Genomic DNA, 57,671 nt, shown 5'->3' on the forward strand with positions numbered 1-57,671 from the left:
GTAGAGAATCTGCCGAATCTGCACAACCTATTTTTGACCTGCGGTTATGTAACTCACCGTTGTCGATTCGGATGTGTTGTCAGATATCGAGTGTTGCCGCTCGCAGTTCACCGCGAATGACAGCTAGTACGTCTTCCCCGAAGTTGTCGAGTTTCTTCGGCCCGATTCCAGGGATCGAAACCAGTCCACGATTATCTTGTGGTCGTTGTTCGGCAATAGCCATCAGTGTGTTGTCACTGAAGACGACATAGGCCGGAACTTTGAGTTCTCGGGACTTGTCCAGACGCCAGGCCTTGAGGTGCTCGAGCAATTCCAGGTCGACATTGGACGGGCATTTTTCGCAGCGCCCGAGCATGGTCGCCGACGTCCCGATCAACGGTTTCCCGCAGACGCGGCAGCGCGGACGCTTCTTGTTCCCCGACGACGGCGCGGCGACGCGCGAGGCCGGCGAGTCCTCGGGGATGAGCCCGTTGAGGAACCTCGACCGGCGACGGGACTTGCGTCCACCCTCATTGCGGGCCAATGCCCACGACAGCTGCAGATGCTCGCGAGCGCGAGTAACCCCCACGTACAGAAGCCGACGCTCCTCCTCCACCGCGACGTCGTCGGCGCCCGAATTGGCGTCGCCGAGAACGTGTTGGATCGGCAGGGTGCCGTCGTTGAGGCCGACCAGGAACACCGCATCCCATTCGAGTCCCTTGGCCGCGTGGAGCGAGGCCAGCGTCACACCTTGCACGGTCGGTGGGTGCCGCGCCTCGGCTCGGGCCGTGAGCTCCTGTAGAAGCCCGGTGAGCGTCAGTTCAGGTTCGTGGACAAGTTGTTCTTCGGTGAGCGCCACGAGAGCCGAGAGCGAAGCCCAGCGCTCGCGTGCCTGAGTACCCGAAGGCTCTTCGTTGGTCAGGCCGAGCGGCGCGAGCACAGCGCGGACGAGTGAGACCAGCGCTTCGCCGTTGTCTGCACCTTCGGGGAGGTCGTCGCGTCCAGCAGCCTGACGCAGCGCTGCCACCGCCTGACGTACCTCGGTGCGAGTGAAGAAGCCCTCTCCACCGCGCACCTGGAACGGAATGCCCAGCTTCGTCAGGGCCTGCTCGTGCGCCTCCGACTGAGCATTGATCCGGTACAGAACAGCGATCTCGGCCGCAGGGGTGCCTGCCGCGATCAGCCGTTTGATCGCCCGCGCAACGCCGAGTGCTTCGGCCGGCTCGTCGTCGAACTCCATGAACTCCGGCTCAGGCCCCGGCGCGCGCTGCCCGATCAGCTGCAGACGCGTCCCGGCGATCCGCCCGCGCGCGGCACCGATCACGCGGTTCGCCAACGACACGACCTCAGGGGTGGAGCGGTAATCCCGTTCGAGCCGAACGACGGTCGCTTCGGGGAATTTCCGGGAGAAGTCCAACAGATAGTTGGGGGTGGCTCCGGTGAAGGAGTAGATGGTCTGATTCGCATCGCCCACCACGGTCAGATCGTCTCGGTCGCCCAGCCAGGCGTCGAGCACACGCTGCTGCAGTGGGGTGACGTCCTGATACTCGTCCACGACGAAGCAGCGATACCGCTCGCGGAACTCGTCGGCGACTGTCGAATGCTCTTCGAGAGCTGCCGCCGTGTGCAGTAGGAGATCGTCGAAATCAAGCAGCATGCCGTCCTGGCCGCGTGCTTTCAGCTCTTCGTATGCGGCATACACCTGGGCCACCTTGGTGGCATCGACCGGTGCCTCACGGCGAATCTTGGCGATCGCGCGTGGGTAATCCTCCGGCGCGATCAGCGACGCCTTCGACCACTCGATTTCACTGGCGAGGTCGCGGACGCTTTCCGTGCTGGTGGACAATCCCACCCGGGCTGCGGCACTGCTGACAACGGCGAACTTTCGGTCCAGCAGACGCCACGGCGTGTCGCCGACAACCTGCGGCCAGAAGTACTTCAGTTGACGGAGAGCAGCAGCGTGAAAAGTTCGAGCCTGCACCTGCGGCCCACTCCCGCCGACGCCCAGCTCACGGAGACGTCCACGCATTTCCCCGGCCGCACGAGCGGTGAACGTCACGGCAAGCACCTGACCGGCCGACACGTGACCGTCGGCAACCAGATGAGCGATCCGGCGCGTGATGGTGCGGGTTTTGCCTGTTCCAGCGCCCGCGAGGACACATACCGGGCCGCGTGGCGCGAGCACGGCGGCCGATTGTTCTGGATCCAGTCCGGTGTCCGCAGGCATGGGGACCATCATGGCAGGACGTTCCGACACTCCATTCGCCGCGCCCGACGGTATGTGGGCAAGAGAACACGGGCCGATACGGAACAACGCTCTCGGTCGTGGTGTTATATCGGCCGTGACTTCTACCGAAAATGCGCCTGCCCTGACCATCTACTCGACCACGTGGTGCGGCTACTGCCGTCGCCTCAAGACGCAGCTCAACGCGTCGGGGATCGAGTACACCGAGATCGACATCGAGAACGATCCGGCAGCAGCCGATTTCGTCGGCAGCGTCAACGGTGGCAATCACGTCGTTCCGACCGTGAAGTACGGCGACGGCAGCGTTGCGACCAACCCGTCGCTCAACCAGGTCAAGCAGGCTCTGGGTCTGTAGACCTCCTCCGACTGCTACTTGACCCAGCTCTCGAGCATTCCGCGAGCGATGGAGATCGACCCGGGCAGCAGCAGTGGCGCGTCCGCTTCCGAACCCCAGTCGCCGAGTTCGAGAGCGGCGCGCACCTCGTCTTTCGTAAACCAGGTGCCCTCGGCGATCTCGCCGTCCGCGAACAGCAGCGGAGCGGCGGGGTCGCCGATTGCGGCGAAGCCCAACATCACCGAGCGAGGGAACGGCCAGGGCTGGCTCCCGAGGTATCGAACGCTGTGCACGTCGATACCGACTTCTTCCTTGATCTCGCGGACAACACACGTTTCGAGTGACTCCCCGGCCTCGACGAATCCCGCGAGAATCGAGAAACGGCGCTGCGGCCAGGTCGGCTGACGCGCGAGTAGAACTCGATCGCCGCCGTCGTGCACCAGGCAGATGACCGCCGGATCCGTTCGGGGAAACTCCTCGTGGCCGGTGGACGTGGAAATGCGTGACCAGCCGGACATCGTGGGTTCACTCGGTGCGCCGTCGATAGCGCTGAATCCGGCACTGTCGTGCCAGTTGAGAATCGCGACCGCACCGGTCAACAAACCGGCGTCCGCGTCGTCGAGTGTTCCGCCGAGCATCCGCAATTCAGACAAAGTGCCCGCCAGCAGCGACACCCGCACCGCCCAGACGTGGCGATTCTCCCGAATTCCCAGGAACACCGCGCCGCGCACCGGTTCGGGCCCCAACTCGGTTGCCTCGGCGAAGACCAATTGACCTTCCGGCGACACCTTGACCTGACCCCGTGAATTCACACGGAGGAGCAGTGCGTCCGCCCAACCCGTCGTCAGTGCAGCGGCGTCAGACCGCAATTCCTCGGCGCGGCCGACGCTCGAGCGTGAGAGCAGAGGTGTTTCGGTCAGCTGGAAGTCGTTCACGCTCACGACATTACTGCGCGCACGAAGCTCGGTAACACTCAGTTCGTGACGCGGCGAATGTAGAGCAGTCGATCGTTCTCCTCGACGGCGTCCACCTCGGGCGAACCGACGCGAACCAGACGGCCGTCGCGAACGACCCCGAGCACGATGTCGGAGAGATGACGCGGAGAGCCGCCGACCTCGTCGCGCTCGACGGCACGCTCGGCAATCGCGAATCCGGCCTCCGGAGTCAGCAGGTCTTCGATCATCTCCACGACGGTCGGCGTCGTGGTCGCGATGCCGAGGAGTCGACCCGCCGTCTCCGAGGACACGACGACGGAGTCTGCGCCGGACTGACGCAGAAGATGCGCGTTGTCGGCTTCACGGATGGCTGCGGCGATCTTGGCTTTCGGCGCGATTTCGCGGGCTGTCAGCGTCACGAGCACTGCGGTGTCGTCACGGTTGGTTGCCACGATGATCGACGACGCATTCTGCGCACCTGCCAACCGAAGTACGTCCGATTTCGTCGCCGAACCGAATACCGTCACCAGGCCTTTGCTCGCCGCCGAATCGAGGACGGTCTGATCGGTGTCCACGACCACGATCTCCGACGCCGGTACACCGTCACCGAGCATTGCTTCGATTGCCGTCCGCCCCTTGGTCCCGTATCCGACGACGACGGTGTGATTACGCACGTGCTGCCTCCAACGCTGAATTTTGAACGCCTGACGCGAACTCTCGGTCAGAGCTGAAAGTGTGGTTCCGACCAACACGATCAAGAAGAAGATCCGAAGTGGCGTGATCAACAGGACGTTGACCAGGCGCGCCGACGGCGTGAACGGAGTGATATCGCCGTAGCCGGTGGTCGAGAGCGAAACCGTCGCATAGTAAATGCAGTCGAGCAGCGACAGCTCGTTGTCCTGTGCGTCCCGGTATCCCGCGCGATCGATGTACACGATCAACACGGCGGCGCCGAGAGCACCCAACGCGATGAGAACTCGCTTGTAGATGGCCCGCGCCGGACTTGTCTGTAGCTGGGGAATGCGCAGCACCCCGACAAGGGCGAAGTCAGGCTGATCGGTCAATGCTTCCGACCTGGTCAAACGCGCCCGGAGCTTACCGGCCATACATCGACTCTCTCACTCGAACTTACGAAATACCTACACGGACATCGGCAGGCAGCGTAACCCTCGAAGATCGACTTCGGAACTCGGGCGCCGAATAGCGCGCGGGTCGTGGCGCCGGCAGTGGCAAGAAGGTCCACCGTGAGGCAGGCTGGGCAAATGCCTTTCACCGGTTCGACGTCCACTCCCAGCCAAGCGGCCGCTCTTCGTTTGTCGGCCCTCCTTCTCGGCGCCGGCACCATGCATTTCGTGGCGCCTTCCTTCTTCGACAGCACCGTTCCCCGCCAACTTCCCGGACAGGCCCGCACCTACACCCAGGTGTCCGGCGTCGCGGAACTGGCGATCGGCGCTGCCTTGGCCGTGCCGAAGACCCGCAAGCTCGGCGCGGGCCTTGCCGCCGCGCTCTTTGTTGCCGTGTTCCCCGCCAACATCCAGATGGCGATCGACTGGTGCCGAAGCCCGAAGACGTCCACACCGCAGAAGATCGGTTCGATCGCACGTCTTCCCCTGCAGGTTCCGCTGGTGACCGAAGCACTCAAGGCTCGTCGAAACGCAAGCTAATCTTGCGCGCCTGCCGTTCGGATGAGGCGAGCGAGAGCCTCACCGTCCGGCAGGTTCTCGGGTGCGATGGTGCGACCCGATCGAACGTAGTGAAACGCCGCCCGGACCTTGTCGGCCGGAAACTGTTCGTTGCGCCCCGCCGAACGGGCTCTGGCTGACATCAATTCGGCCCAGGCCACCCGATACGCGGCCAACTGCATCACAACAGCGTCCTCGTTGGCGGCCGACGGTTCGGCACCGGTCTTCCAGTCGATCACCGTCCATCCGCCGTCGGGATCGGCGAACACAGCGTCGATGCGACCCCGTAAAACCGTTCCGGCAATGGATGTTTCGAAAGGAACTTCCACTTCGATCGGGCTGCGATTGGCCCACGGGGACCGCAGGAACGCATCCTGAAGTTTCACCAGATCGGTCTCGGGACCCGCGCCGGTATCCGCGGCGCCGGGTAGTTCGTCGAGATCCAACAGTCGGGTCGCACCGAACCTTCGCTCGATCCAGGCGTGAAAAGCCGTGCCGCGCCGAGCGAGCGGGTTCGGTGGGTACGGCAGTGGTCTACGCAGCCGTGCCGCGAGTTCATCCGGATCTGCCTTGAGGTCGACGAGCTGAGTCACCGAAAGCTGCGCCGGGAGAATCACTTCGGCACGCGCGTTTGCCCGGGCTTCGCGCTCGGCCAGGAGAACGTCGACGTCCGAGGCCCAGTTCTCCGGATCGTCCTCCGGTTCTTCCGTCTCTTTGCTGTCTTGCGGCAGCGATGCAAGTGCGGACAGGACGCTCGCGGCTCCGGCCTCGACCGCGCCGCGACGCGCACCCAGCGGGTCGGGCGGCCACTGCGCCGTACGGGGTGTGGAGGCCAACGGGTTCTCGGTGTCGGGTTCCGGTGCAGGCGCCCATTCCTCCACGACGCCGATCGCACCGCGTGAGTCTTCTTCACCGGCATCGTTTTCGGCCGTGACCATCTGATGCAGCTCGTCCAGGAACTCCGAAGGCCCCTTCGGTTCCGAACCGGATTCCGCCCAGTGATGCGCCGAGATGAACAGCGCCCGTTCGGTTCTGGTCAGCGCGACGTAGAACAGTCGCCGGTCCTCGTCCAGTCGACGGTTGGACAAGGCCTTCTTGTGCGCCGTGATCGCGTTCTCGAGGTCCTTGCGGTTGTACAGCTCCTCGAGGTCGAGCACCGGAACTCCGTCGGCCGAATCCGCGTCGACCGCCCGGTCACCACGCAACGACGGTGGCAGTTCGGCGAGCGCCCCGAGCCACGATCCGGACGCGGTGGACGAGGGGAACACCCCGTCGCTGACATGCGGGATCGCCACTACTTCCCATTCGAGCCCCTTCGCCGAGTGCACGGTCAAGATCTGCACGCGATCCGGCGCCACCTCCACTTCGCCCGGAGTGAGGCCCTTTTCGATCTGTTCGGCGGCCGCGAAGAATGCGAGCATCCCGGGCAGATTGGCTGTTGGACGCGTCGCGTAATTGGCGACGACGTCGGCAAATGCGTCGAGATGCTCGCGGCCCGCGGTCCCGACGACACCGACTCGGGTTCGCGCGCCTGCCTCGATTCCGATACCGAGCACCCGCTCGACCTCCGCCACCAGTTCGGTGAGCGGCTGGCCGATACGTTCGCGCAACGACGCCAACTCTGCCGCTATCGCGTTGATGCGTGTGTACCCGAGAGCTGAATAACGTTCTGCCGGGCCTGGATCGGAGATCGAATCGACCAATCCTGCTTGCTCGGCGTTCTCCCCCGGCAGCGCGTCCTGAACTGCCGAGGTGAGCGCCTCGGCGTCGGTGACCGCACCCGCTGTTCCGTATCCGGCGGAGATGGCAAGTTCGCGGGAGCGTTGCGAGAGTGCGGCGAGGTCCTTCGCGCCGATCTGCCATCTCGCTCCGGTGAGCAGCCGAACGGCGGCGCTGCCCGCCAGCGGATCGGCGACCACTCGGAGCATGGCGATCACGTCCGCCACCTCGGGTGTGTGCAGGAGCCCACCGAGTCCGACCACTTCGACGGGCAGACCTTTGGACCGCAAAGCCTCGGCCAGCGGGGCAGCATCGGCGTTGCGGCGGATCAACACCGCTGCCGTGGGCGTCGGGCGGTCTTCGGCACGTGCCGCCTCGTATTCTTCGGCGATCTTCTCCGCAACCCACTGACGTTCCTGTTCGACGTCTCCGAGCAGCGCCAGTCGAACGTCTCCGGCGACGGCTCCCGGCCGCGCACGAAGTGTGCTGACGGCCACACCGCGTCGGCGCAACGGTGCCGACGACAGGTTTGCCAGTTCGAGAGCCTCCGGCGGGTTACGCCAACTGGTGAGCAGTTCGAGCGTCGGAGCCGGCTTTCCGTTGGCAAGCGGGAAGTCGGTTGCAAACCGTGGCAGGTTGGCCGCCGACGCGCCTCGCCAACCGTAGATCGACTGCATCGGATCGCCGACGGCTGTCAGCGCCAACCGGCCGTCGGCTCCCCCACCGAACAACGAGGACAACAACACTCGCTGAGCGTGACCGGTGTCCTGGTACTCGTCGAGAAGAACTACCCGAAAGCGCTCACGCTCGGTTTGCCCGACCTCGGGATGTTCGGAGGCGACACGGGCCGACAGCGACATCTGGCTGCCGAAATCCAATGCGCCTTCACGCCGCAGCGTCTCACCCAGCCGGGCAACGAGGGGCAGTAGCTCGATGCGTTTGTGTTGCACATCAAGGTAATTCAACAGCTCTTTGCTCGGCCCACCCCGCTGTTTCGGACCGGCGGGCAGAGTGTGAATCAGCTTGTCCAACTCGGTGTGGGCCTCGAGCAACTGCTCGGGGTCGACCAGGTGCTCCGCCAACTGACCGGCAAGGGCCAGAACGGTTTCGGTGATGGACCCCGGATTCTTGTCGGTGTCCAGATCACTGTCCCAGCCGCTCACGACGCGGTGCGCAACCTGCCACAGTTCGGTCTCGGACAACAGCGTCGCCGAGGGTTCGATCGGCAACAGCAGTCCGTGCTCGGACAGCAACCGTCCCGCGTAAGCATGGTAGGTACTGACTTCGGGTTCCCCGGCCAGAATCCGGGAACGCACTCCGCCGGTCGGGTCGAGTGCCCGCAGAACGTCCGAACCCGCCAGTCGCGCCAAGCGCTTGCGGATTCGCGACGTGAGCTGTTGTGCCGCTTTGCGCGTGAAGGTCAATCCGAGAACGGCCTCGGGATCGACGAAGCCGTTGGCCACAAGCCACACGACGCGAGCAGCCATCGTCTCGGTCTTACCGGCACCGGCACCGGCGACGACCAATGTCGGACCGAGCGGTGCGGCGATGACTGCCGCCTGTTCCGGCGTCGGCGGGTGTTGACCGAGCGCGACCGCCAGGTCGACAGGATCGATCTTCGGTCGGCGTGCCTTCTGCGTCGCGGCAGCCACTTAGTTACTCACCTGTCGTCCCTCGTCGTGTGCCGGGCAACTCGAGCGCACCGGGCAATGTCTACATCCGTCGTTGACCCTGGCCAGATACTGCGGCCCTTGGGTCGCTGCCGCTGCGTTGTGGATGACGTCTCGCCACATCTCGACGGCTTCGGCCGTCAGCGGCGGCTGAACTCGCTGCGCCGCACCGTCTTTCTTGTTGGACTTGGCCACGAATACCAGGCGTGCACCGCCGGGTTGTGTGGCCGGTTCGCCGGCAATCGCACCTTCGGCCGCTGCGACCTGGTACGCCGCCAACTGCGCGTGAGATTGCGCGGCCTCGTTGCTGACAGGGTTTCGCGCAGTCTTGACGTCGACAACCACCGGACGGCCTTCGGTGTCGCGCTCGAGCCGGTCGATCCGGCCACGAAGCTTGACCGCAGGCGCTCCCTCCTCACGTGGTTCGAGGACCCCCTCGACCGCGACCTCGACGCCGACTTCGGTCAGTTCGCCGCGAGTTGCGTTCATCCAGGCGGTGAACGTCGCCAGCATCTCCCGAGTTCGATTGAGTTCGCGGCGCGAGTACCACTGCGATCCCAGATCGATGGATTCCCAGGCATTTTCGAGTGCCTTCTCGACTTGATCCGGTGGAATCCGGCCGGCCAATGCCTGCACCAAGGTATGGACCAGCGTACCGGCGATCGCATGAGTGTTGTCTCCGTCGCTGCCGCCATGACGCTCGAACACCCATCGGAGAGGGCATGTTTCGAGAAGCTCGATGGTGGACGGCGATAGTGAAACCGGTCCGTCCTCGGGCTGCCACATGGGAGCAGCGGTACTCGGCTCGGCTGTGCCGTACCACTGATCCGGGTGCGCGCCGCGTACCCCGGCAGCAGCCAGACGTGCCAACTGGCGAGCGGCCCGGGAATGCTTCTCGGGGTCGAAATGCGCGATGTCGGGATCACACACGACGCTGCGAAGCTGTGCGACCAGTGCAGGCAGCGACAGAACCCGGGTATCCCCGGTCTCGGGTGCAACGACGTCGAGATCGGAGGACGGATCGTCCGAGTACGCGTCACCACGGATCAATTCGTCCACGAACCGCGAAGGCACCAAGTCGGTGTCCCCCGAAGCCGATTCGACTGCGGTGATCAGCAGACGGCGACGAGCACGGCTACAGGCAACCAGGAACAACCTGCGTTCTTCGGCCAGAAGCGGTGCGGTTCGCGAGAGTCGTTCGGCAGCCGAGTCACTGCCGTCGGAGACTCCGTTGACCAGGTCGATCAGCGCTTCGGTACGCAGTAGCGATCCGCGTGCCCGCAAACTCGGCCAGAGCCCCTCCTGCACACCCGCCACCGCCACGACCGCCCATTCGCGACCCGCCGCGGCGTGAGCGCTGACCACGGTGACGGCGTCGGGAGTGATGACCGATCGGCTCCGCGAGTCGGTCGGTATCTCCTGGCTGGTCAAGTAGTCGACGAAACCGGCGAGTTGCGAACGCGGCAACCGGTCGACGTAGTTGGCGGCCGCGTCGAAAAGTGCGACGACTGCGTCGAGGTCTCGATCGGCCTGTGAGCCGATAGGTCCGCCGCGCGCCGACGCAGCCGCCCAGCGTCGTTCCAGCCCCGTCGCCTGCCATGCCGCCCACAGAACTTCTTCGACCCCGAGACCTCGCTCGAGAGGCACTCGGGCCTTGCGAAGGACCGACAGCACGCGATTGAGTGCCGCAGCTTCGACGTCTGTCAACTTGCCCATGAGGCGCTTGGACTGCGCACGATCCTCGTCGATCAGAATGAGCCGCAACAACTCCGAGGAGTCCCGATCACTTCCCGATGCCAACTCGACCCGGCGCAGGCCACGACGCAACCGGCGCAGGGTGACCGGCTCGGCGCCGCCGATGGGACCGGCCATCAGGGCAAGCGCGTCGTCGCCGGTGAACTGATCGCCGCCGAGCGCCCGAAGGACCAGCAGCAGGCCGGACACTCCGTGTTGCCTGGCCAGCGGCAATTCGGTGGCAGCGGTCGTGACGGGTACCCCGGCCGCGAGCAGGGCTCGCCGGAGAGGGGCGAGAGTGCGCGGGACCGACCGAACGATGACGGCCATGTCGGACCAAGCAATCCCGTCCAGCAGATGCGCCCGGCGCAAGGTATCTGCGACGACTGCCGCTTCTTTGGCCGTCGTACCGAGAACCCGCACCGACGCCCGCCCCGGGTCCTCATCGGTGAGATCGGATGGAACCGCGATGCGATGAGCGAGGTTGCCGGGCAGCCGCGCAGCGATCTTCGCCGCGATCGACGCGACGTCGGCGTTGTTGCGAAACGTGGTGGGCAGGACGATCTGGCGCTCGTCTCCGCGCTCGGCGAGTCCGAGTAGGAACGCCGAATCCGCACCGCGGAACCCGAAGACCGACTGATCGGGATCACCGGCGATGACCGTGCCCGCAGTTGCGGTTCCGATCAGCCGAACCAGCTGCGCCGCCTGCGGATCCAGATGTTGTGCGTCGTCGACGAGTAGGTGCCGGATCCGAGCGCGCTCGGAGCGAAGCAATTCGGGATCGGTGGCGAACGCGGTCAATGCCGCACCGATCAACTCGGCCGCGTCGAGCGCCGGCGCCGTCGCCTCCGGAGCCTCGACACCGACACTGCCGCGCAGCAGCACGCCTTGCTCGTAGGCCTCGGCGAACCGCCCGGCCGCCACCCACTCCGGACGTCCACGCTTCTTGCCGAGCTTGACCAGATCTTCGGGGCCGAGTCCGCGCTCGTTCGCTCGCAACATCAGATCTCGAAGTTCGACGGCAAAGCCGTTCAAACCCAATGCGGGTCGCAGGCGCTCCGGCCACCGGAGCGCACCGTCTTCGATGTCGCCGCGCAACATCTCTCGGAGCACCGAGTCCTGCTCGGCGCCGGTGATCAGGCGTGGCGGCGCGTTGCCGTGCGCTGCGGCTTGAAGCCGGAGTACGGCAAAGGCGTACGAGTGAACGGTGCGGACCAACGGCTCACGAGTTGCCTGCGGTCCGCGTTCTTGTTCGTACCCGAGCAACCCGGCCGTGATCTGCTCGCGGACCTGCGTCGCTGCCCGGCGCGACTGGGTGAGCACCAGGACCGATTCAGGATCTTCGCCACCGGAGATCTTCTGCACTGCCAGATCCACCAGAAGGGACGTCTTGCCGGTTCCGGGGCTGCCGAGTACCTGCCAGGGACTCCAGGCGGCCCCCGAGCCGAATGAAACAGGGCCGAACGCGAGTTGGAACGGATCCTCGGACGGCGGCGCGAACAGCCGGGCCGTCCCTTCGTCCCACGTTCGGGGTATCGGAGACGGCGCAGTTCGGTGCACCAACCGCGCCCGCGGAATGGTGACCTTGCTGCGTGTTGCCGTCTCACTCACCCAGGCATTCCACCAGAGCGCACCGACAACTCACACATCGCCTGCATCCGGCATGATTGACCTCGTGTCTGCACTCCATACGTATCTCTACGGACCCGTCGGGGCACCGGAGATCCTTTCGCTGCACGGTCTGACCGGTCACGGCCGACGTTGGCAGTCGATGGCCGAGAACCAACTGCCCGAAGCGCGCTGGATCTCGCCGGATCTACGCGGTCACGGGCGTTCCACCTGGGCTCCTCCGTGGAACATCGAATCCCACGTGGCGAGCCTGCTGGAGACGCTCGACGAACATGCCACCGGACCGGTGGTGATCGTCGCGCATTCTTTCGGCGGAATGCTGGCGCTGCACCTCGCGGCCACCGCACCGGAACGCATTCGTGGGCTCGTCCTGCTCGACCCGGCGATCGGGTTGGATCCGACTTTCATGCAGGAAGTGGCCGAACTCACAATCGGCTCACCGGATTACACCGATGCGGCAGAGGCATACTCCGAGAAGATTCACGGCTCGTGGGGTGAGGTTCCCACCCAGGACCTCGACGTCGAGATGGCTGAACACCTGATCGAACTGGGCAACGGACGCGTCAACTGGCGCCTGTCCACGCCCGCGATCGTGACCGGGTGGGGCGAACTCGCTCGCCCGATCGTGCTGCCTCCGTCGTCAATGCCCACCGTGCTGGTTCAGGCGATGAAGGTCCAACCGCCGTACGTCACCGCCGAGCTCCGGGCAGCACTCACCGAGCACCTCGGTGAAAATCTGACCGGTGTCGAATTCGACTGTGACCACATGGTCCCGCACGTACGGGCCGACGAAGTCGCCGCCCTCGTTCGCAGCATGCTCTGAAGGAACCGACATGGCAGCCACCACCGAAGAGCAGATCGAAGAGGTACGGCGCCTCATCGCGTCGATTCCGGCCGGTTTCGTGGCGACATACGGCGATATCGCTGATGCTGCAGGACTTTCCAGTGCTCGCACGGTCGGTTGGATCATGCGAACGGACTCTGCCGACCTGCCGTGGCATCGGGTTCTCGGCGCCTCCGGCAAACCGTCGGCGCACCTGGCTCATCGTCAGATCGCCAAGCTCGAACTCGAAGGCGTGCCGATCAAGGACGGTCGGATCGACCTGAAGAAAGCTCGGTATCACTTCTGATTCACGTGTCACCGGTCGTCGTGACGCGGGCGATGGGGCAGCATGGAGGTATGACCGTCACGCCGCCGACCGCCGCCCTCATTCTGGCGGGTGGTCGCGGGACCCGAATGGGTGGTGTCGACAAACCCGGCCTGCTCGTTCACGGCCGCAGGCTCCTCGACATCGCGCTTTCAGCGACGGCGCATCTGGACGCCGTCGTCGTGGTCGGTCCACATCGCCCTGAACTTGATCCTGGCATCACTCAAACTCAGGAAACTCCGGCCGGAGCCGGCCCTGTCGAGGCGATCTGGGCCGGATTGTCTGCGACCCGGTTACCCGACGACGCCGTGGTGGTGGTCCTGGCGTCCGATCTGCCGCACATCGAGGCCGTATCAGTCGACGCTTTGATAGCTGCCACGTCGACGGACAGTCCGGTGACGTGTGCCGTGGACGAGAACAACCGAACCCAATTCCTGCTCTCCGCGTGGACATTTCGCGAGCTCCGGCAACGCCTGTCCACATTGCGGGAGAGTTCGGGGTTGGAGAATCAACCTATGAAAGCGATTGTCACCGAACCGTTCTCGACGCTGCGTGTCACTGGCACCACTGACTGCGACACACCGGCGGACATCGACCGCGCGCGAAACCATCCGCGCCTGACAATCGAGCAAGCCCGCGCCGCCGTCAGGAACTCACTGACAGCATTGTCACCACACCGGGCCGCCCTCGCCGACAGTCTCGGAGCAACGCTCGCGCAGCCTCTCGTCGCCCTGGGTGATCTTCCTCGATCCGATGTCTCGGCGATGGACGGGTACGCCGTCTCCGGCGAGGGTCCCTGGCGAATCCGCACGGAGATCCGTATCGCGGGCGCCGACGGGCAACTCGAACTCGGTGAAGGCGAAGCGATTCGCATTGCCACGGGAGCACACCTGCCCCTCGGCGCCACCTCGGTGATTCGTGACGAGTATCTGTCCGTCGACGAGCCATCTCGGATGGTACGGAGACTGCCGGATGCGCCGCACCGCAACGACGCTCGACCACGAGGGGAAGATTGGACCACCGGATTCACGATCGCCCCGACTGGTACCGCGGTGACTCCGGCGGTGGTCTCCGCAGCTGCCAGCGGTGAAGTGTTCGACGCCCTCGTCCGTGGTCCGGTACGGGCACGCGTGACAGTCACCGGCGACGAGATCCGGCGGACCGGTCCACTGCGTGAAGGTCAGACCCGCGACTCCGTCGGTGGGATTCTCCCCTACCTATTGGAAAGCAACGGCGTACGGTGCGTGGCGAATTCGCACCTGAGGGACACGGCCGACAGTTTCGAGCGTGTACTGGCGGATGCGACTGAACAGGACCTGCTTGTTGTCATTGGTGCGACGGGCGGCGGCGCTGCCGACGAAATGCGCAGTGCGCTCGATCGACTCGGCGCTCGCACGATTGTCGGGCGAGTCGCCTCGCGCCCGGGCGGATCTCAGATAACGGCTGTCCTGCCCAGTGGTCGGGTGGTTCTCGGCCTCCCCGGCAACCCGTACGCCGCAGTGACCACCCTGTTGACGATGCTGCCCACCGTCGTGGCCGCCTTGACGGGAAGCGACACACCACCGCCACTGCTCGGCATCATCGAGAACGCCGCTGCGGTGACTTCCGATGCGGTACGCCTACTGCCGGTCACACAATCCGCCGACGGTCGCTGGCGCGCCGAACCGTCTGTACGTACCGCACACCTGGCGGGGTTGATCGGGCGCTCCGCGTTTGCACTCGTTCCGCCACACGCGGAAGACGGTGCCGTCGCCGAAGTGGTTGTCCTCCCACGCTGATCGGGTCAGTCGTTTGGGCGCCTACGCCGGTTGACCCCGACCACGCCGACCACTGTCGCAAGCACCAGCGAATACACGCCCCACAGCACTAAGAACGGCAGCAACCAGCCGGCATCAACGGTCTGACCGCGCGGTCCGACGCAGTACAGCGTGAAATTGGTGGACGTACCGTCGCCGTCGGAAAAGGTATCCGAGACGACCATCGCGCTCGATGTGGGAGCTTCACAGAAAATCGGCGCCAAATGAGCGACCTGTCCTGGCCAGATCACCGAAGACAGTAGTGCAGCAAAGATTCCCACGACCACGATCACCACTACGGAGATCACCAACGGAGCGATACGGCGGCTCACAGCGGGTGCACCAGGAAGGGAGTTCCGTCAGGCTCGAAGACCACCAGCGCCCGCGAGCGTGGAGATTCCACCATCACGGATGCGCGAATCGCCTCGGTGCGACTGACCGAGATCCCGGTGACTTCGCCGTCGTCGACACCGCTGTTCTCCAGCGCGTCGTCGACCAACTTCTCGAGGTTCGTCAATGCCGGCACTTGATCCAGCGTGAACGATCGTGCATCGAGATCGTCGGTGACACTGACTTGCACGGGGCTCGGCTCGCCGAGAATGACTCCGTCGAAAGAGAATCTGTCGAGCTGGGTCGGCTTCCCGGGGTCTCGAACGGTGACTCCGAGCGTCTCGATCGGGCTGATGTCGATGCTGGTCACCGATACCGCGTCGACGCCGTATCTATGTGCGAGGCTGTCGAACCCGCCTCGCACCAACTCCGACGTCATCCCACCGCCACGTTCGCGCATCTGATTGTCGAAATCCATCCGATCGACGGCACCGATACATCCGCTCAGACTCGTGGCCGCCAAGGCGATGGCTACCGTCCACAGCGCCGACCGCACCTGCGAGGACGCGAATTTCATGAGCGGAGCGTACCGCGAGTGTCCGGTTCCATCCCGGTGGACTGCGCGTCGCACGAATTACTGTCGGCGACTCGTGGGATCATCGCGCCATGAATCGTGTCGACGAAGGATTCGAACCGCCGGACGCATTGGTCGAGTGGTGCCGCTCCCGCACCTTTCCACTGCACGTCCTCGACGACGAAGCCACCGTCGACCTGGATTGGTGGAACGCACACCTGAAGGACGCCGGCCACACCATCAGCCTTCGCGGGCGTGATCTCGACGGCAAAGTGATCACCGAAGGTCGAGCCATCGTTCAACGCAACGACCTTCGCCCGTCGAGCGATCTCGTTGTCGCCCAGCACGACGGCCTCGGACTACTGTTTCTCTGCGCGGCCTGGCAGGGCTCGCACGAGAGCCGACGTTTCACACGGCGGTTCCCCAACGTCTTCAATCCCCATCACCGCGAGGACGAGGATCCGCTGACCCAGATCACAGCCATTCTCGATCACTGCTCGAAAAACAAGTCGATGCCCGTCGTGCGGCGCGACACCTGGTCCGGGTGGCCACTCACCCCCGGTGTCGGGGTATCGCTGATGGCCGCTTTCATGTGGGCAGTGGGCGTACAGGCCGAAGGCCGACGCGCTCAGATGATCGACCAGTACGGAGTCTCGACGCTCATCCACGAGGGCTGGCTCGAGGATCCTTCCGTCACCGGCTTCACGACGCGTCGCTACCGCCGGTACTGCGAACTTCTCGACAGCTGGGCCTATGCCGCCGGCACCCAACCCGAGATCGTCGAGATGTGGTTGGTGAAAAGGTGGAGTGCGCGGTTGGCCCAAGCACGCAACGACGTGAGCGCCCCCACCCTGTTCTAACTCTCAGAACGGCTGCATCTCAGAACGGCTGCATCTCAGAACGGCCAGGCAGGGAGAGTCGGCAGCCCCACCCTCGTCGGCCTCCCAATCAACCAGGCCAAGGTCTCCGCGTCGGACAGTGACGGCACTCGTACACCCGGGACCGCCGTCTCCAGTGCGCCCAACTGACTGGCGAGAGTGAATTCCACGAACTCGGCAGGCCAGTCGTGGCAGGTGTAACCGATGTCGAGGTCCATCAGGTGAATCTCGATCTCGTTCCAGCGCAGGATCGGTAGATCGAATGCCGTCACAGGTTTGCGCCACGGCACCGGTGTGTCCAGTCGATCTGTCGGGATCTCGCACAACGCGTCGACCAGCCTCGTTCCCGAGAAGCGGTAGTCGAGGGCCAACAATTCAGCCGGGCGATCTGCGCCCTCTTCGATTGCAGCATTGCGCGCATCCGGCCCCCCTGGATACATCTCCCCCGATTCGCCGCCCTGCACGCCGGCAACAAATCTGCCCAGCGCGTCGGCGTTGCGCGACATGTGCGTCACGACGTGTCCCCGACTCCACCCGGGGAGCCCGGAGGGCTCCCGCGCCTGCTCTTCGGTCAGTGCACCGATGAGAGCCTGTGCCTTGACGTCGGATTCACGAACTGCTGCGACCAGGTCGGCATACGTCGGCGTTACGGAGTGAGACGTCATGCAGCGATACTAGTTCCCTTCGCGCACTCTCATACCGATTCACGACAAGGTCCACCACTCCCGGATCGACGCCGAGCGGTTCGGTCACACCATCGGCTCCTGCAGCGTGCAACCTTTCGTGGAACAGCCCGTGCGCGAGGAGGTACGAGGCGACAAAAACTCGCTTCGCGCCGCGAACGCGTGCTGCTGCAACAACATCGGCTACCTTCGGCTCCCCGGTCGCGATGTACCCGATGTCGACACGAGTCCCCGCCGCTTCGGCAAGCATCAGCGCAGCACGCTCGACGTCTCGCAGCGCCCGCGCATCGGACGACCCGGCGGCAGCAAGCACTGTCGCGTCACCCGGATTCCACCCCGCTTCGGTCAAGCGCCGAAGCAACACGCGTGCAAGCGCCGGATCGGGTCCGAGTGCGGGCGTCACACTCACAGCCGAGTGCTCACTGAGCGTCACTTCGCGTCGAACATCGGTGTGAACGTGGTAGCCGGACGCCAGGAACGCCGGTACGAGAATCGCTCGCCCCGGAGTGTCCCGGAGGACTTCCGAAGGTGACGGACCGAGCACATCGACAAAGGCAACGCGCGTGCGTCCGACGCGCGTGCCGACGGCGTCGGCCAGTGCGGCAACCATTTCCACGCCACGTGCACTACGCGTGCCATGAGCTACCAGGACGAGGACATCGTCATCGCGTTGCATAGTCACCTGGATTCTGTACGTAGTCGCCGGGGTCGAGGGCAAGTCGATAGCCCCGCTTGACCACCGTCTGAACGGCTTTGGGCGCGCCGAGGCACGCGCGCAATCGGGCGACGGCGGTCTCGACGGCATGGGTGTCGCCGCCGCCGCCGGGAAGAGAAGCCAGCAGTTCGTCGCGGGAGACGACTCGACCGGGGCTGGCACCGAGAGTGCGGATCAACGACATCGCAGCCGGCGGCAATTGCTTCACTTCACCGTCCACGACTACGCAACCGCCGCGAATGCTGATTTCGTGTTCGCCGGCTTGAATCTTGTTGGCTCGCTGCGGGAGTTCGTCGACGATGTGTCTCGCGAGCGCGCCCAGACGTGCCCGGGCCGGGGCTGTGGTCGGTACATTCAAGGCTTCGAGCGGCGCCGAGGTGACCGGGCCGACGCACATTGCCGCCACCGGACCCCGCATCGCGTCGAGAATGTCTCCGAGATCCCCGGTCTTGTCGGCTCGCATCAACATCGAGGCTACGGCCGGTGCACTGGTGAAACTGACGGCGTCGATTCCGGCTGACGCTATGGCGTCGATCATCCGGTCGAGCAGCGTCGGATCCTCCGGCGGTTCCCATCGATAGACGGGCACCGCGATGACCTCGGCGCCGGCCTCGCGCAACACCTGACAGAAGTCGGGAATCGGCTCCCACTCGGTGGTCGCACCATGCAGTTGAACGGCGATCCGCTTTCCCGAGACACCTTCTGCCAGAAGATGTTCGAGCACCTCGGCGGAAGACTCGGATGCCGGTGACCATTCCTCACGAAGGTCGGCCGCGCGGATTGCTCCCTTGGCCTTCGGTCCTCGCGCGAGCAGACGAGCCGAGCCCAACGCGGATCCGAGATTTTCCGCCTCACCCCACCCGTCGGCTGCTTCCAGCCAACCCCGGAATCCGATCCCGGTGGTGGCGACAACCACCTCGGGAGGATCCGAGATGATCTGCTGTGTCACCCTTTCGAGCTCACGGTCGTCGGCCAACGGAATGATTCGAATCGCCGGAGCGTGAACGACATCCGCTCCCCGACGAGTCAGCAAGGTCGCGAACTCCTCGGCGCGGCGCGAAGCAGTGATACCTACCGTGAATCCAGCCAACGGCATGTCGTCACTCACGAGACTGCATCGGCGACAGTCGAGCGAACACCCTGCATCTGCAAGCTGTGTACCTGAACGACTCCAGCCCACACGCGAACGCCGTACACCGGCAGCGCAACCGACGAGTCGTCCAGCGCCCGGCCGTCGACCAGCGAGAACGCCTGCTTGAGCAGTGGCGAGACCACGATCGGTTCACCGTCCCGGTCGCCGACGAGTCCGCGAGACATCACCGCGGCGCGGCCGTACGGATCGAAGTTGCTGACAGCCCGGAGTGTGCCGTCCTCGAGTAGGAACAGTGCCACCTGCTCGCCGCCGCGAAGAAGCACGGCAACTCCGCGTCCAGGGATCAGATGGCTCAGCGGGCAGGCCGACGTCCATTCGAGTCGATCCGAATCCAGCTTGGCGATCTGCGCATCGATGACACTCATCGAAGTCCTCCTGTCGATCCGGCGACAACGTCGCGCGGGTTCTTGTCTACGTTTCTACGGATCCCGTGTTTCCCACGGGTTACGCGACTATTACCGGCGCGTGGGGATGCTCGGCATACCCATCAGGACCGGAACCTTGCGCACTCCGGTCTCGTCGAACACAACCGTCGGGTCGGCTTCTTCCGGTGCGTTGACGAACGAGACGAACCTCGACAATTTCTCCGGATCACCCAGCACACCGGCCCATTCGTCCTGGTAACCCTCGACGTGCTTGGCCATCAGTGCCTCGAGTTCTTCGCCGATACCCAGGCTGTCTTCACAAATCACGGCCTTGAGGTGATCGAGTCCGCATTCGAGTGATTCGACCCACGGCGCCGTGCGCTGGAGGCGATCGGCAGTACGGATGTAGAACATGAGGTAGCGGTCGATGTACTTGACCAAGGTCGCGTCGTCGAGGCCTCCGGCAAGCAACTGAGCGTGTTTGGGCGACTGTCCGCCGTTACCGCCCACATACAGATTCCAACCGTTCTCCGTCGCGATGACGCCGACGTCCTTGCCTCGCGCTTCGGCACATTCACGGGCGCAACCCGAGACGCCGAACTTGATCTTGTGCGGCGAACGCAGACCGCGGTAGCGATTCTCGAGGTCGACGGCCATACCCACCGAATCCTGGACACCGTAGCGGCACCAACTCGAACCGACGCAACTCTTGACCGTCCGGAGGGACTTGCCGTACGCCTGACCCGATTCCATCCCGGCGTCAACGAGGCGCTTCCAGATCGCGGGCAACTGTTCGACGCGGGCACCGAACAAGTCGATGCGCTGACCGCCGGTCACCTTCGTGTACAAGCCGAAGTCTCGCGCCACTTCTCCGATGACGATGAGTTGCTCACCCGTGACCTCGCCGCCCGGCATCCGAGGTACCACGGAGTACGTACCGTTCTTCTGGATGTTTGCGAGGAAGTGATCGTTGGTGTCCTGCAACGACGCCTGCTGGCGGTGCAGGATGTGATCGGAGTCCGTCGATGCCAGAATCGAAGCGACTACGGGCTTGCAGATGTCGCAACCGGCGCCCTTGCCGTACTTGGCGATCAGCGCCGAGAAAGTTCTGGTCTGCGTCGACTGGACGATCTGGAACAACTCGGCCCGCGACTGCGCGAAATGTTCGCACAGTGCCTTCGACATCACGACGCCGGAATCGGCCAGCAGCTGCTTCACGGTGGGAAGGCAACCGCCACAAGTGGTTCCGGCGCTGGTGCACGCCTTCACCGAAGCGATGTCGCATGCGCCGGCTGCGATTGCACCGCAGATGGCTCCCTTCGTCACGGCGTTGCACGAGCACACCTCGGCGTCGTCGGGCAGCGAGCCTGCACCCGGCTTCTCCCCCGCAGGCGAGATCAATGTCGCCGGGTCACCGGGTAGTTCGCGACCGACCAGCGGGCGCAGCGACGCGTAGGCCGATGCGTCACCGACAAGAATGCCGCCGAGCAGGATCTTCGCGTCGTCGGAGACCACGAGCTTTGCGTACGTCCCCTTGGACGCGTCGCTGAGGACGACTTCGAGGGCGCCCGGTGAGGTCGCCATCGCGTCACCGAAACTGGCGACGTCGACGCCCATGAGCTTGAGCTTGGTGGACATGTCCGCGCCCGGGAAATCCGCGGCGCCGCCGAGCAGACGATCGGCCACGATCTCGGCCGTCGTGTAACCGGGAGCGACCAGACCGTAGCAACGGCCTTCCACCGCAGCACATTCGCCGACTGCGTAGACGTTCTCGTCCGAAGTCACGCAGCCGAGGTCGGTCAGGATGCCACCGCGCTCCCCCACTGCGATCCCGGCGTCGCGGGCCAGCTGATCACGCGGACGTACTCCGGCGGAGAAGACGAGCAGCGCGGCGTCGATGGTGGAGCCGTCGGAGAGTTCGACCACGATTCCGTTGTCGGCATGCGAAATTCCCGCCGTCCCGACACCGGTGTGGACAGTGAGCCCGAGTTCGGTGACGAGGCGAGCGAGCAGTGCGCCGCCACCCTCGTCGACCTGCATCGGCATCAATCGCGCATTGTGCTCGACGACGTGTGCCGTCATCCCCATGAGCGAGAGAGCATTTGCGGCCTCGAGTCCAAGCAAACCTCCGCCCACCACGACGCCGACAGCGCCAGGACCCGCCTTCTCAGCGGCGGCCCGGATACCGTCGAGGTCGTCGAGGGTGCGGTAGACAAAACATCCGTCGCCGTCGTGCCCCGGTACGGGAGGCACGAACGGATACGAACCGGTCGCCATCACCAGAGCGTCGTAGGAGATCGTCTCGCCGGTTGTCGTCGTGACCGTGCGTGCATCTTTGTCGATCGCGAGCGCGCCCTCCCCCACACGGAGGTCGACCAGGCTGTCGCCGACGTAATCGTTGCCGGCCAGTGCCAGTTCCTTGGGGTCCCACGCTCCGACGTACGAGGACAGCCCGACTCGGTCGTACGCTGCGTACTGCTCGTCGCAGAGTACGGTCACCGACCAGTTGTTCGCTTCGTCGCGCGAACGCAGTGCCTCGACGAATCGGTGTCCGACCATTCCGTGTCCGATGACAACAACCGACTTGCTCATGACGCCTACTTCCTGAGGTACGAGATAGTTCTGAGATTCCGCGGACCGCTCACGCCGTGACTGCGACCTTCGCCTCGTCGACGTCTGTGGTCAGCGTCGACGGCTTGCGCAGGAAGACGAACCAGGTGACTGCGATGCAGGCGATGTAGAAGGCCAGGAACACCCAGAAGGCCATGGTCGCCGACTTCGCGGGGCTGCTGTACGACGCGCGCAGCACCAGGTTGATGCCGACGCCGCCCAAACCGCCTACCGCACCGGCAAATCCGATGAGAGCACCGGAGATACTGCGCGACCACGTTGCCTTCTCGCTTCGATCCATGTGATCGAAGCTCTGAGCCTTCGCCTCGAAGATCGCCGGGATCATCTTGTAAACAGATCCGTTTCCGATGCCGGAGAGCAGGAACAGAGCGATGAATCCGAGAACGAATGTCACCATGATCCCGGCGCTGGCGACGCCGGCGGTGTTGTCGTCCATCGTTCCGGCCGTCACGAGTATCGATGCCGCGAATGCCATGGCGACAAAGGTCCACATGGTGATCTTGCCGCCGCCGATGCGGTCGGCCAGTTTGCCACCGAGCGGCCGGGCGATCGAACCGAGGAGTGGTCCGATGAAGGCGATCTGTGCTGCATGCAGCGCCGCCGCGGCCGGAGTGGCACCGCCGGCGAGGAAGTTGATCTGCAGAACCTGACCGAAGGCGAAGCTGAATCCGATGAAGGAACCGAACGTACCGATGTACAGGAAGCTGATCACCCACGACTCGGAGAACTTGAGTGCCTTGGCCATGGAGCGCAGGTCCGACTTCTGGTTGCCCAGGTTGTCCATGAACAGCGCGGCACCGACGGCGGCGGCCGCAATGAACACGAGATAGACGGCGCAGACGATCCACGGAGCGCGGTTACCGACGGTGGCGATCACCAGCAGACCGATCAGCTGGATCATCGGCACACCGATGTTGCCGCCGCCGGCATTGAGACCGAGCGCCCACCCCTTGAGGCGTTGCGGGTAGAAGGCATTGATGTTGGTCATCGACGACGCGAAGTTGCCGCCGCCGATACCTGCAGTGGCCGCTACCAACATGAACGTGGTGTACGACGCACCCGGGTTCATCATCAGGTAGAGCGTGAGAAGTGTTGGCACGAAGAGGAACAGCGCACTCATGACGGTCCAGTTACGACCGCCGAACCGTGCGGTGGCAACCGTGTATGGAATGCGGAGGACCGACCCGACAAGTGTGGGCACTGCGACGAGGAAGAACTTTCCGGCCGCGTCGATGCCGTAGATATCCGTCGGCATGAACAACACCATCACGGACCAGATCGACCAGATCGAGAAGCCGACGTGTTCGGCTACCACTGACCAGATCAGGTTCCGCTTCGCGATGTCCTTGCCGCCGCATTCCCAGGCGTCGACGTCCTCTGCATCCCAATGCTCGATGTAATGACTCACCAGGGCCTCCTGAATATGTTGGAGACCCAAAGGTAGAAAACGGTTATTGCGCCGGTGCTGCGTGCGATGACCGCGAAGTCAATTGATCCTCACCCGGTAACAAGACCGGGTGTGAGCTAGTTTTTCGCAGGTGCGTGCCAGGAATCCTCGAGCATCCGAGGCTTGCATGCCTGGTAGGCGCCCAGGAGCACCACGATCACAGCGACGACGAGCAGGCCGAACGGCGCAGCGTATCCACCGGACACGTCGTGGAAAACGCCGAACAGGAGCGGACCGAGGCAGGCAACGGAGTAGCCGATGCCCTGGGTGAAGCCGGACAGTGCCGAGGAACCGATGTGCGAACGAGTACGCAGGTTGATCAGCGTGAGCGACATCGGGAACGTGCTCGGACCGAGACCCAGGACGACAACCCACACGACCGGCGCCGCCATCGGGGCAAAGTACAACCCGCCCATGCCGACCAGGTAGCAGACGGCACACGCGATCACGACAGGGAAGGGATTGGCCATGCGGGCGCACAGCGTCGGTGCACCGAAAGCTGCGACGAGCCCGATCACCGAGAACATTCCGACCATCGTTCCGCCGAAGGCATCACTGGCTCCGGCGTCACGAAGGATCGAGGGAATCCACGTGAACATCGAATACGTGATCAGTGAGGTCATGCCGAACATGCCGGCCATCCCCCAGGCCACGGGAGAACGCCAGACCTGACCGCGTGGCTGTTCTGCCACTGCCGCAACCGAATCCGATGCATTCTCGACGGACCCGGCTTCGTTCGCGCGAGCCTTGCGCGAGCGAGCGAGGGTGATCAACCACGGCACTGCTGCGGCGAAGCCGAAGGCGGACCACCAGCCGATCGAGAACCGCCACCCGAAGGCGTCGGCAACCGGGACTGCGACGAACGCCGGAACGATGGTGCCGATCTGCACGGCCACGATGTAGACCGAACTCATGGTGGCGAGGCGATCCGAGAAGTACCGCTTGACCAACGGCGGGATCACGACATTGCCGATTCCCATGCCTGCCAGTGCCAGAGCCGAGAGGGCCAGCAACGACCATGTCTGAGACATCATGGCGCGCAACAGCATTCCGACGCCGGCCATGAGCATCGCGACGAGGGCCGTCCGCTCGAGCCCGATACGTTTCGCGATGGCGGGAGTGACGAGACCGAAGATGGCGAACATTGCGGTCGGAACCATGCCGAAGACACCGACGATCGAGGCGGAGAAGCCGATCTCGTCGCGAATCTCGGCCGCCAAGGGCGAGAACGAGGTCACCGCAAGTCGAAGTACTAGCGCAGACATCGCAATCGCAGCGAAGACGAGCACACGGCCTTGTACCAACGAGCGGGTTTCGGTTCTCTCCAGTTGAGCAGTCACCGGGAAATCATAGGATGACCGGACGAACTCGCACAAGCGCGGTAATCTAACGTCACATTCACACCACTTACCCGGACCCGAGGAAACAACCACGTGCAACCCGTTCGACGCGCAAGTCTCATCTCGCAGGTCACCGAACAACTCCGCAACGAGATCCGGAGCGGAACCTGGCCGATCGGTTCCAAAATCCCCACCGAACCGGAACTGTCGGAGCTGACCGGGACCGGTCGCAATACCGTGCGCGAGGCGGTCCAGGCGCTCGTACACGCCGGAATGCTGGAACGTCGTCAGGGATCGGGCACCTACGTCGTTGCTGTCTCCGACCTCGGTGGCACTCTCGGCAACTACTTTGCCGGTGCCCACCAGCGGGATGTACTCGAACTTCGGCGCGCACTCGACATCACTGCAGCCACCCTCGCCGCCGCACGGCGAACCGAAGACGACATCGCCGAACTGACGCGGCTACTCGAGCTTCGCACCGCGTCATGGGAGGGTCAGGACGTCGACGCTGCCACCACCGCGGACGTCGCCCTGCACCGAGCAATCGTCGCGGCCAGCCACAACGAGGTCTACCTGGAGTTCTACGACTCCCTGCTCCCGGTCATCGAGACCACGATCCAACAGCACATCGATGCAACCGGCGAAGGATTCCACTCGCAGCACGCGAACCTCGTCAACGCTGTCGTCGACGGGAACACCGTGGCCGCCTCGAACGCCGCACGCGAGCTGTTCGAGGGCCTGGTCTCGGACTTCGGTACCGGCGCCCCGATCTAGAGCAGCAAGCGCACGATGTCGGACGTACGGGCCAACCCCGGGAACGCGTCCGCCGTCGAGCGAGGATGCAGAACATGAACCGCCAAGCGGAACATCACCGCACGTAGAAGCATCTGCGGCCACTCGGGGAGATCTTCCCACCGGCCGACCAGTGCCTCGTCGGCACCGCCCCACGAGATCGCGTCGACCACAGCGACGGCGGCGGCCCACGCAGCCGGCCGCCAATACGGCGTGATGTCGGTGATTCCGGGCGCCATACTGCCCGAGAACAGCACTGTCCCGAACAGATCGCCGTGCACGAGCTGGTCCGGGCTCTGCACCGGCTTACGCAAAGTAGCGAGCCCGGCGATCAGTTCCAGACTTTTGCGACCGTCAGGAGTGGGCGTCTCGAGTTGCTCGACGCCCTTCGCGATCCTCAGCGGAACCGTTTCCCAGGCCGCGCGATCAGCGGCGACGAATACGTCGACCTCGGCCCACGGCGGCACGGGCGGTTGCGCAAGGAAGCGCGGGCGCTCGAGCGAGGCCGTCGCCGCATGCAGTCGGCAGGACATCGAGACCACTTCGTCGTGACGTGGTTCCGGCGATCCGACGATGAAGGTGTCGGCACGCCAGCCCGAGACGACGTAACGACCGTCGGTCGAACGCACCGGTCGAGCCAGCCGAACGCCGTCGACTTCGAGGTTCTCTCGCACCTTCGCCGACCACGCTGCGCGGGCATGATCCGCGACTGCTGAAAGGACGACGTCTCCACACAGCCACCCGCCGTCCCAATCCGCACCGAGTGGGATGGGATCGACTTCACGGAGGCCGAAGGTGGAGCACACGTGCTGGGGAGGTTGGCCTGTGCTCACACCCCAACGCTACCGGTGCGCGGCGCCGCCTCCCGCGAGGCGCGCCTAGTAGACCGGCAGACTCGCATCCACCTGGTTCGCCCAGGCGATCGCGCCGCCTTGAACGTGGACCGCGTCGGAGAAACCGGCGTTCTTGAGAAATGCCAATGCCTCGGCGGAACGAATGCCGGTTTTGCAGTACAGCACTATCTGCTTGTTCTGCGGCAACGTCGCCAGAGCTTCACCGGACAGGATGCGGTCCTTCGGGATCAGCACGGCCCCCGGCAGATGCATGATGTCCCATTCAACCGGTTCTCGTACGTCGACCAGCTCGATCGACCGTCCCTCGCCGATCATGGCCTCCAGTTCGGGCGCCGTGATCGTCGAACCGACAGCAGCGGCACTCGCCTCTTCGGACACGACACCGCAGAACGCGTCGTAGTCGATCAAGGCGGTGACCGGCACGCGGGTCGGATCACGCTGAAGGCGGATCGTCCGGAACGTCATCGCAAGTGCGTCGTAGATCATCAGGCGTCCGAGAAGCGGTTCGCCGATCCCCGTGATGAGCTTGACCGCCTCGGTCGCCATGATCGAACCGACGGTCGCAGGCAGGACTCCGAGCACACCACCCTCGGCGCACGAGGGGACCATGCCTGGCGGCGGTGCCTCCGGGTAAAGATCGCGATAGTTCAGTCCCGCGCCGTCCGGGGCGTCTTCCCAGAAGACCGAGACCTGCCCTTCGAAGCGGTAGATCGAGCCCCACACGTATGGCTTTCCCGCGATGACGGCAGCATCGTTGACGAGGTACCGCGTCGCGAAGTTGTCCGTACCGTCCAGGATCAGGTCGTACTCGGAGAACAGTTCGACCGCGTTGGAGTTGTCCAGGCGGAACTCGTGCAACCGGACGTCGACGTGCTCGTTGATTTCGAGAATCGACTCCTTCGCACTGAGCGCCTTCGGGCGTCCGACGTCGGAGCGTCCGTGAATCACCTGACGCTGCAGGTTCGACATGTCGACCTCGTCGAACTCGACGATCCCGATGGTGCCCACTCCTGCGGCCGCGAGATAGAGCAGTGCCGGTGAACCCAATCCACCGGCGCCGATGAACAGGACTCGTGCATTCTTGAGCCGCTTCTGGCCGGTCATGCCTACGTTCGGGATGATCAGGTGCCGGCTGTATCGGGCAACTTCCTCCCGGCTCAACTCGGCTGCCGGCTCCACCAGTGGTGGCAATACGACGGGTGTTGCAGACACCGCGAAACACTCCTAGTTCAAGACGAGATCAGGGATTCTCGATCCGGTCACGCTCGGGGGTACGGCCACGGATTGAAGCGGCACGTGAGTCCGTTCATCGGAACGACGCCCTCGGGATCAAGCCTAGCGATGTCGTTGTTCGCGGTTCCGAAGGTCTGCTGCATCATGATCGGTGCGAGTCCGCCTTCGGTCTCGCACGGCTGATGAGCGGCGTATCCGATGGCATGGCCGACCTCGTGATTGATCTGATACTGCCGATACGAGCCGATGTCGCCCTGGAACGAAATGGCGCCTCGCACCCATCGCGGTTCGTTGAGCAGGACTCGGTCCATGCTCGGGTTGTAGCAGGATCCTTCGAGTTCGATTTCGTATCCACAGCCTTCGCGGATCGTCATCTGTGAGGTCAAGGAGATCCGGAAGTCCGGCTCGCCGGCGTCGACGCGCCGGAACGCGACCTTGGGATCGTTGGTCCAACTCTTCGGATTGGCCAGTGTCTGGTCGACCATGCGTCCGTACGATTCGTCTCCGCCGAAGCCGGTCGTGTCGACGCCGTCCTCGATCTCGACCGTGTACGTGAACTCGCGTTCGGTTCCCTGTCCGACCTTGCCCGTCGTACCTGGTACGACGTGCCACGTTCCACCCCCCGCGACGGTGAACGGACCACCGTCGGGAAGGGCACCGGACGGTATCGACGAGGCAAAAGTTCCGTCTCCGGCCGGTGGGGCACCGATGACATCGGTTCCGTCGGTGCTGTGCGCGAGGTCGGCGGTGGCCGACGTCTTGCTCGCGGAGTCTGTGGCGTCCGGCCGTACCGCATCGACGATCACAAGAATGGTGAGCACCACGAGAACCGGAATCGCGTAGGCCCGCCAACCGTAGGTCGAGACGAAGCGCCCGAGCTTGCTCTGCTTTCGCGCTGCCCGGTCCGGTCGCGGATTACGCGGGGTTCGGCCCACTTCTCGTTTGGTCGGATCCCATTGGGCGCGCAAAGGCTGATGGGAGGAAATGCCGCGATAGTCGCGTTCGCCGTAGGCACGATCATCCGGCACCTCCGGCCGACGTTCGTCGCGAGGCGCTCCAGTTCCGCTACGCATTCGACGTTCCTCACGTTCAGGGTTCTGCGTAGTTCGTCCACGCATGCGCGGTCCCCCTGGGTCAGTCACGTCGTCCAGAATCTCACACACGGCAAGTCGCTCGCCCGGGCTGACCGAAACTTGCTGGTCCTGGCGTGTCATGGCAGCCCGTCCTGTAACGAGAAAGACCGCTGGTCTCGCTCACCGAGGCACGCGCGACTCGCCCGGGCGACACACGGTATCGTTCATTCGGCTACGACCGGTGTGACGGAGGATACTGGCGGGTACGCACACGCGACTCGCGGATCCGCGCGCCGACCGAATTACTTTTGCTCAGATTGGAAGCGACATGACAGAACTCGCGGATCGGACTGACTCCGATCGCGGTACAACGGCTGGCAAGCCTGCCGGAACACGTCGCAGCACCCGCCTCCCCCGCGATGCGCGCCGCCTCCAGCTCCTCGCAGCTGCAAGTGAGGTATTCGTTGCGAACGGGTACCACTCGGCCGGCATGGACGAGATCGCCGAATGTGCCGGTGTCAGCAAGCCAGTTCTGTACCAACATTTCCCAGGCAAACTCGAACTGTACGTCGCAGTCCTGCAGAGTTACGTCGACAGCCTCATCTCGGGTGTACGCCAGGCCCTGCGATCGACGACGGACAACAAACAGCGTGTCCGCGCCGCGGTCCAGGCGTTCTTCGACTTCGTCGACAACGACTCCCAGGGCTTCCGCCTGGTGTTCGAGTCCGACATCATGGGCGAACCTCAGGTCCAGACACGCGTCGAACAAGCCACCGAAGCCTGCGTCGACGCCGTGTTCGACCTGGTGAGTCAGGATTCCGGACTCGATCCGTACCGTGCGCGCATCCTTGCGGTCGGCCTTGTCGGTGCCAGCCAGTTCACTGCGCGGTACTGGCTCGAAGCCGCGCGGCCGATCCCGAAGGAAGAAGCCGTGGAAATCACCGTGACCCTCGCGTGGGGCGGTCTCTCACACGTGCCGCTGCAAGCCGAAACGAAGTAACCGGAACCCGAACCCGAACGAGAATGGGCGGGCAGTCTCACGACTGCCCGCCCATTCTGCTGTTACAGCTACGCGTCAGACGGTAGGCGCGAATCCGACCTTGCGGATATCGGACGGACCGATCTCCACGTACGCCACACGAGAAGCCTGCACCAGGAACTTGCGGCCCTTGTCGTCGACGAGAGCCAGAACCGGCTCGCGGCCACCGAGGACAGCCGCGACCAGTGTCTCGACCTCGTCAGGGGTCTGTTCGCTGTTGACGATGAGCTCACGCGGGCTGTCGATTACACCGATCTTGACCTCCACGGTCAACCTCCGAACTGTTCGTGAATTACATCCGTTGTCGACGCAAGGCTAATGCAGCAACGACCGCCCACGCTCCTCTGCACGCTGTGCCCAGAGCGAACAGGCACCTAGACGAGTCCGAGAATCGCCATCCGCTCGGCATGCTTTGCCTGCATGCCGTCGAACAACGCGACAACTCCGTTGAGGTCGCCGGAGGCGGAGATCACCAGATCGGTGAGATCCTCACGCTGCGCCAGCACGAACTGTGCCTGCGTGATTGCTTCCCCCAGAAGACGGCGTCCCCACAGCATCAACCGGTCCTTGGCGCGAGTACTGGCCTCCACTGCTGCCTTCACCTCGAGCACCACGAACTCCGAGTGGCCCGTCTGGGACAGCACGTCCTCGACGATTTCCGCGACATCCGCCGGGAGGGAGTGCCCGATCTCGCGATAGAAGTCGGCAGCGATTCCGTCGCCGACGTACGCCTTCACGAGCGATTCCAGCCACGTCGACGGTGTCGTCGACGCGTGGTAGTTGTCGAGAGCTCGAACGAACGGGTCCATGACGGCGAAGATCTCGTGGCCACGTTCCGTCAACGCCGTTTCCAGAGTCTCGAAGTGGTCCATCTCGGCGGCGGCCATGCTGGCGAACGCCACCTTGCCTCGCAGGTCCGGTGCCATTTGTGCGTCCTCCGCCAAGCGGTAGAACGCCGAAATCTCGCCATACGCGAGAACGGCAAACAAATCGATCACGCCAGGGTGATCGGAAGCGACTCGGCCTCCGGTTCCAGCGTCCGTCGAAGCATCAAGATCGTGTGCGCCCATGACTACGAACTGTAGTGCTTCGACGGCCGACGCGACCGGCAAGGACCGCATGTCCGATTCGGTGATCTTCGACATGTCATCGCGAGGGACGGACAACGTGCAGCTACAATGGTCTTGGGAGTTCGCCAGTTCCCCCGGGCCATTTGGTTAGCCGGGACGGCTGTATTCACACGAACCCCACCGATAATGTGCGCGCACCTGCATCGACGGTTGTCGCCCGCTTCGCCGAGATCTCCGGACGGTTCGAATTCGTCCGAGTGGAATTCAGTGCTGAGGCGTAGGCATGACCGAAGAAAAAGAGGGCATCGACATCGGCCGACTTACGGCCTGGCCCCTTACCTTGTGCGTGCGTACCGCCACGAGGAAAGGCTAGTCCCCTGAGCAAGATCACTGTCGACCACGAAGACGAAGCAACCGAGAACACCGTTTCCGTCCAGCTCGACGACACCCATGTACCCCCGAGCTTCGCCGAACTCGGTGTCCGCGACGAAATCGTCCGCGCACTGAACGAGATCGGCATCGAGCGCACCTTCGCCATCCAGGAACTCACCCTTCCGTTGGCTCTCGCCGGTGACGACCTCATCGGTCAGGCCCGCACCGGAATGGGCAAGACCTTCGGTTTCGGCGTCCCGCTCCTGCATCGCATCGTCACCGCCGAGAACGGCACAGCTGTTCTCGACGGCACGCCCCGCGCTCTGATCATCGTTCCCACCCGCGAGCTGTGCATCCAGGTCGCCCGCGACCTCGAGAACGCCAGCAAGTACCTCCGCGTCGGCGATCGTGGTCTCCAGGTTCTGCCCATCTACGGCGGCCGTCCGTACGAGGCGCAGATCTCGGCACTCCAGAAGGGCGTCGACGTTGTCGTCGGCACCCCGGGTCGCCTGCTCGACCTCGCCAACCAGTCGCACCTGATCCTGGGCAAGGTGGGCGTTCTCGTCCTCGACGAGGCCGACGAAATGCTCGACCTGGGATTCCTCCCCGACATCGAACGCCTCATGGGCATGGTCCCCGACAAGCGTCAGACGATGCTCTTCTCCGCGACGATGCCCGGCCCGATCATCACCCTGGCTCGTACCTTCCTGACGCAGCCGACGCACATCCGCGCCGAAGAGGCCGAATCCTCCGCGGTGCACGATCGCACCAGCCAGCACATCTACCGTGCACACGCGCTCGACAAGGCCGAGATGGTCGCCCGCGTCCTGCAGGCCGAAGGCCGCGGCGCGACGATGATCTTCACCCGCACCAAGCGCACAGCCCAGAAGGTGGCCGACGATCTCGCGGAACGCGGCTTCTCCGTCGGTGCCGTCCACGGTGACCTCGGACAGATCGCCCGTGAAAAGGCGCTGAAGGGCTTCCGTAACGGCAAGGTCGACGTTCTGGTCGCCACCGACGTCGCTGCCCGCGGTATCGACATCGACGACGTCACCCACGTCATCAACTACCAGTGCCCCGAGGACGAGAAGACCTACGTCCACCGCATCGGTCGTACCGGCCGCGCCGGACGCACCGGCATCGCCGTCACGCTGGTCGACTGGGACGACATCCCTCGCTGGCAGCTCATCGACAAGGCACTGAGCCTCGGAATCCCCGACCCGGTCGAGACCTACTCCAGCTCGCCGCACCTCTACGAAGAGTTGTCCATTCCGGCCGATGCCAAGGGCACTGTTCGCAAGGCCAAGGCCGCACCTGAGAAGGCAGCAACGGACAAGGCAGCAACGGAAAAAGCAGACGCGCCGAAGTCGACCGACTCGGACGGCAACGAAGAGAAGGCCGCTCCCCGCCGCAACCGGACCCGTCGCCGCACCCGCGCCGGCGCTTCGACCGACGCCCCGACGTCCACCACCGCCGGCGCCACCACAGCTCCCCCTTCGGCACCCGCGGCAACCGCTGCCGAGAACTCGGACGAAGACGGAGCGGCCAAGCCGCGTCGCCGTCGGCGTCGTCGCCCCGCGGCTTCCGCGACGGCAGGCGCCGCAGAGTAAGCTGCCGATGTGCTGGCTCCCGAAAGGCGTACTCGCTCAGATGTGATCGGTGCGCTGGCAATCGCGCTGGCCGTAATCGTGGCGGTGACCGTTGTGTGGTTGCGCAGTGATGCGCGCGGAACCACCTCGGTCACCGCCGAATCTCCACTCCCACCTCTGTCGACGTCGGTGTTGTTACCCGACATCCTGAAGCAGACGTGGGAATCTCCCAGTGCCGACTCGACGGCACCGATCACCGTCGGAAATGCCGTCGTCACCGCCGACGGCTCCGAGGTGATCGGCCGCGATCCGGCAACGGGCGAAGAAGTATGGCGATACGCGCGCAACATTCCGCTGTGCGGCGCGATCGGTTCGTGGGATCGCGTCGTCAGCGTCTATCAGGACGATCGCGGTTGCTCTCAGGTCACGTCGCTGGTCGCCGACACCGGCGCCCGAAAGGACCAGCGCAACAGCGACGCCGATTCTGCGGTCAGCCTTTCAGCGGACGGCACCTACCTGATTTCGCGCGGCAGTGAGCGAATGGAGCTGTGGCGCTCGGACCTCGTCCGAACCCTCGAGTACGGCCGGGTCGACGCGAAGGTCAACCCCAACAAGCAACCCCGCACCGGATGCACGCTGCTCGACGCTGCGTCGAGCGCCAACCGAGTCTCGGTACTCGAGCGCTGCCCCGGTGAAGCCTCCAACAGGTTGACGGTGATGAATCCCGCACCCAAGGACGCCCAGGAACCCGAAGAGTACGGATCCGCGATTCTCCTCGACTCCGAGGGCGCCCGCCTGCTTGCCGTGGCCGGCGAAAAGACGGCCGTCTACCTCCCTGCCGCCAACGGAACCGTTTCTCGCATCACCATTTTCGACGGATCCGGCAATCCGATCGTCGACTATCCGATCGAGGGAACGGTGACCGAAGGCGCCCGCACCCACGCCGACAAGGCTTCGATCACGTGGTGGACCGGCTCGCAGACCGTCAACCTGCGCCTGAGCGATCTGGCTCCGACGTGGATCGTCAACGGAACGTCCGGACCCGGAAGCATGGTTGCCGGTCAGATGCTCATCCCCGTTCCGGGCGGCATTGCAGCCGTCAGTCCGTCGGACGGAGCGGTGCAGCGCATGATCGCAGTCGACCGCGGTGAGACGGCGACACCGATCGTGCTCGCCAGTGCGGGCGAGACGATTCTGGAACAGCGCGGCGATACCTTGTTCGCGCTGCGCTAGAAGCTCACCTTCCTCAGATCGCCAGCTCCGGCGCGAAAGTCACGACTTCGTTTCCAGCCCAATGCTTTACGAGATTGTCCGCGAGTTCACGATAGGCATCCGCACCCTTGTTCTTTCGTCCGGCGAGGACCGTCGCGCCCGACGCGGACGCCTCGGCGAACTTGACGGTGCGTGGGATCGGAGGCGCCAGAACGGCCAGGGAGTAGCGGTCGCTGACGTCGGCGAGCACGTCGCGACTGTGCGTGGTTCGAGCGTCGTACAGAGTCGGAAGTGCGCCGAGCAGAACAAGATCCGGGTTGGTGATGGCTTGGACTTCACGAACCGTACGCAGCAGCTGTCCGACGCCGCGGTGTGCGAGGGTTTCGCATTGCAGTGGAACCAGAACCGACTGCGCCGCAGTCAATCCGTTGAGTGTGAGCACACCCAACGACGGTGGGCAGTCGATGATGATGACGTCGTAAGAGCCCAGGAGCGGAGACAGCGCCCGCTTGAGCGCGAACTCTCGACCGGGTCGCATCAGGAGCAGCGCTTCGGCGCCCGCGAGATCGATCGTGGCCGGCAGGAGATCCATACCGTCGTCCGTCTTCAGCACGGCGTCGACCGCGTCGAGATCACCCGCCAGGACCTCGTTGACCGAACGCTCGAGGCGATCCGGGTTGTGTCCGAGCGAGAACGTCAGGCAGCCCTGCGGGTCGAGATCCACCACCAGAACTCGTTGTCCGAGCGCGGACAAAGCCGCACCGAGAGAAGCGACGGTGGTGGTTTTAGCCACGCCGCCCTTTTGATTCGCCACTGCGAGAACCGTCGTCACACGTAGATCCTTGCGCACTTCGCGCCAGGAGGCGAGCTACACACGCGAGGCAGCCTGCAATGATGGTCGACATGACGTCCCAGTCCGCCCCCTCGTCGATCCCCCTCGGTGCTCGCGTCGTACTCATGCGACACGGTGAAACCGAGTGGGCACGCACCGGGAAACACACGGGCCGGACCGAGGTTCCGCTGACTCCGCTCGGCGAGATGCAGGCAACCGCGACCGGAAATCGCTTGCGAACCCTCGACCTCCGGAACCCCATGATTCTGACGAGTCCGCGGCTGCGCGCACAGTTGACGGGCGATCTCGCCGGCCTGCCGGAAGAGCGAACCTGGGATGCACTGTCCGAATGGGACTACGGCGACTACGAAGGCCTCACGACGCCCGAGATCCGCGCAACGGTGCCCGATTGGACCGTCTGGACGCACCCGTGCCCCGGCGGCGAGCAGGCCGATCAGATCCACGCCCGCACCGACATGGTGCTGTCGATGGTGCGTTCGCAACTACCCGAACGCGACGTGATCCTGATCGGGCACGGCCACTTCTCACGCGCACTCATCGCCCGCTGGCTCGAGCTCCCGGTGACGGAAGGAAAGCGTTTCGCCTTGTCCCCCGGCGCATACTCGGTTCTCGGTTACGAGCACGGCGCCACCCACCTCGTCCATCACAACGTGCCGCCGCTCGTCGAGTCTTGAGGCCTAAGATTCTCCCTATGATCCGACGCGCCACGCCCGCAGACGTCCAGCCGATCACCGACATGATCTACGAGTTGGCCGACTACCAGAAGGCCCTCGACGAGTGCACCGTGAAGGCGGAACAGATCGGCGAGGCGTTGTTCGGGCCGGCCGCGACGGCCTTCGCGCACGTCGCTGTGAATTCGGCCGACGACGTCGTCGGCATGGCGTTGTGGTTTCGCAATTTCTCGACGTGGGACGGCGCTCACGGCATCTACCTCGAAGACCTGTACGTCAAGCCCAGTCAGCGCGGATCAGGCCACGGGAAGGCTCTTCTGGCCGCACTCGCCAAGGAGTGCACCGATAACGACTACACCCGGCTGTCCTGGTCGGTGCTCAACTGGAACACCCCCTCGATCAAGTTCTACGAGTCACTCGGTGCCGACGCGAAGACGGAGTGGACCACGTATCGCCTGACCGGCACCCACCTCGGAGCTCTCGCCGCCGAAGCTGAGTAGAGCGGAAGCTGAGTAGGACCGAAGCAGCGTAGGCGTTCCGTCCTACTTGTCCCGCGGCTCTTCGGTCTCGTCCGGGCGTCCCTCTTCCGGCGACACCTCGTCTGCGTACGCTCCGTACTCCGCTGCCATCCATCGAGACGTCGGAGCCGAGAACAGGCAGCCCAGAGCGCCGAGAACGACGACACCCAGAACGATGCCGAGCGGCACCTGATGCGAATCGGTCAGGAGCGACCAGGCGACCGGCAGGAGCAGCAACTGCGCGACGACGGCGATTGCCCGGCCCCACCGGCGGCCCGTCAGCAAAGCGATACCGGCAGCCAACACCGCGCCGCCGAGGATCGCGACCCAGGCGGCAAATCCGTATCCGTTGGTGACGCTCTGATCGTGGCCGGTTGCACCGCGAATCACTGCGACGATCGCGAACCCGGCGGCAACCAGCCCTTGAAGCGTCACGAGGGCACCCGCCCATGTGACTGTCTTGGGCAGGGCGTTCGGACTGGCGGTATTCGGCACGAGGCCAGCCTAGAACACGACACCGGATAGGCTCATGCCCCGTGCGCGCACTGCTGATCGTCAACCCCAATGCCACCTCCACCACCGCTGCCGGTCGTGACCTGTTGGCACACGCCCTCGAGAGTCGGGTGCGACTTACTGTGGCGCACACCACACATCGGGGTCATGCCGCCGAACTGGCGCGCGAAGCCCACGAAGACGGCTTCGGCTCGGTGATCGTCCACGGTGGCGACGGAACGGTCAACGAAGTGGTCAACGGACTGCTCGGGTCACCGCATCCCGCGTCGATGAAATCGGTTCCGGTCGGTCCGATCCCGACGATCGCTGTCGTCCCAGGCGGCTCGGCAAACGTTTTCGCGCGCTCACTCGGTATTGCCGCCGACCCGATCGACGCCACGAACCAACTCGTCGACCTCCTCTCCGAACGGACCAGGCGCCGAATCGGGCTCGCACACTGCGACAACCGTTGGTTCACGTTCAACGCCGGAATGGGCCTCGACGCCGATGTGTGCGAGGCCGTCGACGCCAGCCGTAAGAACGGTGACGCCGCCACACCCGCCCGGTATGTCCGAACCGCGATCGCGGCGTTCTTCCGTGCCAAGCGAGCCGAACCAGCGCTGACCGTCCACCTTCCCGATCAGGATCCCGTCTCCGGAGTCCACTACGCATTCGTCTCGAACTCGAGCCCGTGGACATATCTGGAAGAGCGTCCCGTCCACACCAATCCGGGAACGACCTTCGACAGTGGACTCGGCATCTTCGCCATGACGAGCACCAAAGTTCTGCCGTCCCTGCGGGTTGTGCGGCAACTACTCGCACGCGGCGCGGAGCCGAAATCGAAGGTCCTCTTACGCACCGACGACGTCCCGACAATCACCATCGAATCGTCGCGACCGATCGGACTCCAGATGGACGGCGACTACATCGGACTTCGTGAAAAGGTCGAATTCACCTCGGTCCCGGATGCACTGGAAGTGTTCGCACCGATTACGACGTGAGTCAGGCAACACGTTTGACCTGCAAAAACTCTGGTGCCAAAAGGTCGAAATCGGGTAAAATGCCGGTGACGCCCAGGTGGCCGTCAGGTGTGTCACAAATTAGTGAGTTGGCCCACGAACCCGTTCAAACCTATTGACATACCGCGAGTTCGTGAAAGCATTCACAAGTAACAGTGCGGAAACATTGATGACGCACACACAAACTCATTGGTACCAAATGGTGTGAATACACACCCAATTAAGGAGCGAAAAAAGATGGACTGGCGCCACAACGCAATCTGTCGCGACGAGGATCCCGAACTGTTCTTCCCTGTGGGAAACAGTGGACCGGCCCTCGCTCAGATCGCTGATGCCAAGGTTGTCTGCAACCGCTGCCCCGTCACCGCCGAGTGCCTGTCGTGGGCTCTCGAGTCCGGCCAGGATGCAGGCGTCTGGGGCGGAATGAGCGAAGACGAGCGTCGCGCACTCAAGCGTCGTAACGCACGTACCCGTGCACGCACTTCCGTCTAGGTAGAACCGAGACGTTCGACTCGCGGCGGAGAACAGCCCCTCTGCACAGTCGAAGACGACAGCCCGGCACCACATGGTGCCGGGCTTTTTGTCTGCTCGAATCGCTAACGCGGCTCGAATCAGTAACGCGCAGAACGTCTACCGAGCGGCACACGCAGAACCGCGTCGGTACCGCCTCCGCTTCCCGGGTGCAGTCCGAGCGAGCCACCGAGTTCGGCGCCCAGCAAAGTCCGCACGATCTGGAGTCCGAGGCGATCGGATTTCTCGAGGTCGAAGTTCTCCGGCAGGCCGCGCCCGTTGTCGTGGATGATCACGTCCAACCAGCGTGCAGAACGCTCGGCACTGAGTGTGACCGTGCCGGTCACACCCGGATCGAAAGCGTGCTCGATCGCGTTCTGCACCAACTCCGTCAGCACCATGACCAGCGGGGTGGCGCGCTCGGCGGAGAACACTCCGAAACTGCCCTCACGCCGAATCGTCACCGGCACACCTACTCCCGCGACATCGGAGAGCATGGGAACCAACCGGTCGATCACCTCGTCGAGATCCACCTCTTCGTCCACCGACATCGACAAGGTGTCGTGAACGAGGGCGATGGACGTCACGCGTCTCACCGACTCTGTCAACGCTTGTCGCGCTTCGTCGTTGCCGGTTCGCCTGGCCTGTAGACGCAGAAGCGCCGCGACGGTTTGCAGATTGTTCTTCACTCGATGGTGAATCTCGCGGATGGTTGCGTCCTTGCTCAGGAGAGCGCGATCACGACGCTTGACCTCGGTGACGTCGCGGACGACGACCGCAGCACCGACATGCCGGCCGCCAGGCTTGAGAACCAGGGCCCGCAGCAGAACGGTCGCCCCGCGCGCCTCGATCTCCATACGGCGACCGGGCTTGTCCGCCAACGTATCTCGGATGTATCCCGCAGCTTCCTGAGACTCGAACGGGTCGGTGACCAACGAACGGGTCAGCGCTGCGAGGTCTTGGCCCACCAGATCCGAACTCAGACCCATCCGGTGATAGGCCGAGAGCGCGTTCGGGCTGGCATAGACGACTGTGCCTTCGGTATCGAGACGGATGAAGCCGTCGCCCGCACGTGGGCTCGAGTTCGTGTCGGAGCGCGATTCTCGGATCGGGAAGGTTCCGTCGCTGATCATCTGACACAGGTCTTCGGCGCAATCGAGATACGCGAGTTCGAGCGGACTCTGCGCTCGCTGGTGCGACAGGTTGGTGTCGCGGCTCAGAACAGCGATGACTCGCCCGTCCAGACGCACCGGAACGGCTTCCCGACGCGGCGGCATTCCTTCACGCCACGTCTCGTCTTCCCCGCGCACGACGCGGCCCTCCACGAGAGCGCGAAGAACCTGCGGGTGCTCGGACTCGGAAACGACCGTTCCGACCGCATCCTCCGGAAAAGCCGTCGATGCCGTTGTCGGCCGGCAATGCGCGACGCAGATGACCGTCCCCTCGGATCGGTTCTTCTCCGATTCGGTGCCCACCCACAAGAGAACGTCGGCAAAGGAGAGGTCGGCGAGCAGTTGCCACTCCCCCACGACGCGCTGGAGATGGTCGACCGCCGCACCGGGAAGGTCGGTGTGTTCGGCGAGGAGGTCGCTGAGAGTGGACATCGTCCGGCTTAGGAGATCACGGCGATCAGATCGCCTTGCTGAATCACGTCGCCGACCTTGACGCCCACCGTCGTCACCGTTCCCGGAACCTCGGCCAGGACGGGAATCTCCATCTTCATGGATTCGAGGATGACCAGGGTGTCGCCGTCCGCAACGACGTCTCCCTCGCTCACGACGACCTGGTAGACCGTCGAAACCATCTCGGCGCGCACGTCTTCTGCCATCGTGAACCTCACTTCTGTCGGAACTGCACTCTGACCACGAAAATACGTCGACGGATCACTCGATCGACCTGCCAATGGAACCACACCGGCATCGGCGTGAAACAATGACGCGAAAGAAACAGAAGGGAGACCAATCATGGGTAAGCGTGGTCGTAAGAAGCGCAGCCGTAAGGGCAACGCCGCTAACCATGGCAAGCGTCCAAACGCCTGACATGTAGCGCAACAAAACGTCCGAGGGGCGGGGAAGCATTGCTTCCCCGCCCCTCGGCGTTACTGCCTTCCGACTGCTGCCGCTCAGATCTTCGCTGACGGGCTAGCTGTCGGTTTCGGTAGTCGTTATGACGATGGTCCGACGCAACTCGACGGTGAGCCTCTGACGCAGGCTTTCCGGCGCATGGTCTCCGCCGCACTTACGGTTGATCAGGCTCTTGACCTTCTCTTCGATCCCGTAGGCCTCGAGGCACGATCCACAATCGTCGATATGACGCTGCAGGCGAGCACGACTTGAATCGTCGCATTCACCGTCGAGCATCAACCAGACGTCGGCGATGACTGCCGAGCAGTCGAGCCTTTCGAATTCGTCCTGCTCACTCATCGTGTGACACCTTCCGTCTCGGTGGCTGCGACTGTGGCTGTGTCGACCGCGCCGTCCCGATTGAATCCCCGGTCTTTTGCGACATCGGCCAAAAGACCACGCAATTGCTTGCGACCACGGTGCAGTCGCGACATCACCGTTCCGATGGGTGTGCCCATGATCTCCGCGATCTCCTTGTACGGGAATCCTTCGACATCGGCGTAGTACACGGCCATACGGAATTCCTCGGGAAGCGACTGCAGCGCCGCCTTGATGTCGTCGTCAGGCAACGCGTCGAGCGCCTCCACCTCGGCCGATCGCAGCCCCGTCGAAGTGTGCTCGGCGGTGGCGGCCAACTGCCAGTCGGTGATCTCGTCCGTCGGATACTGCGCGGGTTGGCGCTGCTTCTTGCGGTACGAGTTGATGTAGGTGTTCGTGAGAATCCGGTACAGCCAGGCTTTCAGGTTGGTACCGGCACGGAACGAACGGAAAGCGGTGTACGCCTTGACGTACGTCTCCTGCACGAGATCCTCGGCATCAGCCGGATTCCGCGTCATGCGCAGGGCAGCGCCGTACAACTGGTCGAGCAGCGGGAGCGCGTCGCGCTCGAACCGGGCAATCAACTCATCCGCAGTTTCGGGCGTTTCGGACACTGCGCCGTCGATAGGTTCAGCTACCCCTGACGGTTCGTCCTTGGGCCGGTCGTGTTCCAGCACTCTGATCCCTTCACTAGCCGTAGGGATCAAGGTTACCGCCAACTGAAGATCCGACCCACGGGCCGGTGGTGGCTCACACACAGCCAGCACGGTCGCTCCTTCGCTTCTCGGGACAAGTTTCATCAACTGGTACCAACACGGGAGTCAGCGACTCTGTTCCCGGCCTGGTCGAATGCACCTGTCGGCGATCCACATAGGGTGTTCCACATGGCCGGAACAGCGACCCCTGCGACCGTACTTCTCGACAAGTCGAAGACACCGCACCGCGTCCACAGCTACGACCACGATCCTCGCGCCGAATCTTTCGGCGACGAGGCGGTCACTGCACTGGCAGAGTCGACAGGCGTCGAGGCCGCCCAGATCTTCAAGACCTTGGTCGTCAAACTCGACACCGGCAAGCTCGCCGTCGCGGTCCTGCCGGTCCCGGACAAGCTCTCGCTCAAAGCTGCAGCCGCTGCCCTCGGTGCGAGCAAAGCCGTCATGGCCGATCGCGCCGAAGCCGAGCGCTCGAGCGGCTACGTCTTCGGCGGTATCTCACCGCTCGGCCAGCGCAAGAAACTGCCGACAGTGATCGATGCGTCGGCGCTCGACTGGGACCGAATTCTCTGCAGCGCCGGCCGACGCGGGCTCGAAATCGAGCTGGCTCCGACGGACCTCACGCAGCTCAGTGGCGCGGTCACGGCGCAAATCACGGCGGGCTGAGTATCCGGTCGCTACGGTCTCACCATGCGACCACACCTGAAAACTCTTGCACTGACCGCTGCAGCGGCAGCCCTCACCGTCTCGCTGACGGCCTGCGGGAGTTCGGACAATGCCGCCAAGGAAGTCACGGTAGTCGGATCAGGGCAGGTCCGCGGGGCGCCGGACATCCTCAATGCCGACATCGGCATCGAGGTGGTTGCCCCGGATGTATCGGGAGCGGTCTCGGAGGCGAATGACAAGGCCCGTCGGATGATCGACGCGATAGTCGCCGCCGGGGTTGCCCCCGAGGACGTGCAGACAAGCGATCTGTCCGTCCAGCCGCAGTACGACGCCAGCGGCGGACCGTTCGTCGGCGGCAACGTGACCGGCTACCGGGCGACCAACTCGGTACGAATCGTCGTCCGCGATCTCGACAAGGCCTCTTCTGTCCTGGACGCCGGCATCGCGGCGGGCGGAAACGCGGCACGGCTCGGTAACGTCGCCTTCGCCATCGACGACGACTCTCAGCTTCTGGCCGACGCTCGCACCCGTGCCTTCGAGGACGCGAAGAACCGTGCCGAGCAGTACGCGGATCTGTCCGGGACGTCGCTCGAAAACGTCGTGACCATCACCGAGGCACACGACACGAGTGGCGGTCAGACCATGCGCGCTCCCGACGCCTCGATGTCCGACATGGTTCTCGCCCCGGGAACCCAGCAGGTCTCGTTCGAAGTGACCGTCACCTGGGCTCTCGGCTGACTGCTAGAGCAGGCTGATCTGCTCGCCGGCACGGTCGACGTCCGGCTCGATCAACTCGTGCCCGTTGTTCTTGACACTGTTGACCAGCGGCCGGACTCGATCGACGTCGATCCGCTCGAAGAGGTCCGGTACCGGTTCGAGCAGGGCCGAATCGACGGTGTTGTCGGGATCGAGCCACGCCTCCCAGCGGTCACGAGGCAGGGCGAGGGGCATGCGGTCGTGAACCTGCTCGAGGTGACCGAGAGAGTCGACCGTGACGATCGAGCAGCTCAGAACGGGGCTCGCGTTCTCGACCCTCGGGTCCCGCCAGGCAGACCACACGCCCGCCATGAACAGCCGTGATCCGTCGTCGGGGTGCATGTAGTAAGGAATCTTCGCTGCCTTCTTCCCGCCGGTGGCCTCGGTCTGCCACTCGTACCACCCGTCCATGGGGACCAGGCAACGCTTGAACTTGAAGGCGGTCCGAAACGCCGGCTTCTCCGCCAGCGAATCGGCGCGGGCGTTGAACAGGACCGGGCCTTTGCCCAGTTCCTTGGTCCACGACGGCACCAATCCCCACCGCATCCGCCGAATCCTCTTGGTCGGATCGCTGTCGGGGTTCTCCCGATCGTGGCGTTCGACGACAGTCAACACCTCGGTCGTGGGGGCCACGTTGTAGTCGGCTTCGACGGGCGCCGAGTGGTCGGTCTCGTCGAGCGCATCGAGTTCCACCGCCAGGGTGGCCGGGTCCGCTGTGGTCGCATACCTTCCGCACATGACACCCAGGGTGGCACGGTTTCGACCATTCCCCCACCGATGAGAGAAGATGGACCATGTGAGTCTGAGTCTGTGGAGCGCCCCGAGGGCCCAAGCACCCGTCGATGCAGTGGTGACGCTGCCCGGATCCAAGTCCATCACCAATCGAGCTCTGATTCTGGCCGCACTTGCGGATGGCCCGTCCACGATCACCGGTGCACTCCGCAGCCGTGACGCCGACCTGATGATCGCAGCTCTGCGTGACCTCGGCATCGGCGTCGAGGAAGCCGGTGATGCGACCACGCTTCGCATCACCCCTGGACCCCTGCGCGGCGGCGAGGTCGACTGCGGCCTGGCCGGCACCGTGATGCGCTTCCTGCCGCCACTCGCCGCGATGGCCGACGGCATCGTCCACTTCGACGGCGACGAGCAAGCACGCACACGACCGCTCGGCACCATCTTGGAAGCACTGCGCGGTCTCGGCGCTCGGATCGAGGGTGACGCACTCCCGTTCACCGTCACCGGAACCGGGTCCCTACGCGGCGGGACGGTCACCATCGACGCATCCGGTTCGTCGCAGTTCGTCTCCGGTCTCCTGCTCTCGGCTGCTGCGTTCGAAGAGGGTGTCACCGTCCATCACGACGGCAAGCCCGTCCCGTCCATGCCACACATCGACATGACCGTCGAGATGCTCCGCGAGGCCGGAGTTTCCGTGACGACGCCAGCCACGGGCGGTGACGCGGACACCTGGCGTGTGGCACCGGGGCCGGTGCGCGCCGTGGACTGGGCGATCGAACCCGATCTCTCCAACGCCACACCGTTCCTGGCCGCTGCCGCAGTGACCGGCGGAACCGTCAGCGTCCCGATGTGGCCGTCGTCGACGACGCAACCCGGCGACGCGATCCGCGGGATCCTCGCCTCGATGGGGGCCGACGTCACTCTCGCCGATGGTGTCCTGACCGTCCGCGGCCCGGAGAAACTGCGCGGCATCGACATCGACCTCCACGACGTGGGAGAGCTGACCCCCACCGTGGCGGCCCTGGCCGCTCTCGCCGAGGGCACCTCGCATCTACGAGGAATCGCGCACCTGCGCGGGCACGAGACAGACCGTCTCGCCGCCCTCGCCGACGAGATCAACAAACTCGGCGGCTCCGTCACCGAAACCGATGACGGCCTGACGATCGTTCCCGCGGAACTCCATGGCGGACAATGGCTCTCGTATGCCGACCACCGCATGGCAACAGCCGGCGCCATCATCGGCCTGGTCGTCGACGGTGTCGAGGTCGACGATGTCGGAACCACAGCCAAGACACTGCCGGGCTTCGAGAACATGTGGATCGACATGCTCGAGAGTTCGCCTGCGACACCGAAGGCAAGCTTCTGAGTCCGCGGCAGTACGACGAGTCCGACGTCCGGGTACGCCCCGGGCGCGGATCCCGCCCCCGTACGAAGACTCGGCCCGAACATCTCTCGGCCGAATCGGGGATGGTGGTGTCGAAGGATCGTGGCCGTTGGGGTTGCGTCCTCGGCGGCGATCCCGACCGGCTGATCGTCACGATGCGCGCCCGCGAACTTGGCCGAACCCCCATCGTCGTCGGCGATCAGGTGGACATAGTCGGCGATCTGTCGGGCAAAACCGACACCCTGGCGCGCATCGTCCGGGTCTCCGAGCGTTCGACGGTTCTGCGACGGACCGCCGACGACACCGATCCCTTCGAACGTATCGTCGTCGCGAACGCGGAGCAGCTTCTCATCGTCGTGGCACTCGCCGATCCCCCACCGCGCACCGGCTTCGTCGAGCGCGCACTGGTCGCCGCCTACGTGGGTGGCCTGACGCCGATCGTCTGCCTGACCAAGAGCGACCTCGAACCGCCGGAGGAATTCGCGAGCACGTTCGCCGACCTCGACATCCAAGTGGTCGTCGCCGGTCGCGACGATCCCCTGGACGAACTGACGCAGATCCTCGAGCACAAGTTGACCGCCCTGATCGGACATTCCGGCGTCGGAAAGTCGACATTGGTCAATCGCCTTGTCCCCGATGCCAATCGAGCGGTCGGCATCGTATCCGGCGTCGGCAAGGGCCGGCACACGTCGACGCAATCGGTGGCACTCCCGCTCGCCGGTGGCGGCTGGGTGATCGACACCCCGGGCATCCGTTCGTTCGGTCTGGCGCACATCTCGCCCGAGAACGTGGTGGCGGCGTTCTCGGATCTCGCTGCGGCGATCGAGGATTGCCCGCGCGGATGCACGCACCTCGGACCGCCGGCAGATCCCGAATGCAAGCTCGACCTACTGGAGGGCAAATCAGCTCGACGCGTCGTCGCTGTGCGACAACTGCTGGAAGCGATCAAGTCCAACGATCAGTACTGAGCGCCCCCGAGCGACGTTCCGGGCGAGAACAGCAAAGCGGCCCGACACCATCGAATGGTGTCGGGCCGCTTGCTGTCTACGGTCAGCGCAGTCGACGATCAGCGCAGGCCGAGGAGGCTGCGCAGCTTTCCGCTCTTGCGCTTACGTGCGATGGCGCTCTTGAGGCCACTGCGACGCCCGGTCACGGGATCGACAGTCGAGGTCAGTTCGCCGTCGAACATCCGCTCCGACGCCGTCTCGGGCGCATTGTCGACGGTGTCCTTGAGGTACTTGTTGGGCAGCGACAGCTTGGCGATGGTGCGCCAGGACTTGGCGTACTGCACGGCAAGCGGGCCCGTCGTGTACGGCAAGTCGTACTTGTCCGCGAGCTGACGCACCGTGACCGCGATGTCCTTGTAGCGGTTGCTGGGCAGATCGGGGAACAGGTGGTGCTCGATCTGGTAGCTCAGGTTGCCCGTCATGAAGTCCATGAGCGCGCTGCCCTCGATGTTGGCGCTGCCGAGCATCTGACGCAGGTACCACTGAGCCTGCGTTTCCTTGTCGATGTCTTCCTTGGTGAACTTCTCGGCACCGTCCGGGAAGTGGCCGCAGAAGATGACCGCGTTGGTCCACACGTTCCGCAGAGTGTTGGCGGTGAAGTTGGCCGACAAAGTGCTCTTCCACGCCGGGCCGGTGATGGCCGGGTAGATGACGTAGTCGCGCAGGACCTGCTTGCCGATCTTCTCGCCGACCTCACGGAGCTTGCGCTGCGTCTCTTCCTTGTCGGCGCGGCCCTTGGCCACCTTGCCGAGCTCGAGGTGCTGAGCGGCGATGCCGTACTCGAAGAACAGCGCGAGCAGCGTGTTGTAGACCAGGTTGCCGGCGTTGAAGGGCTTCCAGCGCTGATCGCGGGTGACGCGGAGGAGTCCGTATCCGACGTCGTCGTCCATTCCGAGGACGTTGGTGTACTTGTGATGCAGGTAGTTGTGGGTCTGCTTCCAATGCGCAGACGGGCCGGTGACGTCCCACTCCCACGAGGTGGAGTGAATCTCCGGGTCGTTCATCCAGTCCCACTGCCCGTGCATCACGTTGTGCCCGAGTTCCATGTTCTCGATGATCTTCGAGAGCGTCAGCAGGCCAACTCCGGCGAGCCACGCCGGACGACGACGGCTGGCGAAAAGCACTGCGCGGCCGCCGATTTCGAGCGAACGCTGCAGACGAATGACGTTGCGCACGTATCGCGCATCCTTCTCGCCGCGCGACTCCTCGATGTCGCGACGAATCGCGTCGAGTTCGCGGCCGAGCGCTTCGATGTCGGCGTCCGTGAGATGTGCGTATTCCTTGACATCTGCAATCGCCATGGAAAGCCTCCTAGCAGTGAGTTAGGCGCAAAGTAGTAAGTGCAGAACGATCATCGATTCGAATCGTTCAGATCAACTGCACCTACTGTAGCGTAACTTACGGCACCGTAGGTTAGGTTTTTCCCGATGTAACCTATATCACTTCCGACGCTTCGGCATGCGGGAACGGGCCTGTGACTTGAGTGCGGTCAACAAACCGAGACGCTTACCGGTGATCGGATCGGTACGAAGGTCCTCGACCATCGCCATGGCTGCGTCCCGGAATCCCGAGTCGCGGAACCGCAGTTCCGAAGACGTTTCCGGAGCATTGTCCGAGGTTGCGGTCAGCCACTTGTCCGGCAAAGCCAACTTGTGGATGGTGCGCAGAGCCAGAAGATACTGCTTGAAGAGCGAACCGGTGGTGTACGGGAGATCGAACTTCTCGCACAATGCACGCATCTTCACAGCGATTTCGGGATAGCGGTTGCTCGGCAGATCGGGAAACACGTGATGCTCGATCTGGTAGCTCAGATTGCCGCTCATGAGTCCCATGAGCTTGCCGGAATTGAAGTTCGCGCTACCGAGCATCTGGCGCAGGTACCACTCGTGACGAGTCTCCTGCTCGAATTCGGCAACCGTGAACTTCTCGGCACCGTCCGGGAAGTGGCCACAGAAGATGACGACGTACGCCCACAGGTTGCGCACGAGGTTCGCGGTCGCATTGGCCGACATGGTCGACTTCCACGCCGGCCCCGTCAGCGCCGGGAACAAGATGAAGTCCTTGCCCACCTGACGAAAGATCTTGCGCGCGAAGTCTTTGTTCGCCTGCGAGTTCAGCTGCCCCTTTTCCGCGCCCTCCAACTCGGCTGCCGCCGTGAGGTCGTGCAGCGCGATGCCCCACTCGAACGTGGCCGCCAAGATCACGTTGGCGATCGGCTGGAAGAGGTTGATCGGCTTCCACGGCTCGTCACGAGTCATACGCAGAATCCCGAAACCGAGATCCTCGTCCATACCGACGACGTTGGTGTACGTGTGGTGCTGGTAGTTGTGGGCGCGCTTCCAATGCTCGGAAGGACCGGTTTGATCCCACTCCCACGAGACGGAGTGAATCTCGGGATCGTTCATCCAGTCCCATTGCCCGTGCATGACGTTATGCCCGAGCTCCATGTTCTCGATGATCTTCGACAGGCTCAGCAGGGTCGTGCCGACCAACCATGCCGGTCGGTACCGACTGCCGAACAGTGCGATACGCCCGCCGAGCTCCAACGCCCGCTGGACGCGAATGACGCGACGAATGTAGCGGGCGTCCCGGATCCCACGAGAGTCTTCGATGTCGAGTCGAATCTGATCGAGTTCACGTCCGAGAGCTTCGACATCGGCCTCGGTGAGGTGCGAAAACTCTTTGATATCGGTGATGGCCACCGTGGTCCTCCGTGTGCCTAGAAGCTATGCGTCCAGCGTACAGTCGCCGGCGGCGGCGGAGATGCACGTCTGGATGCGCTCGCCCTCCGCGTGCTGTTTCCCCGAGCGTAGATCGATCGCGTGGCCGGCAACGAGAGGTACGACACACGTCTGGCAGATGCCCATGCGGCAACCGAACGGCATCAAGGCACCGGACTGCTCGCCTGCCTCCAGAAGCGTTGTCGCACCGTCGACGGTGATCGTCTTACCCGACTTCTCGAACGTGACCGTGCCACCGTCGGCCGAAGCGTCGATGCGCGATACGGCGAACCGCTCCATGTGGAGTCGATCCTCGATGCCTTCCGCCTTCCAGACGTCTTCGAGCTCGTCGAGCAACGGGAGGGGCCCGCACGCCCAGGTGTGGCGCTCGCGCCAGTCGGGGCAGACCGTGTCGAGAGAACTGAGTTTGAACTTTCCGTCACGGCGCGTGAGTTGAACGTGGCTCACGAAGTCCTCGTGCTCGGCGTGCAGTGCTGTGAGTTCGTCGGCGAACATCACGTCGGATTCCGTCGGAGCCGAGTGGATGTGCATGACGTCGGGCAATTGACCGCGCCGGTTCATCGTCCGCAACATGCCCATGACCGGAGTGATGCCACTGCCGGCGGTGATGAACAGGATCTTCTCCGGTGGCGGATCCGGCAACGCGAAGTTGCCCGAAGGCGTGGCCAGTCGAACGATGGTTCCCGACGGCACGGCCCCGCTGACGAGGTGGCTCGAGAGAAAGCCCTCGGGCATGGCCTTGACCGCGATGGAAATGCGCTTGTTCTCCCAGTTGGGAGGCGAGGTAAGTGAGTACGACCGCCAATGCCAGCGGCCGTCGATATGCAGACCGATGCCGATGTACTGCCCCGGCTGGTAGTTGAAGTCGAATCCCCAACCCGGCTTGATGACGATGGTCGCCGAGTCCGTGGTCTCGGGCCGGACTTCGACGATCTGACCACGCAGCTCGCGCGCGGACCACAACGGATTCGCGAGGTGAAGATAGTCGTCGGGAAGCAATGGTGTGGTCAGCCGAGCCGCCGCACCGCGAAGCAGATTGAGCTTCGACCGCGCTGCCGGAACTACCGACGCTGCCGGTGCCTCGATCCAGTCCTTCAGACCCATCAGACCTCCACCTCTCACCTTCCGAACCCACTGCCTACGGTACCGTAGGTTATCAGGTTACGGTACCGTAGGTTACTTCACGGTAAGCACATTCACAGCAGGTCGAGCAAGAACGGCAACTCCTGCGCGGCGTACCACGCCAACTCGTGGTCCTCCGCGTCACCGAGCGTGAACTCGGCATCGGCGTCACCGAGATCCGCCGCGTCGACTATGCCAGCAGCGCGCTCGATGTCCGATTCTGCCTGTTCGAGGTCGACATGCACAGATGCAACCTGAGCCATCGTGACAGGACCCGCCAATCGGACTACCGAATCGTCGAGATCGGGCCGTAACTTCACATCGGCATCGTCGACGTCGGCGGCAACGACAGCACGCCGGAAGGTGACGTCACCCTCGGTTCCGGCGATCAGCCGCAGCGACGCACGCGCAGCCTCACCCATGGCGACCTCGGCCAACTCGTCGTCGTCCCCCGCCGCGTACGACTCACGCAGAGTCGGGGTGACCGCAAAAGCCGTCCGGCTCATCGGGTCGAACTCCTGATCTGCGACCAACTGCTGCAAAATCTCGACCGTCGCCGGTACGTACACCCTCATGAGACCACCTTCATGCTCGTTCGTCACCGACTCGCATCCGTCAATTCCTCGAGTGACTCGAAGATCAGCGAACGAACGACGTCGACGTCCGACATCGCGTCACGGTCGGCATTCAAACCGTAGTAGACATTTCCGTCGTACGACGTCAGGGCGATGCTGAGTGTCTGATTCTTGAGCAGTGGCGACACGGGATACATCTCGAGCATCCGAGCACCACCGAGGTAAAGCGGAAATTGCGGCCCTGGCGCATTGGTGATCATCAAGTTGAACATTCGCTGCGACAGACTACTGGCCGCGCGGGAGCTCATCGCATGCAGCGTCGCCGGCGCAAACCCGGACATTCGCACCATCGTCTGCGCGGTGACCCGCCGACCCTGACGCGCGAATGCCTCCGTCGCATGGGCCACGTGCGAGAGCCGAACCACCGCGTTGGGTTCACCGACAGGCAGGTCGATGAGGAACGAGGAAACATGTCCGGGCGCTTGCGGATCGTCGACGTCAGGACTCTCCGGGCCGTCGGTGTAGACCGACATGGGCACCATCGCTCGCACGATGGTCGCCTCGGTCACCGGTTCACCGCGCGAGAGCAACCAGTTCCGCATCGCACCTGCGATGACGGTCAGAATCACGTCGTTGATCTCGCACCCGTACCGCGCGCGAATACGTCGATAGTCCTCCAGAGACGTCTTGGCCACCGCAAGGCGTCGATTGCGCGAAATGGTGGCGTTGAGCGGGCTCGACGGGGCTACCTGCGTCGCCGTTCGAACCACTTCCGCGAGTTTCCCGAGTGCACTCACAGCCTCGGTGACGGATGTGGTCACGTCGTTGAACGCTGCACGCGCCCGTGCGATCCCCTCCCCCGGGCTCGTTACGAGATCCGCCAGTGCACTGACCAACAAGCTGGTATCGCTCGGCGGCCTGGCGGGCATCCACAATTCTTCGGGGCCTGGCGCTCGATTCTTCTCCGGATCGAAGATCACCTGACTGATCTCTGGAGCCGCCTCGCCGTCCACCAACGACGAATGAGACTTCGTGAAGATGGCAAATCTGTTTCTGGTCAGCCCCTCGACCAGGTACATCTCCCACAACGGCCTCGTGCTGTCGAGTGGTCTCGACGTCAGCCGCGCGATCAGATCCATCAGCTGTTCGTCGGAACCTGGTTTGGGCAGAGCAGATCGGCGTACGTGATAGGTGATGTCGAAATCCGAGTCGTCCACCCAGACGGGGCGGGCCAGACCGAACGCCACCTCGCGAACTCTCTGTCGGTACCGCGGAACCGATCCGAGCCGCTCTTCGACAAGTCGAAGCAACTCCTCGTGATCGATCCCGTTTCGCAGTTGCCTGAAGATCCCCAACGAGCCGACATGCATCGGCGTCGTCCCGGCTTCGAGGAAGTAGAAAGCGGCATCCTGAGTCGTCAGTCTGTTCACCATGGCTTCGTGTCCCCTCCTTCGCCGAGATCGAACAGAATCGACAACTCCTCGATGGTCGATTCCGAGCCGACGTGATGGACCCCGACCATCCCGACGGCCACAGCCGCCCGGACGTTGATTTCGAGATCATCCACGAAAACGAAATCCTCCGGCTCGACGCCCAAACGACTCGCTGCCAACAGATAGATCTCGGCGTCGGGCTTTGCCATCTCGACATCACCGGACAAGATCACGTCGTCGACCAAGACCCCGTCGCCGAGATCCCGCAACCACTGAGCACTGGCGCCGCCGGGATCGTTGCTGACGATTCCCGTCACGATTCCGCGGGCCTTCACCGCGCGCACGACCGCGCTCAAGCCGTCGAGATCCGATCCCGGACCGAACAGCACGCCACCGACATCCAACAGAAGTCCCCGCACGCCATCACCCTAAGTCGCGATGGTGATCACGGCGACATCTCGAGCGATTCGTGTCATGCTTCTCACCATCGCTCGGGGGAGCGAAGTCCGAGACAGCTGTCTCGGACGCAGGATCATCCGGGGGGATGTCATGGAGCAGGACTGCAAGATCGTTCTCGAGCCGGCGCCGCAATTCGAGCCTCACCCGCATACCGTCGTGCTGTCTCAGCCACAGTGCCGGCCAGACCGAACGCAGTGCCGAACAGACCGGATGCTGCGTCGCCCGCGAAAGACGCCACACAACGGAACGTCGCCCAGTACCGGGTTCACTCACGCTCCGGAACCGCGGCTGGTAGGTGCCGACATCTTCTGGAACCGATCACTACGTCTGGTTCTCGAAACCGTCGACCGACGACGAAATCCACGGCAACTCAAGGGCGTGTTGACGCCGTCCGTCCTGGAAGTTGTTGCGAGACTTTACACTTCGGATTTCTCGGCCCGGAAGCTGGGCGGCGCGGCCGTTCACCGCACCCACGTTCAAGCAGTGTCGGAGAGTACCGCCGAAGTCTGTGCGACGTACACACGAGGCACGCAGACTTTTGCCGTCGCAGGCCGGATCGACCACACAGACGAAACAGGCTGGACGGTCACCGCACTACACGTGGTGTGACCGTCCAGCCTGCCGAGTACTGACTGCGCTAATACCTCAGCGCTTGCGCTTGGACTTCGGAGCTCGATTGCTCTTCGACTGCGTCCGTGCGGCTTCACGACGTTCGCGACGAGAGGCGGCACCGTCGCCGGTGTCGGCAGCCGAGTCACGTGTTGCCTTTGCCTTGCCGTCCTCGTCCGGGCCGGTGTACGTCAGACGCGACGGACCTTCGTCGTCAAGTCCCTTGGCGCGCAACGCCGTCGGGGCGGCAGTTCCGGCTGTCCTGGCCGCAGCCTCCTGCGTGGGGAGCGGCTTGGGCGCCGTGGCGGACGCCGCGGCGGCAGAGCCCGCGGTGACGGAAATTCCACTTGCGGGCTGCGCCGGAGCTGCCTCGACCTGCAGGTTGAAGAGGAATCCGACGGACTCTTCCTTCAATCCGTCGAGCATGCCGATGAACATGTCGTAACCCTCGCGCTGGTACTCGACCAGCGGATCGCGCTGGGCCATCGCACGCAGACCGATTCCCTCCTTGAGGTAATCCATCTCGTAGAGATGCTCACGCCACTTACGGTCCAGGACCGAGAGGAAGACACGACGCTCGAGTTCACGCATACCGTTTTCGCCGGCGATCGCATCGATCTCGGCTTCGCGCTTCTTGTACGCCGCGTGGGCGTCTTCGAGCAAAGCGGTTCGCAGGTCGTCACGGCTCAGGTCACTGTTGATGCCTGCGCCGTCCTCCCCTGCCAACGTCTTGTGATCGATGCCGACCGGGTACAGCGTCTTCAGCGCAGTCCACAGCTGCTCGAGATCCCAGTCCTCGACGTATCCCTCGGCGGTGGCACCGTCGACGTAGGCGGTGACCACGTCAGTGATCATCTGCTCGACCTGGCCTTCCATGTCCTCACCCTCGAGGATCTGGCGGCGCTCCTTGTAGATGACCGTTCGCTGCTGGTTCATGACCTCGTCGTACTTGAGGACATTCTTGCGAATTTCGAAGTTCTGCTGCTCCACCTGGGTCTGAGCGCTCTTGATGGCCTTCGAGACCATTTTGGCTTCGATCGGGACGTCGTCGGGCAGGTTCAGGCGCGTCATGATCGACTCGAGTGCCGAACCGTTGAAACGGCGCATGAGCTCGTCACCGAGCGAGAGGTAGAACCGCGATTCGCCGGGATCACCCTGACGTCCGGAACGACCACGCAACTGGTTGTCGATTCGGCGCGATTCGTGACGCTCGGTGCCCAGGACGTACAGGCCGCCGGCATCGCGGACCTTCTCGGCGTCTGCCTTGACCTCAGCCTTGACCTCGTCCAGGACTGCGTCCCAAGCTGCCTCGTACTCGTCCGGCGTCGTGACCGGGTCGAGGCCCTTCTTGCGCAGCGCGATGTCCGCGATGATGTCCGGGTTACCACCGAGCACGACGTCGGTACCGCGGCCGGCCATGTTGGTCGCGACGGTGACCGCGCCGGAGCGACCGGCCTCGGCGATGATGGTCGCTTCCTTCTCGTGGAACTTGGCGTTGAGGACGTTGTGGGCAACGCCGCGCTTGGTGAACTGCTTGGACAGATACTCCGAGCGCTCGACGCTGGTGGTACCGATCAGGACGGGCTGGCCGTTCTCGTGGCGCTCGACGACGTCGTCGACCACCGCGTCGAACTTGGCTTCCTCGGTCTTGTAGATGAGGTCACCGTTGTCGACTCGGACCATCGGACGGTTGGTCGGGATCGGGATCACACCGAGCGTGTAAGTCTGGTGAAGCTCGGCAGCTTCCGTCTCGGCGGTACCCGTCATGCCCGACAACTTGTCGTACAGACGGAAGTAGTTCTGCAGGGTGATGGTGGCAAGGGTCTGGTTCTCCGCCTTGATCTCCACCTTCTCCTTGGCCTCGATCGCCTGGTGCATGCCCTCGTTGTAGCGGCGGCCGACCAGCACGCGGCCGGTGAACTCGTCGACGATGATGACCTCACCGTCGCGGACGATGTAGTCCTTGTCCTTGGTGTAGAGCTCCTTGGCCTTGATCGCGTTGTTCAAGTAGCTCACCAGCGGCGAATTCGCGGCTTCGTACAGGTTGTCGATACCGAGCTGGTCCTCGACCAGTTCGACGCCCGCCTCGTGCACACCGATGGTGCGCTTGCGGATGTCGACCTCGTAGTGAACGTCCTTCTTCAGCAGCGGCGCGATGCGCGCGAACTCGCTGTACCACTTGCTGGAGCCGTCGGCCGGGCCCGAGATGATGAGCGGGGTTCGGGCTTCGTCGATGAGGATCGAGTCGACCTCGTCCACGATGGCAAACGCATGGCCACGCTGGACCAGGTCGTCCAGCGAGTGCGTCATGTTGTCGCGCAGGTAGTCGAAGCCGAACTCGTTGTTGGTGCCGTACGTGATGTCGGCTGCGTAGGCGACGCGGCGCTCGGCCGGCGTCATGCCCGAGAGAATCACACTGGTCTCGAGGCCGAGGGCGCGGTGAACGCGGCCCATCCACTCGGAGTCGCGCTTGGCAAGGTAGTCGTTGGTGGTGACCACGTGGACGCCGTCACCCGCGATCGCGTTGAGATAAGCCGGAAGAACCGACGTCAGAGTCTTGCCCTCACCGGTCTTCATCTCGGCGACGTTGCCGAAGTGCAGGGCCGCGCCACCCATGATCTGCACGTGGAAGTGCTTCTGATTGATCACGCGCCACGACGTCTCACGGGCCACGGAGAAAGCCTCGGGCAGCAACTCGTCGAGAGTTTCCCCGGCGGCATAGCGCTCACGGAACTCGGTGGTCTTGGCTTTGAGTTGCTCGTCTGTCAGGCCTTCGACATCGGGCGACAGAGATTCCACATGCTCGGCGATGTGCTTGAGCCGCTTGACCATGCGACCTTCACCAACACGGAGCAGCTTCGATAGCGACAGCGACGGCACAGTCTTCTTCGTCCTCAATCTTCGGCGACAGGGGGTCACACACTGAAAATCCGGCCGGGGTCCGAAAACTCCGGCCGGATTCCATGGTAGGCGCTACCGGCGGCGAGCGAGCAAACCCACCACCGATTGGGTCATGTCAGGCGGATCAATCCGTAGTCGAAAGCGTGACGACGGTAGACGACGGACGGCTTGTCCGACTCCTTGTCATGGAAGAGAAAGAAGTCGTGTCCGACCAGTTCCATCTCGTAGAGAGCGTCGTCGATGGTCATCGGCTCGGCCGGGTGATCCTTCGTGCGGACCACGCGTCCCGGGCCGTCGTACTCGTCCGGCTCTTGACCGTTCAGCGAAATGTCCGGTGTGACTCCGAGTGAGTCTGCGTCGACGAGGGAGGCGGTTGCCTCCGCGACGGACACCGGTCGCTTGTCGCCGTAATGGACCTTCTTGCGGTCCTTGGTTCGACGGAGGCGACTCTCGAGCTTGTCGATCACCGATTCGAAGGCGGCGTAGAAGCTGTCTGCGGACGCTTCGGCTCGGGCCACCGGGCCTTTACCTCGAGCGGTGATCTCGACGCGCTGGCAACTCTTGGCCTGTCGTCGGTTGCGTTCATGTTGGAGTTCCACGTCGAAGTGGAATATGGAGGGGTCGAAGTGTTCGAGTCGCGCCAGCTTTTCCGAAACGTAGATTCGGAAGTGATCGGGGATCTCGACATTTCGTCCCTTGACTACGACGTCGGATCTCGGAGCTGCGGCATTCTCGGAACGCTCGATGGTGGCGTCCTCGATGAAAAACGAGGCTTGCGAAGGGGTCGTCACTCGTACCTCCCAATTACGGCCCCGCCCCACGGTGGGCGGCGGCAAATTCTGCAAGTACCGAGAGGGGATCCGCCCGGCACCAGTATCGAAGTACCACCTCCTACCAGTATTTTCGGGTGTGCCGCCGACGCTAGTACGTAACGCGCGCGAGTGCCACTGTTCCAACGAAATTCATCTAAGCCCCTGCAAGGACAAGCACGAGAGTTGTCCGAATCCCACTGAGCGAGAGGGCCCGAACCGACTCTGCCGCAGTCGCTCCCGTGGTGAGGACGTCGTCGAGCAGGACGATGTCACTGTCCCCGGCAATCGAAGAGATCGCAGTGGTGTCGAGAGACACATGACCGTTCACGTTGGTCACCCGGTCGGCCGCGGACAGTCCCACCGAGTCACGTACACCTCGCGTCATCCGGAGAATCGGACAGACACGTACCGGACGACCCGCGACAGAACCAATTTCCCGCTTTCCGCGCATACTTTCGGCTATCCGGCGAACCGGATCACCCCCGCGAGATCGCGCCGCTCGGGCGCGCGTGGGAGCCGGCACCAGCACGATCGGCGGACGACCCCCGCTGCCGAGCTCGCCCCACCGTTCCAGAGTGGCCAACGCGTCGGCCACAGCGATCCCCAGAGGCATCGCGAGGTCCCGACGACCCCGTTCCTTCATCTCGATCACACTGCGCCGCCTGGGGCCGTCGTAGCGGCCGAGTGCCCAGACGGGCACGCCCGGATCCACGCGCGGACTCAGTTGAAGCGGATGATCGCGCAGCAGTTCCGCGCACTCACCGCACCACAGAGTCCCCGAGCGGCCACACCCACCACACTCGCGTGGCAACAGCAGGTCGAGCAGACCGGCACCGAATTTCTTGTCCCCCATGGCCGAATCATGAACCTGAGCACCGACATGCATCAGAGCGCAGACATTCACCAGAGCGCAGAGGCGTCAGCCAGGCAGAACCGGAATCGCCTTCTGTCCGGTCAGCACGGTCACCTCACGCCAGCGGCGATCCCCGGCGGGGTCGTTGTTGTTCAGTTGGAACACCGCACGCGCGTCGGC

The 57,671-nt window shown here is 63.9% G+C and carries 55 protein-coding genes (1 of these 55 cut by a window edge); 19 read left to right on the forward strand and 36 right to left on the reverse strand.

Annotated features, from left to right (window positions below; translation table 11 throughout):
• Positions 1-79 precede the first annotated feature (79 nt).
• On the reverse strand, positions 80-2,218 hold the full coding sequence (locus tag P3G66_RS07165; RefSeq protein ID WP_003942300.1) for an ATP-dependent DNA helicase UvrD2: 2,139 nt from the start codon (positions 2,216-2,218) through the stop codon (positions 80-82).
• 103 nt (positions 2,219-2,321) lie between these two features.
• Between P3G66_RS07165 and P3G66_RS07170 the strand changes: the two genes are divergently transcribed.
• Entirely contained in the window at positions 2,322-2,579 is a 258-nt protein-coding gene (locus tag P3G66_RS07170) for a mycoredoxin (RefSeq protein ID WP_003942350.1), read from the forward strand.
• A gap of 14 nt (positions 2,580-2,593) precedes the next feature.
• Here the strand turns inward: P3G66_RS07170 and nudC are convergent, their stop codons facing one another.
• Positions 2,594-3,493 (reverse strand): NAD(+) diphosphatase, encoded by a 900-nt coding sequence (gene nudC, locus P3G66_RS07175; protein ID WP_007731249.1) that lies wholly within the window; start codon positions 3,491-3,493, stop codon positions 2,594-2,596.
• A 38-nt stretch (positions 3,494-3,531) separates the two neighbouring features.
• Positions 3,532-4,599 carry a potassium channel family protein gene (locus P3G66_RS07180; protein WP_003942296.1) on the reverse strand — a complete coding sequence of 356 codons (1,068 nt, stop codon included), beginning with the start codon at positions 4,597-4,599 and terminating at the stop codon, positions 3,532-3,534.
• Between the two features lie 156 nt (positions 4,600-4,755).
• Here P3G66_RS07180 and P3G66_RS07185 point away from each other — a divergent pair, with 156 nt between their 5' ends.
• Complete coding sequence (locus P3G66_RS07185; RefSeq protein ID WP_003942341.1) at positions 4,756-5,157, forward strand: hypothetical protein; 402 nt, start codon at positions 4,756-4,758, stop codon at positions 5,155-5,157.
• Here P3G66_RS07185 and P3G66_RS07190 read toward each other — a convergent pair.
• Both P3G66_RS07190 and P3G66_RS07195 read right to left on the reverse strand, forming a co-directional pair.
• Positions 5,154-8,546 carry an ATP-dependent DNA helicase gene (locus P3G66_RS07190; protein WP_073512807.1) on the reverse strand — a complete coding sequence of 1,131 codons (3,393 nt, stop codon included), beginning with the start codon at positions 8,544-8,546 and terminating at the stop codon, positions 5,154-5,156. The genes P3G66_RS07185 and P3G66_RS07190 overlap by 4 nt on opposite strands.
• Positions 8,547-11,909 (reverse strand): ATP-dependent DNA helicase, encoded by a 3,363-nt coding sequence (locus P3G66_RS07195; RefSeq protein WP_050654904.1) that lies wholly within the window; start codon positions 11,907-11,909, stop codon positions 8,547-8,549.
• 52 nt (positions 11,910-11,961) lie between these two features.
• Between P3G66_RS07195 and P3G66_RS07200 the strand changes: the two genes are divergently transcribed.
• Genes P3G66_RS07200 through P3G66_RS07210 form a run of 3 tightly spaced genes read left to right on the forward strand, consistent with a single transcriptional unit; the run spans position 11,962 to position 14,853 of the window.
• Entirely contained in the window at positions 11,962-12,750 is a 789-nt protein-coding gene (locus P3G66_RS07200; protein WP_064074949.1) for an alpha/beta hydrolase, read from the forward strand.
• A 10-nt stretch (positions 12,751-12,760) separates the two neighbouring features.
• Positions 12,761-13,057, forward strand: a complete 297-nt coding sequence (locus P3G66_RS07205; protein WP_003942322.1) for an MGMT family protein — start codon at positions 12,761-12,763, stop codon at positions 13,055-13,057.
• A 50-nt stretch (positions 13,058-13,107) separates the two neighbouring features.
• Positions 13,108-14,853: an NTP transferase domain-containing protein gene (locus P3G66_RS07210; RefSeq protein WP_065352892.1), complete on the forward strand. Its 1,746-nt coding sequence runs from the start codon at positions 13,108-13,110 to the stop codon at positions 14,851-14,853.
• A gap of 5 nt (positions 14,854-14,858) precedes the next feature.
• Here the strand turns inward: P3G66_RS07210 and P3G66_RS07215 are convergent, their stop codons facing one another.
• The gene (locus P3G66_RS07215; RefSeq protein ID WP_054826395.1) at positions 14,859-15,203 is read right to left on the reverse strand and encodes a hypothetical protein; all 345 of its coding nucleotides are present in this window, start codon (positions 15,201-15,203) and stop codon (positions 14,859-14,861) included.
• On the reverse strand, positions 15,200-15,778 hold the full coding sequence (locus tag P3G66_RS07220; protein WP_042922177.1) for a hypothetical protein: 579 nt from the start codon (positions 15,776-15,778) through the stop codon (positions 15,200-15,202). The genes P3G66_RS07215 and P3G66_RS07220 overlap by 4 nt, the downstream gene beginning before the upstream one ends.
• Before the next feature lie 89 nt (positions 15,779-15,867).
• On the opposite strand from P3G66_RS07220, the gene P3G66_RS07225 reads away from it, so the two are divergent.
• Positions 15,868-16,635, forward strand: coding sequence for a hypothetical protein (locus P3G66_RS07225; protein ID WP_208689660.1), 768 nt, complete (start codon positions 15,868-15,870; stop codon positions 16,633-16,635).
• Positions 16,636-16,670: 35 nt separating this feature from the next.
• On the opposite strand, the gene P3G66_RS07230 is transcribed toward P3G66_RS07225, so the two are convergent.
• The 7 genes from P3G66_RS07230 to P3G66_RS07260 all read right to left on the reverse strand — a co-directional run bounded on the left by P3G66_RS07230 (position 16,671) and on the right by P3G66_RS07260 (position 24,987).
• Positions 16,671-17,318 (reverse strand): maleylpyruvate isomerase family mycothiol-dependent enzyme, encoded by a 648-nt coding sequence (locus tag P3G66_RS07230; protein WP_276116349.1) that lies wholly within the window; start codon positions 17,316-17,318, stop codon positions 16,671-16,673.
• Entirely contained in the window at positions 17,263-18,012 is a 750-nt protein-coding gene (locus tag P3G66_RS07235) for a sirohydrochlorin chelatase (protein ID WP_166502929.1), read from the reverse strand. Before P3G66_RS07235 ends, P3G66_RS07230 begins: the two co-directional genes overlap by 56 nt.
• On the reverse strand, positions 17,999-19,159 hold the full coding sequence (locus tag P3G66_RS07240) for a uroporphyrinogen-III synthase (protein WP_003942336.1): 1,161 nt from the start codon (positions 19,157-19,159) through the stop codon (positions 17,999-18,001). Before P3G66_RS07240 ends, P3G66_RS07235 begins: the two co-directional genes overlap by 14 nt.
• Positions 19,156-19,569, reverse strand: coding sequence for a nitrite reductase small subunit NirD (gene nirD / locus P3G66_RS07245; protein ID WP_003942316.1), 414 nt, complete (start codon positions 19,567-19,569; stop codon positions 19,156-19,158). Before nirD ends, P3G66_RS07240 begins: the two co-directional genes overlap by 4 nt.
• Before the next feature lie 90 nt (positions 19,570-19,659).
• Entirely contained in the window at positions 19,660-22,161 is a 2,502-nt protein-coding gene (gene nirB, locus P3G66_RS07250) for a nitrite reductase large subunit NirB (protein WP_276116350.1), read from the reverse strand.
• Between the two features lie 49 nt (positions 22,162-22,210).
• Positions 22,211-23,611 carry a nitrate/nitrite transporter gene (locus tag P3G66_RS07255; protein ID WP_276116406.1) on the reverse strand — a complete coding sequence of 467 codons (1,401 nt, stop codon included), beginning with the start codon at positions 23,609-23,611 and terminating at the stop codon, positions 22,211-22,213.
• 113 nt (positions 23,612-23,724) lie between these two features.
• Positions 23,725-24,987 carry an MFS transporter gene (locus P3G66_RS07260; protein WP_063316627.1) on the reverse strand — a complete coding sequence of 421 codons (1,263 nt, stop codon included), beginning with the start codon at positions 24,985-24,987 and terminating at the stop codon, positions 23,725-23,727.
• 93 nt (positions 24,988-25,080) lie between these two features.
• Here P3G66_RS07260 and P3G66_RS07265 point away from each other — a divergent pair, with 93 nt between their 5' ends.
• Complete coding sequence (locus P3G66_RS07265) at positions 25,081-25,761, forward strand: FadR/GntR family transcriptional regulator (RefSeq protein ID WP_003942319.1); 681 nt, start codon at positions 25,081-25,083, stop codon at positions 25,759-25,761.
• On the opposite strand, the gene P3G66_RS07270 is transcribed toward P3G66_RS07265, so the two are convergent.
• The 3 genes from P3G66_RS07270 to P3G66_RS07280 are packed head-to-tail and all read right to left on the reverse strand — an operon-like array spanning position 25,758 to position 28,894.
• Positions 25,758-26,612, reverse strand: coding sequence for a TIGR02569 family protein (locus P3G66_RS07270; RefSeq protein WP_007731227.1), 855 nt, complete (start codon positions 26,610-26,612; stop codon positions 25,758-25,760). The two genes, P3G66_RS07265 and P3G66_RS07270, sit on opposite strands and share 4 nt — an antisense overlap.
• Before the next feature lie 45 nt (positions 26,613-26,657).
• Positions 26,658-27,845 carry an adenylyltransferase/sulfurtransferase MoeZ gene (gene moeZ / locus P3G66_RS07275; protein WP_003942292.1) on the reverse strand — a complete coding sequence of 396 codons (1,188 nt, stop codon included), beginning with the start codon at positions 27,843-27,845 and terminating at the stop codon, positions 26,658-26,660.
• A gap of 47 nt (positions 27,846-27,892) precedes the next feature.
• The gene (locus tag P3G66_RS07280; RefSeq protein ID WP_003942287.1) at positions 27,893-28,894 is read right to left on the reverse strand and encodes a DUF3152 domain-containing protein; all 1,002 of its coding nucleotides are present in this window, start codon (positions 28,892-28,894) and stop codon (positions 27,893-27,895) included.
• A gap of 373 nt (positions 28,895-29,267) precedes the next feature.
• Between P3G66_RS07280 and P3G66_RS07285 the strand changes: the two genes are divergently transcribed.
• Positions 29,268-29,939, forward strand: coding sequence for a TetR/AcrR family transcriptional regulator (locus tag P3G66_RS07285; RefSeq protein WP_003942309.1), 672 nt, complete (start codon positions 29,268-29,270; stop codon positions 29,937-29,939).
• A gap of 75 nt (positions 29,940-30,014) precedes the next feature.
• Here the strand turns inward: P3G66_RS07285 and P3G66_RS07290 are convergent, their stop codons facing one another.
• Entirely contained in the window at positions 30,015-30,245 is a 231-nt protein-coding gene (locus P3G66_RS07290; RefSeq protein WP_003942312.1) for a DUF3107 domain-containing protein, read from the reverse strand.
• 107 nt (positions 30,246-30,352) lie between these two features.
• Positions 30,353-31,048: a ferritin-like fold-containing protein gene (locus P3G66_RS07295; RefSeq protein WP_029255047.1), complete on the reverse strand. Its 696-nt coding sequence runs from the start codon at positions 31,046-31,048 to the stop codon at positions 30,353-30,355.
• A gap of 377 nt (positions 31,049-31,425) precedes the next feature.
• Between P3G66_RS07295 and P3G66_RS07300 the strand changes: the two genes are divergently transcribed.
• Together P3G66_RS07300 and P3G66_RS07305 are read left to right on the forward strand one after the other, a co-directional pair.
• A complete protein-coding gene (locus P3G66_RS07300; RefSeq protein ID WP_063316629.1) occupies positions 31,426-33,030 on the forward strand; it encodes a DEAD/DEAH box helicase in 1,605 nt (534 codons plus the stop codon).
• Positions 33,031-33,039: 9 nt separating this feature from the next.
• Complete coding sequence (locus P3G66_RS07305) at positions 33,040-34,242, forward strand: PQQ-binding-like beta-propeller repeat protein (protein ID WP_030534999.1); 1,203 nt, start codon at positions 33,040-33,042, stop codon at positions 34,240-34,242.
• A 13-nt stretch (positions 34,243-34,255) separates the two neighbouring features.
• Here P3G66_RS07305 and P3G66_RS07310 read toward each other — a convergent pair whose 3' ends face one another.
• The gene (locus tag P3G66_RS07310) at positions 34,256-35,053 is read right to left on the reverse strand and encodes an AAA family ATPase (protein WP_030535000.1); all 798 of its coding nucleotides are present in this window, start codon (positions 35,051-35,053) and stop codon (positions 34,256-34,258) included.
• A 71-nt stretch (positions 35,054-35,124) separates the two neighbouring features.
• Here P3G66_RS07310 and P3G66_RS07315 point away from each other — a divergent pair, with 71 nt between their 5' ends.
• Both P3G66_RS07315 and P3G66_RS07320 read left to right on the forward strand, forming a co-directional pair.
• Positions 35,125-35,748 carry an acid phosphatase gene (locus P3G66_RS07315; protein WP_276116351.1) on the forward strand — a complete coding sequence of 208 codons (624 nt, stop codon included), beginning with the start codon at positions 35,125-35,127 and terminating at the stop codon, positions 35,746-35,748.
• Positions 35,749-35,765: 17 nt separating this feature from the next.
• Complete coding sequence (locus tag P3G66_RS07320; protein WP_003940724.1) at positions 35,766-36,245, forward strand: GNAT family N-acetyltransferase; 480 nt, start codon at positions 35,766-35,768, stop codon at positions 36,243-36,245.
• A 42-nt stretch (positions 36,246-36,287) separates the two neighbouring features.
• Here P3G66_RS07320 and P3G66_RS07325 read toward each other — a convergent pair whose 3' ends face one another.
• Positions 36,288-36,758, reverse strand: a complete 471-nt coding sequence (locus P3G66_RS07325; protein WP_019747799.1) for a membrane protein — start codon at positions 36,756-36,758, stop codon at positions 36,288-36,290.
• A 41-nt stretch (positions 36,759-36,799) separates the two neighbouring features.
• On the opposite strand from P3G66_RS07325, the gene P3G66_RS07330 reads away from it, so the two are divergent.
• Both P3G66_RS07330 and P3G66_RS07335 read left to right on the forward strand, forming a co-directional pair.
• A complete protein-coding gene (locus P3G66_RS07330) occupies positions 36,800-37,756 on the forward strand; it encodes a diacylglycerol kinase family protein (RefSeq protein WP_007731209.1) in 957 nt (318 codons plus the stop codon).
• A 255-nt stretch (positions 37,757-38,011) separates the two neighbouring features.
• Positions 38,012-38,266, forward strand: a complete 255-nt coding sequence (locus tag P3G66_RS07335) for a WhiB family transcriptional regulator (protein ID WP_003940950.1) — start codon at positions 38,012-38,014, stop codon at positions 38,264-38,266.
• A gap of 119 nt (positions 38,267-38,385) precedes the next feature.
• On the opposite strand, the gene P3G66_RS07340 is transcribed toward P3G66_RS07335, so the two are convergent.
• From P3G66_RS07340 to P3G66_RS07355, 4 genes are all read right to left on the reverse strand, one after another.
• Positions 38,386-39,888 carry a histidine kinase N-terminal domain-containing protein gene (locus P3G66_RS07340; RefSeq protein WP_003940890.1) on the reverse strand — a complete coding sequence of 501 codons (1,503 nt, stop codon included), beginning with the start codon at positions 39,886-39,888 and terminating at the stop codon, positions 38,386-38,388.
• Between the two features lie 8 nt (positions 39,889-39,896).
• The gene (locus tag P3G66_RS07345; RefSeq protein WP_007731208.1) at positions 39,897-40,112 is read right to left on the reverse strand and encodes a biotin/lipoyl-binding carrier protein; all 216 of its coding nucleotides are present in this window, start codon (positions 40,110-40,112) and stop codon (positions 39,897-39,899) included.
• A gap of 313 nt (positions 40,113-40,425) precedes the next feature.
• Positions 40,426-40,707 carry a mycothiol system anti-sigma-R factor gene (gene rsrA / locus P3G66_RS07350; protein WP_003940722.1) on the reverse strand — a complete coding sequence of 94 codons (282 nt, stop codon included), beginning with the start codon at positions 40,705-40,707 and terminating at the stop codon, positions 40,426-40,428.
• Positions 40,704-41,351 (reverse strand): sigma-70 family RNA polymerase sigma factor, encoded by a 648-nt coding sequence (locus P3G66_RS07355; RefSeq protein WP_085989606.1) that lies wholly within the window; start codon positions 41,349-41,351, stop codon positions 40,704-40,706. Before P3G66_RS07355 ends, rsrA begins: the two co-directional genes overlap by 4 nt.
• Positions 41,352-41,609: 258 nt before the next feature.
• Here P3G66_RS07355 and ybaK point away from each other — a divergent pair, with 258 nt between their 5' ends.
• Together ybaK and P3G66_RS07365 are read left to right on the forward strand one after the other, a co-directional pair.
• A complete protein-coding gene (gene ybaK, locus P3G66_RS07360) occupies positions 41,610-42,104 on the forward strand; it encodes a Cys-tRNA(Pro) deacylase (protein WP_047271686.1) in 495 nt (164 codons plus the stop codon).
• Positions 42,105-42,128: 24 nt separating this feature from the next.
• The gene (locus P3G66_RS07365) at positions 42,129-42,842 is read left to right on the forward strand and encodes an SIMPL domain-containing protein (protein WP_276116352.1); all 714 of its coding nucleotides are present in this window, start codon (positions 42,129-42,131) and stop codon (positions 42,840-42,842) included.
• A 3-nt stretch (positions 42,843-42,845) separates the two neighbouring features.
• Here P3G66_RS07365 and P3G66_RS07370 read toward each other — a convergent pair whose 3' ends face one another.
• The gene (locus P3G66_RS07370; RefSeq protein ID WP_020969226.1) at positions 42,846-43,598 is read right to left on the reverse strand and encodes an SOS response-associated peptidase; all 753 of its coding nucleotides are present in this window, start codon (positions 43,596-43,598) and stop codon (positions 42,846-42,848) included.
• A 49-nt stretch (positions 43,599-43,647) separates the two neighbouring features.
• Here P3G66_RS07370 and aroA point away from each other — a divergent pair, with 49 nt between their 5' ends.
• Positions 43,648-44,961: a 3-phosphoshikimate 1-carboxyvinyltransferase gene (gene aroA, locus P3G66_RS07375; protein WP_042922161.1), complete on the forward strand. Its 1,314-nt coding sequence runs from the start codon at positions 43,648-43,650 to the stop codon at positions 44,959-44,961.
• Positions 44,910-45,947, forward strand: coding sequence for a ribosome small subunit-dependent GTPase A (gene rsgA, locus P3G66_RS07380; protein WP_037129054.1), 1,038 nt, complete (start codon positions 44,910-44,912; stop codon positions 45,945-45,947). Before aroA ends, rsgA begins: the two co-directional genes overlap by 52 nt.
• Positions 45,948-46,045: 98 nt before the next feature.
• Here rsgA and P3G66_RS07385 read toward each other — a convergent pair whose 3' ends face one another.
• The 6 genes from P3G66_RS07385 to P3G66_RS07410 all read right to left on the reverse strand — a co-directional run bounded on the left by P3G66_RS07385 (position 46,046) and on the right by P3G66_RS07410 (position 52,276).
• The gene (locus tag P3G66_RS07385) at positions 46,046-47,287 is read right to left on the reverse strand and encodes a fatty acid desaturase (RefSeq protein ID WP_003940700.1); all 1,242 of its coding nucleotides are present in this window, start codon (positions 47,285-47,287) and stop codon (positions 46,046-46,048) included.
• 138 nt (positions 47,288-47,425) lie between these two features.
• Positions 47,426-48,688: an acyl-CoA desaturase gene (locus tag P3G66_RS07390; protein WP_003940901.1), complete on the reverse strand. Its 1,263-nt coding sequence runs from the start codon at positions 48,686-48,688 to the stop codon at positions 47,426-47,428.
• 24 nt (positions 48,689-48,712) lie between these two features.
• Positions 48,713-49,831: a ferredoxin reductase gene (locus tag P3G66_RS07395; protein ID WP_003940928.1), complete on the reverse strand. Its 1,119-nt coding sequence runs from the start codon at positions 49,829-49,831 to the stop codon at positions 48,713-48,715.
• 92 nt (positions 49,832-49,923) lie between these two features.
• On the reverse strand, positions 49,924-50,424 hold the full coding sequence (locus P3G66_RS07400) for a hypothetical protein (RefSeq protein ID WP_030535010.1): 501 nt from the start codon (positions 50,422-50,424) through the stop codon (positions 49,924-49,926).
• 23 nt (positions 50,425-50,447) lie between these two features.
• The gene (locus P3G66_RS07405; protein WP_007731194.1) at positions 50,448-51,857 is read right to left on the reverse strand and encodes a wax ester/triacylglycerol synthase family O-acyltransferase; all 1,410 of its coding nucleotides are present in this window, start codon (positions 51,855-51,857) and stop codon (positions 50,448-50,450) included.
• Positions 51,851-52,276: an HAD-IA family hydrolase gene (locus P3G66_RS07410; protein WP_003940859.1), complete on the reverse strand. Its 426-nt coding sequence runs from the start codon at positions 52,274-52,276 to the stop codon at positions 51,851-51,853. The genes P3G66_RS07405 and P3G66_RS07410 overlap by 7 nt, the downstream gene beginning before the upstream one ends.
• Positions 52,277-52,406: 130 nt before the next feature.
• Between P3G66_RS07410 and P3G66_RS07415 the strand changes: the two genes are divergently transcribed.
• Positions 52,407-52,925: an Rv3235 family protein gene (locus P3G66_RS07415; RefSeq protein ID WP_232330014.1), complete on the forward strand. Its 519-nt coding sequence runs from the start codon at positions 52,407-52,409 to the stop codon at positions 52,923-52,925.
• A gap of 36 nt (positions 52,926-52,961) precedes the next feature.
• On the opposite strand, the gene secA is transcribed toward P3G66_RS07415, so the two are convergent.
• The 4 genes from secA to lpqB form a co-directional block, all read right to left on the reverse strand.
• Entirely contained in the window at positions 52,962-55,805 is a 2,844-nt protein-coding gene (gene secA / locus P3G66_RS07420; RefSeq protein ID WP_050654900.1) for a preprotein translocase subunit SecA, read from the reverse strand.
• Positions 55,806-55,936: 131 nt separating this feature from the next.
• Entirely contained in the window at positions 55,937-56,617 is a 681-nt protein-coding gene (gene raiA, locus P3G66_RS07425; RefSeq protein ID WP_003940893.1) for a ribosome-associated translation inhibitor RaiA, read from the reverse strand.
• Between the two features lie 175 nt (positions 56,618-56,792).
• Positions 56,793-57,524 carry a ComF family protein gene (locus tag P3G66_RS07430; RefSeq protein ID WP_003940811.1) on the reverse strand — a complete coding sequence of 244 codons (732 nt, stop codon included), beginning with the start codon at positions 57,522-57,524 and terminating at the stop codon, positions 56,793-56,795.
• 33 nt (positions 57,525-57,557) lie between these two features.
• A protein-coding gene (gene lpqB / locus P3G66_RS07435; protein ID WP_003940768.1) for an MtrAB system accessory lipoprotein LpqB crosses the window boundary here: on the reverse strand, positions 57,558-57,671 show its 3' portion. 1,665 nt of this gene lie beyond the right edge of the window; only the last 114 of its 1,779 coding nucleotides appear in the window; its start codon lies off the right edge, out of view; the stop codon is at positions 57,558-57,560.

It is taken from the genome of Rhodococcus sp. C3V, assembly GCF_029269915.1.
Classification (GTDB): Bacteria; Actinomycetota; Actinomycetes; order Mycobacteriales; family Mycobacteriaceae; genus Rhodococcus_F; species Rhodococcus_F qingshengii.

Excerpts from the sequence above, each read along its gene's own strand:
- P3G66_RS07165 (WP_003942300.1), bottom strand. The coding sequence starts at position 2,218 with ATGATGGTCCCCATGCCTGCGGACACCGGACTGGATCCAGAACAATCG.
- P3G66_RS07180 (WP_003942296.1), bottom strand. The coding sequence starts at position 4,599 with ATGGCCGGTAAGCTCCGGGCGCGTTTGACCAGGTCGGAAGCATTGACC.
- P3G66_RS07185 (WP_003942341.1), top strand. The coding sequence starts at position 4,756 with ATGCCTTTCACCGGTTCGACGTCCACTCCCAGCCAAGCGGCCGCTCTT.
- P3G66_RS07200 (WP_064074949.1), top strand. The coding sequence starts at position 11,962 with ATGATTGACCTCGTGTCTGCACTCCATACGTATCTCTACGGACCCGTC.
- P3G66_RS07205 (WP_003942322.1), top strand. The coding sequence starts at position 12,761 with ATGGCAGCCACCACCGAAGAGCAGATCGAAGAGGTACGGCGCCTCATC.
- P3G66_RS07210 (WP_065352892.1), top strand. The coding sequence starts at position 13,108 with ATGACCGTCACGCCGCCGACCGCCGCCCTCATTCTGGCGGGTGGTCGC.
- P3G66_RS07220 (WP_042922177.1), bottom strand. The coding sequence starts at position 15,778 with ATGAAATTCGCGTCCTCGCAGGTGCGGTCGGCGCTGTGGACGGTAGCC.
- P3G66_RS07225 (WP_208689660.1), top strand. The coding sequence starts at position 15,868 with ATGAATCGTGTCGACGAAGGATTCGAACCGCCGGACGCATTGGTCGAG.
- P3G66_RS07230 (WP_276116349.1), bottom strand. The coding sequence starts at position 17,318 with ATGACGTCTCACTCCGTAACGCCGACGTATGCCGACCTGGTCGCAGCA.
- P3G66_RS07235 (WP_166502929.1), bottom strand. The coding sequence starts at position 18,012 with ATGCAACGCGATGACGATGTCCTCGTCCTGGTAGCTCATGGCACGCGT.
- nirD (WP_003942316.1), bottom strand. The coding sequence starts at position 19,569 with ATGAGTGTCATCGATGCGCAGATCGCCAAGCTGGATTCGGATCGACTC.
- nirB (WP_276116350.1), bottom strand. The coding sequence starts at position 22,161 with ATGAGCAAGTCGGTTGTTGTCATCGGACACGGAATGGTCGGACACCGA.
- P3G66_RS07285 (WP_003942309.1), top strand. The coding sequence starts at position 29,268 with ATGACAGAACTCGCGGATCGGACTGACTCCGATCGCGGTACAACGGCT.
- P3G66_RS07295 (WP_029255047.1), bottom strand. The coding sequence starts at position 31,048 with ATGGGCGCACACGATCTTGATGCTTCGACGGACGCTGGAACCGGAGGC.
- P3G66_RS07315 (WP_276116351.1), top strand. The coding sequence starts at position 35,125 with ATGACGTCCCAGTCCGCCCCCTCGTCGATCCCCCTCGGTGCTCGCGTC.
- P3G66_RS07320 (WP_003940724.1), top strand. The coding sequence starts at position 35,766 with ATGATCCGACGCGCCACGCCCGCAGACGTCCAGCCGATCACCGACATG.
- P3G66_RS07335 (WP_003940950.1), top strand. The coding sequence starts at position 38,012 with ATGGACTGGCGCCACAACGCAATCTGTCGCGACGAGGATCCCGAACTG.
- P3G66_RS07340 (WP_003940890.1), bottom strand. The coding sequence starts at position 39,888 with ATGTCCACTCTCAGCGACCTCCTCGCCGAACACACCGACCTTCCCGGT.
- P3G66_RS07345 (WP_007731208.1), bottom strand. The coding sequence starts at position 40,112 with ATGGCAGAAGACGTGCGCGCCGAGATGGTTTCGACGGTCTACCAGGTC.
- rsrA (WP_003940722.1), bottom strand. The coding sequence starts at position 40,707 with ATGAGTGAGCAGGACGAATTCGAAAGGCTCGACTGCTCGGCAGTCATC.
- ybaK (WP_047271686.1), top strand. The coding sequence starts at position 41,610 with ATGGCCGGAACAGCGACCCCTGCGACCGTACTTCTCGACAAGTCGAAG.
- P3G66_RS07365 (WP_276116352.1), top strand. The coding sequence starts at position 42,129 with ATGCGACCACACCTGAAAACTCTTGCACTGACCGCTGCAGCGGCAGCC.
- P3G66_RS07370 (WP_020969226.1), bottom strand. The coding sequence starts at position 43,598 with ATGTGCGGAAGGTATGCGACCACAGCGGACCCGGCCACCCTGGCGGTG.
- aroA (WP_042922161.1), top strand. The coding sequence starts at position 43,648 with ATGGACCATGTGAGTCTGAGTCTGTGGAGCGCCCCGAGGGCCCAAGCA.
- P3G66_RS07385 (WP_003940700.1), bottom strand. The coding sequence starts at position 47,287 with ATGGCGATTGCAGATGTCAAGGAATACGCACATCTCACGGACGCCGAC.
- P3G66_RS07395 (WP_003940928.1), bottom strand. The coding sequence starts at position 49,831 with ATGGGTCTGAAGGACTGGATCGAGGCACCGGCAGCGTCGGTAGTTCCG.
- P3G66_RS07400 (WP_030535010.1), bottom strand. The coding sequence starts at position 50,424 with ATGAGGGTGTACGTACCGGCGACGGTCGAGATTTTGCAGCAGTTGGTC.
- P3G66_RS07405 (WP_007731194.1), bottom strand. The coding sequence starts at position 51,857 with ATGGTGAACAGACTGACGACTCAGGATGCCGCTTTCTACTTCCTCGAA.
- P3G66_RS07415 (WP_232330014.1), top strand. The coding sequence starts at position 52,407 with ATGGAGCAGGACTGCAAGATCGTTCTCGAGCCGGCGCCGCAATTCGAG.
- P3G66_RS07430 (WP_003940811.1), bottom strand. The coding sequence starts at position 57,524 with ATGCATGTCGGTGCTCAGGTTCATGATTCGGCCATGGGGGACAAGAAA.